Genomic DNA, 56,294 nt, shown 5'->3' on the forward strand with positions numbered 1-56,294 from the left:
GCTTAACCCCAGGACGAGGCCGGAGCACATGACCCTGACACCCGTCGAGCTGTTGCGGCAAAACGCTCCGGCCACCCGTCCCATAATCGCCCTCAGCGAAGGCAACGACCCCCGCATCACCAAAGGAGCCCTCAACGCGCAGAGGGCCAATCTGGCCGATATCATTCTGGTTGGCCCGTACGCCGAGGTCGAAGCAGCCCTGAAAGATCAGGGGGCTGCTGCCTCTCACGGAGTTGAGATCCATGACCCTGTGACTTCGGACCTGACCGAAGAATTTGCCCAGACCTTTTTCGAACTGCGCCAGCATAAAGGCGTCGACCGGGTCAAAGCCCGTGCTGCCGTTGAAACACCCCCCGTCTATGCCGCCATGCTGGTGCGCAGCGGACGCGCCACCGGCACCGTAGGAGGGGCCGTTCACACGACCGGCGAAATCGTCCGTGCAGCCATCCAAGTGATTGGCATGGCCCCCGATGCAGGAATGGTGTCGTCCTTTTTCCTGATGTACCCGCCGGAAAACGCTCAGCCCGGGGCGCGGGCGATGCTCTATTCCGATTGCGGGCTGGTCATCAATCCGACCGCAGGCGAGCTGAGCAAGATTGCCATGGCATCCGCCACATCGGCCCGGACGCTGCTGCAGGTCGATCCAAAGATCGCGATGCTCAGCTTTTCCACGAAGGGCAGCGCCAAGCATCCGGACGTGGAAAAGGTGATCGAGGCTACAGAAATGCTGCGCCAGGCCGCGCCAGACCTGAACGTCGACGGTGAACTGCAATTCGACGCCGCCTTTGTACCTTCGGTTGGTGAGCGTAAATCACCGGGTTCGTCTGTCGCCGGGCAGGCCAACGTGATGATCTTTCCCAATCTTGATGCTGGCAATATCGGCTACAAAATCACCCAAAGACTGGGGGGCTACACCGCCATCGGACCGGTCTTACAGGGGCTGGCCAAACCCGCCAACGACCTGTCCCGCGGATGCAGCGCCGAGGATGTGACCCAGATGATCGCCGTGACCGCATTACAGGCAAATAGACTGTAACACTTAATTTTCGCACCGCTCCCGGAACGATGTTCTAAAATACCGAGGAAACTGACAAAATCCTCCTGACATAACCAACTGGACCCGCAAATGACCCATCAGCAGCCGATCCTTGATACGTCACCGAAAGTCTCGGACGAAATCCGCAGGACCACCTGCTACATGTGCGCCTGCCGATGCGGCATCAACGTTCACATGAAAGACGGCAAGGTTGCTTATATCGAAGGCAATCGCGACCACCCGGTGAACAAGGGCGTCTTGTGTGCCAAGGGGTCCGCCGGGATCATGCAGGTCAACGCCCCTTCGCGCCTGCGCAAGCCACTGAAACGGGTCGGCCCGCGTGGCTCGGGTGAATTTGAGGAGATCAGCTGGGACGAAGCGCTGGAACTGGCTGTCAGCTGGCTGGAGCCAATCCGTAAAGACAACCCGGAAAAGCTGGCCTTTTTCACCGGCCGGGACCAAAGTCAGAGTTTTACCAGCTTCTGGGCGCAAAATTTCGGAACCTGCAACTATGCGGCGCATGGCGGCTTCTGTTCGGTCAACATGGCCGCGGGCGGCATCTATACGATGGGCGGCGCGTTCTGGGAATTCGGCCAGCCTGATTGGGACCATACCAAGCTGTTCATGTTGTTTGGCGTGGCCGAAGACCACGACTCCAACCCGATCAAAATGGGTATTGGCAAGATCAAAGCGCGCGGCGCACGTGTAATCGGCGTCAACCCCATCCGCAGCGGATACAATGCCGTCGCCGATGATTGGGTCGGCATCACACCGGGAACTGACGGGCTGTTCATCCTGTCATTGATCCATGTACTGATGAAAGCCGGAAAGATCGATCTCGACTATCTGAGCCGCTACACCAATGCCCCGGTTTTGGTGGACGCGTCCGAAGGCGCCGGAAACGGCCTGTTCCTGCGCGACGATGACGGAAAGCCCCTGGTCATCGACCGGAATACAGGCAAGCTGACGGCCTTCGACACGCCTGGCGTTCGCCCGGATTTGTCAGCGATCTACGAAAACGACGGTGTCGTTCATCGCCCTGTGTTTCACTTGATGGCGGAAAAATACCTGTCTGAGGAACACGCGCCCGAAGCTGTTGCCGAAAAATGCGGTATTCCCGCCAAGCGCATTCGCGCGATTGCTGCGGAACTGGCGCGCGTCGCCTTTGACGAGGCGTTCGAGCTGGATCACGAATGGACCGATTTCCGGGGCGAGAAACACACCAAGATGATTGGCCGCCCTGTTGCGATGCACTCGATGCGCGGCGTTTCGGCTCATGCCAATGGTTTCCAGACCTGCCGCGCGCTGCATGTGCTGCAGATCATCCTTGGCACGGTCGAGGTTCCCGGCGGCTTCCGCTTCAAGCCCCCCTACCCCAAACCGATCGAGGCGCACCCGACACCGCATTGCAAGGTGACGCCCAACTCGCCCCTGGATGGCCCGCATCTGGGTTTCGTCCGCGGCCCGGAACACCTTGCGCTGAAGAAAGATGGCAGCCCCGCACGGATCGACAAGGCTTTCACCTGGGAAAACCCGATGTCCAGCCACGGGCTGATGCATATGGTGATCTCGAACGCACATGCGGGCGACCCGTACAAGATCGATACGCTGTTCATGTACATGGCAAACATGTCGTGGAACTCGACCATGAACACCAAGGGTGTCATCGAGATGCTGACGGACAAGGGTGAAAACGGCGATTACGTGATCCCGCGCATCATCTATTCGGACGCCTATTCTTCCGAGATGGTGGCCTACGCGGACCTCGTCCTTCCGGATACAACCTACCTCGAACGCCACGACTGTATCTCGCTGCTGGATCGCCCGATTTGCGAGGCGGATGCGGCCGCTGACGCAATCCGCTGGCCTGTGATCGAACCGGACCGTGACGTGCGCGGGTTTCAGTCAGTATTGATCGATCTCGCAAACCGTATGAAACTTCCGGGCTTCACCCATGAAGACGGCTGCGCAAAATGGGTCGATTACGCCGACTATATCGTCAATCACGAACGCAAGCCGGGTATTGGCCCACTAGCCGGGTTCCGTGGCGAAAATGCCGACAAGGAAGGGCGCGGAGAAGTCAACCCGGATCAGTTGAACCGCTATATAGAGAACGGCGGCTTCTACGTGGCGCATATCCCGCAAGGCGCGGATTACTACAAACCATGGAATGCGGCCTATCAGGAATGGGCCGTGGGCATGGGGCTCTATGACAGCCCGCAGCCATACCTATTCCAACTCTACTCCGAGCCGATGCGCAAGTTTCAGCTGGCAGCCGAAGGCCATGGCGACCGACAGCCGCCTGATCATCTGCGCCAGCGGATCAAAGACACGATGGACCCACTTCCAATCTGGTACGAAACAGACCAGCAGGGCAACGACGGCTTCACTGTCAACGCGCTGACCCAGCGCCCGATGGCGATGTATCACAGCTGGGGCACGCAAAACGCCTGGCTGCGGCAGTTGCACGGGCGAAACCCGCTCTATGTTCCGACCAAGCTGATGCACAAGCACGGCCTGAGCGACGGAGATTGGGCCAAAATCACATCCCCTCATGGTGAGATTACCGTCCCTGTGATGGAAATGGCCGCCCTGAACGAAAACACCGTCTGGACATGGAACGCCATCGGCAAACGCAAAGGCGCCTGGGCCCTGCAGCATGACGCGCCCGAGGCCACTAAGGGCTTTTTGCTCAACCACCTGATCCACGAATTATTGCCGCCAAAAGGCGACGGGCTACGCTGGGCCAACTCCGACCCCATTACTGGTCAGGCCGCATGGTTTGACCTGAAAGTCAAAATCGAAAAGGCCGACGCGCCCGCCGATGCTCAGAGCCAGCCTCATTTTGACCCGATCAAATCACCGGTAGGAGCTGGCCCTGCGAATTTGGCGTGGAAGGTGGGCGAATGACCCGGACCCGCTCTTCATCTGGCCACAAATATCCCGGGGGTGAATTGAGCCGCAGGCTCAAGAGGGGGCTGGCCCCCTCACCCGTCCTCAACAGCACAGGTATCCTGACATGACCCAGCTACCGAACTCCACCGAGCGCAAGATGGGTCTGGTGATCGACCTGGACACCTGCGTTGGGTGCCATGCCTGCGTAATTTCCTGCAAGGGCTGGAACACGGAAAATTACGGCGCGCCGCTGTCCGATCAGGATGCCTATGGCGCCAACCCGTCGGGCACTTTCCTGAACCGCGTGCATTCCTACGAGGTGCAACCGGCGGAAGGGCACGCGCAACTGATCCATTTCCCGAAATCCTGCCTGCACTGCGAAGACGCGCCCTGTGTTACCGTCTGCCCAACCGGGGCCAGTTACAAGCGGGTCGAGGATGGCATCGTGCTGGTCAATGAAAGCGACTGCATCGGGTGTGGCCTGTGTGCCTGGTCCTGCCCCTATGGCGCGCGTGAACTGGATAAGGCCGAGGGGGTGATGAAGAAATGCACCCTCTGCGTCGACCGGATCTACAACGAGAACCTGCCCGAGGTGGACCGGATTCCGTCCTGTGTTCGAACCTGTCCGGCGGGCGCGCGGCACTTTGGCGATCTGGGCAATCCGGACAGCGACGTCAGCAAGCTTGTTGCGGATCGCGGCGGAATGGACCTGATGCCCGAAATGGGCACCAAACCCGTCAATAAATATCTGCCGCCGCGCCCGAAAGACACGGTGGAAGATCAGATCGACATCCTGGCCCCCCTGTTGGCACCTGTCGCTGAAGAGCCCAAGGGCTTCCTCGGCTGGCTCGACAAGACGTTGGAGAAACTCTGATGCATCCTGCACCCTCCGTCATCCTCTTCACCACCCTGTCCGGTCTGGGCTTCGGTTTGCTCATCTTCCTTGGTCTTGGCTTTCCGGCCGTCTCGGGCTGGGTGGCCTTTGTGTTCTTCGCCATTGCTTACGGTCTGGCCGTCGGAGGGCTGATGGCCTCGACCTTCCACCTCGGCCACCCGGAACGGGCCTTGAAGGCTTTTACCCAATGGAAAACCAGCTGGCTCAGCCGTGAAGGCTGGTGTGCCGTGCTCGCCCTGGTCGTCATGGGACTTTATGCGATTGGCGTAGTGTTTCTGGATCGGCATTGGAGCCTGCTGGGTTGGGTCGGAGCCTTGATGTCACTGGCGACCGTGTTCACGACATCGATGATCTACACGCAACTCAAGACCATCCCGCGCTGGAATATGAACCTGACCCCCGCCATGTTCCTGAGCTTCAGTCTGGCGGGTGGTGCGTTGCTGGCGGGCCAGACACGTGTTGCTATTCCGCTTCTGCTGATCGCCGCTTTGGTTCAATTCTTGTATTGGAAGAAAGGCGACAAAGCGCTGGAGGCATCCGGAACGGATCTGGGCACGGCGACAGGTTTGGGTAACCGGGGCACAGTCAGAGCGTTCGAGCCACCGCATACCGGTACCAACTATCTGCTGCGTGAGTTTGTTCATGTGGTCGGGCGCAAACATGCACAGAAATTGCGGGTGATCTCGTTTGTATTGGCCTTTGTCCTGCCGGTTCTGTTGCTGGTCCTGCCATTCAACCATTTCCTGGCCCTGCTGGCGGTGGCATCGCATCTGGCGGGTGTCACGACCTCGCGCTGGTTGTTCTTTGCGCAGGCTGAACATGTCGTTGGGCTTTATTACGGCAAACGTTGAGGGGGCTCTGCCCCCGCCGCGGCACACCGCGACTCCCCCGGGATATTTTTGGCCAGATGAAGTCTGGATCCTGAAAAAGAAAAAGGCGGCGCTCGGTAGTCGAGGCCGCCTTTTCCGGCTTCTGAAGACCGGGTCAGATGAGGCCCGCGTGTGCCATTGCTGCTTCAATCGCGGCCTTTGTGCTGTCTTCCAGCTCGGTCAGAGGCGAGCGGACTTCAGTGCTGCAGAGACCCAGTTTGCTGAGCGCGTATTTGGCGCCGACCAACCCGGGTTCGATAAAGATCGCTTCGTGCAGCGGCATCAGCTTGTCCTGGTATTCCAGTGCCTTTGCATAATCGCCCGACAATGTGGCCTGCTGGAATTCGGCGCAGAGTCTGGGAGCCACGTTTGCTGTGACTGAAATGCATCCGACACCGCCATGGGCATTGAAACCCAGTGCCGTGGCGTCTTCACCGGACAGTTGGCAGAAGTCCTTGCCACAGATCGCACGCTGCTGGCTGACGCGCGCCAGATCGCCCGTCGCATCCTTGACCCCGACAATACGCGGCAACCGGGCCAATTCGCCCATGGTGGCGGGGGTCATGTCGATGACCGATCGCCCGGGAATGTTGTAGATGATGATCGGAATATCCGCAGCCTCGTGCAGGGCTTGGAAATGCGCGATCAAGCCGCGTTGAGTCGGCTTGTTGTAGTAAGGTGTGACAACCAGCGCCGCATCTGCCCCAACTTTTTCGGCGAACTGAACGAACCGGACGGCTTCGACCGTATTGTTCGACCCGGCACCGGCAATAACCGGAACACGGCCAGCAGCCGTTTTGACCACTTCTTCGATGACCGTTTCGTGTTCGTCATGGCTGAGCGTCGGGCTTTCGCCGGTGGTTCCAACGGGCACCAGCCCGGTCGAGCCTTCGGAGATCTGCCATTCGACCAGATGTTTAAGCGTCTTCAGGTCCAACTCGCCGTTGTTGAACGGAGTGACGAGGGCTGGCATCGAGCCTTTGAACATGACACGCTCCTTAAGGTGCACATTGCGGTTTTTGCGCCTCGGCCTCTCACGTTTCCAGCTTTGTGAGTTGATCCCGCCGGCGCAGGGTTTATCCTCACAGGCTCTATCCTCGGTTGGTTGGGAAATGCAAGGGATGACACGCTTTCTGGCACTGTTGACTGGTGTGATTCTATACGCAGTGACGACACCGCAAGCCGCACGCGCGGATGCGGCCGGTGATTTGCGCGCCGGGCTCTATGAAATGCGCAAGGGCGACTGGAACGCGGCACTGCGCGTATCGGGCCAGCGCGGCTCGGTCTCGCGCGATGTCATTGTCTGGCACTGGCTGCGTGAGGGGTTTGGCAGCTCGGGCGATGTGCTGGTGTTTCTCGAACGCCGCCCGGATTGGCCCGGGCTGGATTGGCTGCGCCGCAAGAGTGAGCCGGTCTTTACCGGGGCCGATCCCGACAGGGTTCTGAAGTTTTACGCTGGCTTACCCCCTCAGACTGCTGAAGGCGCGCTGAACTATGCGGTGGCCCTTAAGGCCAAAGGGCGCATTGGCGAGGCGGAAGCCGACATCGTGACAGCCTGGCGTACCATGCCAATGGGATCGGGGTTGCAAAAAGACTATCTGGAAAATTTTGCCAAACTGCTGAAGCCGCACCATGCCGCGCGGCTGGACCGGATGCTGTGGGATGGCCATTTGGTCAGCGCAGAACAGATGCTGCCCCTGGTCAGCACGGAGGAGCGCAAGCTGGCCGAAGCACGGATCGCGTTGCAGAAACGCCAGCCAGGCGTAGACGGCAAGGTGGCGGCGGTACCGAAGTCGCTGGCAGATGCGCCGGGGCTGGCATTCGACCGTTTTGTCTGGCGAGACAAGAAAGAACTGGATGACAGCGCCGTCGACCTGATGCTGGCACGGTCAACCGGACCGGAGGCTCTGGGCGAGCCTGACAAATGGGCCGAGGGACGCCGCCGTCTGGCCCGGCTCGAGATGCGATCGGGGCGAGCGGCGCGCGCTTATGACGTGGCGGCCAAGCACCATATGACCCCCGAAATGGGATATTCCTATGCGGATCTCGAGTGGCTGGCCGGGTTTCTGGCCCTGCGCAAACTGAATGACCCTGCCACAGCCGTGCGGCACTTCCAGAATTTTTCGAATGCCGTGCAATCGCCGATCTCGAAAGGGCGCGGCGGCTATTGGCTGGGGCGAGCTTACGCCGAGCTTGGGGAAGCAGACAAAGCCTATGAGGCCTATGCGATGGGCGCGGATCATCAGACCTCTTTTTATGGTCTGCTTGCGGCGGAACGGATCGGACGGCCATTTGACAAGGAACTGGCCAATCCGCGTCGCGCGCCGCACTGGCGTCAGGCTGAGTTCGCCGAATCCAGCGTCCTGGAAGCCGGGCTGCTGTTGCTGAAGGCCGGGGAAGACAACTTGTCCGAGAGGTTCCTGACCCATCTTGTCGAAGGTCTTGACCCTGTGCAGGCCAACCAGTTGGGCGACCTTGCAATTGAACTTAAGCAGCCGCATCTGGCTGTGATGATCGCCAAGCGGGCTGCGACCACGGGCACCATTTTGCCTGCGGCCTACTACCCGGTTCATCCGGTGGCCGACATGCGTCTGCCAATGGCCAAGGAAATGACGCTGGCCATCGCACGGCGCGAAAGCGAATTTGATCCGGTTGTCGTCAGCGGCGCGGGTGCGCGCGGCCTGATGCAGGTGATGCCCGCAACGGCCAAGCTGGTGGCCGGAGAGCTGGGGATACTCAGCGGCCATCAGACCGGTCGGTTGACGTCGGACTGGCAATACAACGCCAAGCTTGGCGCCAACTATCTTTCGGGCCTTGCGACCGAGTTCAACGGGAATGTCGTCATGATGGCGGCGGGTTACAATGCTGGTCCAAAGCGCCCGACCTCGTGGATGGAACGCTATGGTGATCCACGCACCGGCGAGGTGGATATCGTAGACTGGATCGAGACCATTCCGTTCGATGAGACGCGCAACTATGTGATGCGCGTGACCGAAAGCTTGCCGGTCTACCGCGCCCGACTGGGGCAGCCCGCCCTGCCGGTTCCGTTTTCGCAGGAACTGATCGGATCATCGCTGGCGGCGTTCGCGCCATAAGGTAAAAAGCCCTGCGGCTACAACAATCGCTGCGCCCGCGACAACTTCAGGGCGCAGTGTTTCACCAAAGATCGAAATCCCCAGAATCGCGCTCCAGACCAGGTGAAAATAGGCAAAGGGTTGGACGGCGCTGGCTTCGGCCATCTCATAACATTTGATCAGCAGCCAGTGCCCCGTTGCCCCGCTGACGCACAGCAACGCCATCCAGAGCCAGTCGCTGCGGGCCATTGGCTCCCAGAACCACATTCCAAACAGAGTCATGGCGACGGCGCCAACGACGCCGGTCCAGAAAAAGCTGGTGGCCGTGCTATCCTGACGTGCGACATAGCGCGTCAGCAGGCCATAGATCGCAAACAAAAACGCCGAGATCAGCGGTATGACGGCCCAAGGATCAAAGACACCAACGCCCGGCTGCAGAATGATCAGAACACCAATGCAACCAACGCCGATCGCGACCCAGCGCCGCCATCCGACCTTTTCGTCCAGAACCGGACCGCTCAGCGCCGCGACAAGCAGGGGATAGCTTATGAAAACGGCCATACTGTCGATCAGACCGAGCACTGTGAAACCAAATACGGCGACGCAGATCTCGGTGGCCAGCAGCAGGCCCCGCAGGATCTGAAGACCCATCTGGTTCGTCTGCATGGCCGCCTTTAACCCGCCTGAGGATCGCGCCGCCAACGCAATGACAAAGGCCGCGAAGAACCAATAGCGGATCATCACCACCATGTAGGTGTTATAGGTTCCGGCCAAATGGCGTGAGATACCGTCCTGCAAGGCAAAGACAATCGTCGCGCCCACCATCAGGGCGATACCCGCACCTGCACTGTTTTTCTGCGTCATGCCTTGAGCGCCCGCGTCATGTGCCTCTTTCGGCCATAACCGGATGTACGGGTGACGGTGAAACCGGCATCCTGAAGCCCGCGTCGAACAAACCCGGCGGCCGTATATGTGGCTGCGGTACCATCGGTGGCTGTATGCGCCGCCACTTGCTGCATCAGATCTGCCCCCCACAATTCTGGGTTCTTGGCAGGAGAGAACCCGTCGAGGAACCAGGCGTTGGCCAGGCCAGTCCATTGCGGCAGGCTGTTGCGCGCATCGCCGATGATCACTTCGCATTGAAGGGTTTCAAGACTGCACGCGCGACCTGTCCAATGGGCCAGAAACCGGCTGCACCACGGGTGCAACTCGGGGAAGGCCTCAAGCGCGTGACGCATATCATCCGTGGCCATGGGAAAGGCTTCGAAACTGGTGAACCGAAGCGGCCCTGTTTGGCCGGATTTCTCCCATTCAGACCAGACCGTCAGCAGGTTCAGACCGGTGCCAAAGCCCAGCTCGGCAATATGAAACCCCGGCGCAAAACGTTCTGGCAGATCATTACCTGCAAGAAACACATGGCGCGTCTCTTCCAGCCCGTTCTGCAACGAGTAATAGGGATCGTCGAAACGGTCCGAGACCGGTATCTGATCCTCGGTCCACGTCAATTCGGCATGCTGGTCTGCCATCGGGGAATCCTGTAGCTAAGCGGCGCGACACTGAACAAGGAAAAGGGAATTGGCAATGATCGATGTGACGGTTCGCGGGGCAGGAATTTTCGGCCTGTCCATCGCCTGGACCTGCGCCCGTCGGGGCGCGAAGGTGCAGGTCGTCGATCCTTTTGGGCCGGGCTCCGGGTCCAGCGGCGGTCTGGTGGGGGCCTTGGCCCCGCACGTGCCTGAAAACTGGAATGCTAAGAAAGCTTTCCAATTCGACAGCCTGATCATGGCCGAACCCTTTTGGCATCAGGTCGAGGGTACCGGCGGCGTTTCTCCCGGCTACGGGCGGCTGGGCCGTCTTCAACCCATTCCTGACGCCCGCAGTCTGGATCTGGCCCGGCAACGCGAAGGTTCAGCCGATCAGCTTTGGCAGGGGCGGGCAGAATGGCGGGTGATCAGCACATCGCAGGCCGGATCGTGGTGCCCGCCCAGCCCCACCGGCTTTGTCATCCGCGATACGCTGACGGCGCGCATGCATCCCCGGCGAGCCTGCGCCGCTCTGGTTGCAGCCCTTGAGGTCATGGGTGTCCACGTTGTCAGTAGCGCTGATGATAAAGGGCAGGTTGTCCACGCCACGGGCCTAGCCGGATTACTTGAACTGAACGACGCCTACGGAAAGACCGTCGGAAACGGTGTCAAAGGTCAGGCCGCCCTGTTGCGCTTTGACGCGGGAGAGGTGCCACAGCTTTTCGCGGATGCGGTCCATATCGTGCCACATGCGGACGGAACGCTTGCAATCGGATCAACGTCTGAACGGGACTATGACGACCCAACCAGCACAGACAGTGCATTGGACGATATCATAGACCGGGCCACGCGCGCGCTGCCGCTTTTGCACGGGGCCGAGGTGATCGAACGTTGGGCCGGGGTGCGTCCCCGCAGCAAAAGCCGCGCCCCGATGTTAGGCCTGCATCCGTTGCATCAGGGTCAGTTCATCGCCAATGGCGGTTTCAAGATCGGCTTTGGCATGGCTCCGAAAGTGGCCGATGTTATGGCCGATTTGATGCTGGAGGACAGGGATTCGATCCCCGATGACTTCCGCCCCGGAGCCTCACTGTGATAGGGCCACAGCTTTCATGCATTGCCGCCCATCCGGGCCGCGCACCCACATGTCCTGACCGTTCCGGCACAGCTGGGCAGTCTCGAAATGCATCAACGGCGAGGTCGCACGGAAAGAAAACGACTTGAGTGGTCCGCCAAGATCAACTGCAAACAGCATCAGAAGCTGCGCCAGAAGTGGCCCGTGCACAACCAGCCCTGCATATCCTTCCACATCGCGCGCATAGTCCAGATCGTAGTGAATGCGATGGCCGTTGAAGGTCAGCGCTGAGTAGCGAAACAGCAGGGTGGTATCGAACGCAACCGCGTGGATATCCGTTTCATCCGTGCGTGAACGAGGCGGTGTCGGAGTTATTGCGTCCGGCGTGGGGTCTTCACGATAAACAAGGTCCTGCCATTCTGTCAGACAAAGTTGGCCACCTTGCCGTATCTCATGCCGCAACGTGACAAAACCCAACGGTCCGGAGCGCCCTGTTTTTGTGCTTTGGTTTTCAAGAACCGATGTCCTGTCGGCAGTGACTCCTGCGATCAGCGGCGCATGAAATTCCAATTGCCCACCGGCCCACATTCTGCGGGGCAACCCCATATCCGGGATCAGGCCACCCACCCTGGGATGCCCATCCCGGCCCAGCGCAGCAGGCGGTTGCGGCGCCCAAAAATAGAGCTGATGGAAGAATGGCGGCAGAGCTGAACCTTTGGCAATTGTTGGCTCAGAGCCCAACGCAACCTGAAACGACGCAGCGCGGGCCGGGTCAAGGATATCGCTTTGACGATGTTCCAACATTTGGGCAGTCCAAGCTTAGAAACCGGCCTCGGCCCTGAGTTTCTGCATCAGCATGTGCAGCGAATTTTCGTATCGCCCGGACAACAACCTTCCCTGTTCGTCGAACTCATTCGAACTGTCAGCGAGGTGGATTTCCGGACCCTGCAAAATGCGGGGCTGAAAGGGCACCATGCAGGCGCGCAGGATCATCTGCGCCCTTTCCCCACCAGCGCGGCCACCCGCCGCCGACATCACGGCAACCGGCTTGCCCGCCCATGGATTGCCCTTTGTCCGGCTGACCCAGTCCAGTGCGTTTTTCAGAACTCCCGAAGGCCCTTTGTTGTACTCGGGCGTCGAGATGATCACCGCATCCGCCTGCCCGATCTGGTCGGCCAGCATCTGAACAGATGCCGGTATCCCTACGGCATCCTCCAGATCGCCATCATAAAGCGGCAGGTTCAGGTCTGCTTCGGCATAGCTGACAGGGTCGAACAACCGGGCCGCTTCGCGCAGCAGCTTGCGGTTCGTCGCGTCCTTGCGCAGGGAGCCGGACAGGCCAAGCAGGGTCGGTTGAGACATCAGGGACAACTCCGTTTCAGTGTTTCCCAATAGTTAGACCGAGATTGACCCCGACCAAACCCCCATTGACGCACAGTCATTGCGCAACAGCGGCCGGGCCAGACCGGTCCTGCGTTTCAGGATCACGCGTTTCCGCTGGGGACCACAACAATCTCAACCCGCCGGTTTTGCGCTTTTCCTTGCGGCGTTAGGTTGGACGCGACCGGGTTGTTTTCACCCTGACCGTAGGTTCTGATACGGCTGTAGCTGACACCATTGGCTTGCAGGATATCCGCGACCGCGTTTGCGCGACGCTCGGACAATCCTTGATTATAAGACGCGTCGCCGTCGCTGTCGGTATGACCAATGATCTGCACGTTCGAGTTGGGATAGTTGACAAGGTTCTGGCCCACTTTCACCAGATCCGCCCGCAGCGCCGGGCGCACGGTCGAGCTGTCCGTGTCAAACGTAATGTCATTCGGGACGGTCACGATCAGCCGGTCACCCGCATTGACGATTGTAATCCCGTCATTTGCCAGTTGCTGACGCAATTCCGCAGCCTGCTTGTCCAACTGGTTGCCGATCAGACCGCCACCCGTGGCACCAATGGCGGCACCGGCCAGCGCCCCAAGACCCGGGTTCGAGTTATTGGCAATCGCGCCGACACCCGCGCCGATAAGGCCACCCAGAACCGCACCCTGCTTCGTATTTTTGTTGGGGTCGTTCTGAACGGTCAGGGTGCCCGGATCGGTACAGGCCGTCACCGCCATGATTGAACACAGGCCTGTCGCCAGAAAAAACTTTGAAATCGTCATGATATCACCTTCTGCTCCGGTACCCGTTCTTCGGGCTTGATCCATTTAACCCAGTATATCACTGCGCTTGCTCACAGGCTCAAGCAACAATGCGGTGAAATAGGCGAATACCCGCCAAAGGCCATTCATACCGGTTCCGCAAAGGTGCCCGTATGCTGTTGCTCCTGCCAGAGATCGCGCAAAGATTTACCCTGTCCCAGAAATCCTTCGTCAGTGTATTCACTGGACCAGATGCGATCGGTTCTGAAATGGCGAAAGCCGTTTCGCATTTCGCACCACCCTGCCAGCAACGTGCATTCGACATGATAGATCAGCGCCAGCGGGCGCACCACGCGGATGGTTTGTTCGCCTTCACCATCTACGTAAGTGATGCGGATTTTCCGTTCTGCCCGAATAGCTTCGCGATAATGCGAAACAGAAACACATCCCTTCTCGGGATCATCCGCCGGAGCCCCCCAGGGTGAAACCTGCAACCAATCGGTCGGGCTATGCAGTGCATCGATCTTCCGACAGATTCGACTTGCAGCGCGCTGCAAGTGGCTGTCGCCGGTGCGCGCCAGAAGAGACAGGCCAACCCACAGAGCCTCAACCTCTTCGGCGTCGAAATTCAGCGGCGGCAAATCGTAACCACGCCGCATCATGTAGCCGACACCGGCCTCACCTTCGATGGGTGTTCGCTGGGCCTGCAATTCGGCAATGTCACGATAGACGGTGCGCATGGACACCTCCAGCCGGGCAGCCAGCGCTTCTGCCGTGACCGGCGCACCTGCGGCCCGCAGAATCTGGATGATTTCAAACAAACGGGTCGAACGGCGCATCGCATTCTCCTGACACTCTGCTGACACCCTAGCACACCCCACTGACAACATGCTGTCAGCAGTGACGCGCGATAATGGGTGGATATCACACAAGGAGCCAAGAAATGCCGCACCTCGACAACCACGTCATGATGACACTGAAGCTTGGTCAATGGTCACAGGATCACACACTGCGTGCCTTCGAGATTGAACGTGAGCTCGCGCAGGAGCGCCATTGCCGCCAGCCGGTTTCGACGAAACGAACAAGACGCATTTCGCTGGGCAACCTGAAGATGCTGTGGGCCGGAATTGTCTAAAATCAGAAATCGGGCTGGGCGCGAAACTTCATCGAATGCCCGCCCTCGGGATGCTTCAGGCGCAGTTCTTCGGAATGCAGCATCAATCTGGGAAACTCCCTCGCCGCACCTGTTGTATAGAACGGATCGCCAAGGATCGGGTGACCCAATGCCTGCATATGAACGCGCAACTGATGAGACCGCCCGGTTTTGGGAAACAAACGCACGCGAGAGGTCTCGCCCTCATGTTTTACGACGCGCCAATCGGTAACCGCAGGTTTGCCCGTATCATGACACACCATTTGTCTGGGCCGATTGGGCCAGTCCACGATCAACGGCAGGTCAACGGTGCCGGTCTTTGGCTCCATACGCCCCCAGACACGGGCAATATAGGTTTTCCGGGTCTGCCGCTTCTCGAACTGCATACTCAGATGCCGTTGCGCATGGGGTGTTTGGGCAAAAACCATGACACCTGATGTGTCCCGGTCCAGTCGATGCACAAGCAGCGCCTGAGGGAATGCCGCCTGCACGCGTGTCAGAAGACAATCAGCCAGATGCTCGCCCCGCCCCGGCACAGAAAGCAGACCTGACGGTTTGTTCACCACAATCAGCTGCGCATCTTCGTGCAGCACGTCCAGCGCGGTTTGCGGGGGGGCATAGGTTTCGGTCATGCGGGCCTGCCTATCTCAGCACGCACCTTCCCGCAACGTCGTCCTTGCGCGCACGGTCATGATCAGTGAACTTCTGCGCAGGAGGACAGGACATGCACCCCACAATTGAACGACTGCAAGAGGTTGTCGCCAAGGGCGATGAGGCGCTGATCCACGATCTGCTGGCCGAAGATGTGCAGTTCCTGCCACCAACCTATTACAGCACCTGGACCGGGCGCTCACCTGTGGCTGCCGTTCTTGGTCATGTCGGGCAGGTCTTTTCCGACTTCCGGTATCGCAGGATCATGGGCGCTGGCAACGATTGGGCACTGGAGTTTCAATGCAAGATTGGAGATCTGGACGGCATTGGCGTTGACCTCATTACGCTGAACGAGGATGGTTTGATCCAAATCTTCGAAGTGGCCATGCGCCCCTACAAAACAGTCGGCGCATTACGCGAGGCGATGATGGCGCGCGTGATGACTGACGCTCGTTTTCTGGAATTCAAAAACGCCCTGACGTGACTTGATGATGCGCACTCTGATAGCACCCGACCAGGTTTTACGTGTGCCCTTGTTGCCCATTCTGGCCGCACAAGCCCTTTTGGTGCGCCGCAATGCCCGACTTTTGCCGGAGCCGACTGGCCCGCGAGCGGGCCGAACAGGGCGTGGCCCCCGCCTGCGTCTGCTGATCACCGGCGACAGCTCGGCGGCCGGAGTGGGCGCGGGAACTCAGGCGCAGGCCTTGTCGGGGCAGCTTGTGGACCGGCTGACCAGACATCATTCGGTTGAATGGCAACTTGAGGCCACCACAGGGCACACGACGCTGGATACGATTGACCGCCTGAGCCGCATAAAGGGCGAATTCGATGCGGTGGTCACTGCTTTGGGGGTGAACGATGTCACCCGCGCCGTCTCTTGCCGCACATTTGCGGATCGTCAGGCGCAGCTTATCAACATCCTGACAAAAGACCTGGGGGCGCGGCGCATAATCATCACCGGCGTTCCGCAAATGAACAGGTTTCCCGCCCTGCCACACCCATTGGCCTGGGTGCTTGGCCGTCAGGCTGCGCGGCTGGATAATGCGTTGCAACAGGTTGTTTCCGTCCATTCACACGTGCAACATCTAAGGCTTGATCTGCCCGACGACCCGGTCCTGGCGGCACCGGACGGCTATCACCCAAGCCCCCGAGCCTATGCGCTGTGGGCAGATGCTGTAGCACGCCTGTTGCTTCAGGCCTGAGCCCGCGCCTGCCGGATCATCGGGATCGAGTAAATGACCAATGCCACCCAGATCAGGGGGAATGCGATCATGCGTCCGGTGTCGATTTTCTCACCAAATAGAGTGATGGCTGTAATGAAAATCATAGTCGGCGCAATGTACTGCAGGATGCCCATGGTCGACAGGCGCACCAGCTTGGCCCCGTTCGCATAGACCAGCAATGGAACCGCCGTGACGATACCGGCGCAGGACAACAGTAGGGTATCAGACATCGCGACCCCAAAATGGCCTGTGCCTTGCACGCCCAGCCAGGTGACATAAGCCAAGGCCGGGATCAAAAGGATCAGGACCTCAAGCAGAAAGCCCTGGTTGGGACCAATTGGAAGGGATCTCTTGAAGAACGCATAGAAACCCCAGCTGACCATCAAACTCAGCGCCGCCCAGGGAAGCCGCCCTGCCTCGAGAACAAGCACAAGAACGCCCAGCGCGGCAAGCCCCACCGCAAACAATTGGGTCCGCGTCAAGGGCTCACGCAGCAGAATTGCGCCCAACGCAATACTGAAAAGCGGGTTGATGTAATACCCAAGCGCCGCTTCCAGCGCGTGCCCCGTCGAGATCGCCCAAACATAAATCGCCCAGTTCACGGAAATCAGCGCCGCCGTCAAAGCCGCCATGGCCAGCATCCGGGGATTGCCCAGTGCAGCTTTCAAGTCCCGGGTACGCCCCAGCGCGACCAGAAGCAAACCTGCAACCGGAACAGACCAGATAACCCGATGCGCCACCACCTCAACCGGTCCAATGTGATCCATCGCCTTCATATAAAGCGGCAGAAATCCCCACAGGACATACGCCGTGACAGCCAAAGCCAGACCTTTGGGCGTGTCCGCATTCTGAGGTGGTAAAGGCGTGTCTGTCACGAAGGTTCTCCGGTTGATACCGGTTTCGTTTACGGCAGAACTGAACGGATTGAATACTCTGAAAACAGTGAAGTGTCACATAACGATTTGTGATAAGTTAGCTGACCGCAGCTGTTGCCGCCAAAATGCGAGGCTCTGCCTCGCGCTCCAGGATATTTAGAGCCAGGTGAAGCAAGGGATCCGCACTTCATCTGGCCCAAAATATCCCGGGGGAGTCGCCCGGCACGGGCGGCGGGGGCAGAGCCCCCAGCCCTGTCTGTCAGACCTTCACCCGTTCGGATTTCGGGTCATACATCGGTTTAAGCGATGCTTCGGCTTTGACCTTCACGCCGCAAACATCGATCTCATAGGTTGAACCCAGAACGTCTGCGGCCTTTTCACCTTCGCACGGTACATAGCCCATTCCGATGGCACCGCCGAGGCTGTGACCGTAGTTGCCGGAACTCAGGTAGCCGACATATTCGCCATCACGCACGATCGGCTCGTTGTGGAACAACAGCGGTTCAGGGTCGGTCAGACGGAACTGTACCAGACGGCTTTTAGGGCCGCTTTCTTTTCGTGCAATCACCGCCTCACGCCCGATAAAATCACAACCTTTGTCCACCTTGACGGCAAAGCCAAGACCAGCATCAACCACGTGATCCTCACAGGTGATATCATGGCCGAAATGGCGGAAACCCTTTTCGATCCGGCAGCTGTCCATCATGTGCATACCACACAGCTTCAGCCCCATGTCCTGACCGGCCTCATGCAGCGTCTCGAAGACGTGGCCCGCCATGTCCGAAGAAACATAGATTTCCCACCCAAGCTCACCCACATAGGTCACGCGATGCGCACGGGCCAGGCCCATGCCGATCTCAATTTCCTGCGCGGTGCCAAAGGGGTTGTTCGCGTTTGTGAAATCATTGGGCGAAACTTTTTCCAGCAGAGCCCGAGCGTTTGGCCCCATGACAGCGAGAACGCCTTCACCCGCTGTGACATCTGTAATGACCACGTTGAAATCCCCGACATGGCGCATCATCCATGTCTGATCCGCCAAGCGTGTGGCTGCGGGGGTCACGACCAGATAGGCGGTTTCGGTCAAGCGTGTCACGGTAACGTCCGCCTCGATCCCGCCCGTGCGGTTCAAAAACTGCGTATAGACGATCTTGCCGACAGGGACCGAGTAGTCACCCCCGCCAATATAGTTCATGAACTTTTCGGCATCAGGGCCTTCCACACGAATCTTGCCGAAGGAAGACATGTCATACATACCCACATTCTCGCGCACGGCTCGGTGCTCGGCAGCGGAATTCTCGAACCAGTTCTGGCGCTTCCAGCTGTACCGGTATTCACGCTCCTGCCCTTCATTCGCGTACCAATTGGCCCGTTCCCAACCTGCGATTTCTCCAAAAACGGCGCCCTGTTCTTTCAGGTAATGGTGGAACGGGGTTCGGCGCACACCGCGCGCGGTGACTTTCTGACGATAGGGATAGTGATCGGCGTAGAGCAGTCCCAACGTTTCCTTTGAGCGTTCAAAAAGGTACTTCTTATTGCCCTGAAACGGCTGCATCCGACCGATATCAACATCGCCCAGATCAAAGGGCTTTTCACCAGTATCCATCCACTCGGCCAGCGACATGCCCGCGCCACCGGCGGACTGGATACCGATCGAGTTGAACCCGGCCGCGACCCAAAAATTGTCCATCTCGGGCGCCAGACCCAGGTGATAGGCGTCGTCGGGAGTAAAGGATTCGGGGCCGTTGAAGAAGGTGTGAATACCCGCCTCGGACAGCATTGGCATCCGGTTGCACGCCGCTTCGAGGATCGGTTCGAAGTGGTCGAAATCCTCGGGCAGTTGGTCGAACTCGAAGCTGTCAGGAATACCGTTCATGGCCCAGGGTTTGGCATTGGGCTCGAATGCGCCCAACATCATTTTGCCCGCGTCTTCCTTGTAGTAGGCGCATTCATCCGGCACCCGCAGAACCGGCATTTGGCTCAACCCTTCAATGGGTTCAGAGACGATGTAGAAATGTTCGCAGGCGTGCAGCGGCACATTCACGCCGGCCATCTTGCCTACCTCGCGCCCCCACATTCCCGCGCAATTGACAACCATATCACAGGCGATATGCCCTTGGGTTTGCCCGTCATCACTGACCCAGTCGACACCGGTTGCACGCCGTCCGTGCCGGGAAATCCCGGTCACCTTCACCCGTTCCTTGATCACCCCACCGCGTTGACGCGCACCCTTGGCCAACGCCAAGGCAATATTAGCAGGATCCGCCTGGCCATCGGTTGGCAACCAAACGCCACCTGCCACGCCGTCGAGGTTGATGTGCTCATATCGCTCTTTGACTTCGGTCGGTGACAGCTCTTCGACCGGCACGCCAAAGGCACGGGCCATTGCCGCATTTCGGTGAAGCTCTTCCAACCGCTCACTGGTCAGGGCGACCGAAACGGACCCGACCTGACGCAGGCCGGTGGCGACACCGGTCTCTTCCTCAAGGCCCAGATAAAGCTCGGCGGAATAGCGCGCCAGTTTGGTCATGTTGGAAGAGGCGCGCAGTTGCCCGATCAGGCCCGCCGCGTGCCAGGTGGTGCCGCTTGTCAGTTGCTTGCGCTCTAGAAGAACAACATCAGTCCAGCCCTTCTTGGTCAGATGATACGCGACCGAACATCCGATGACGCCGCCACCGATGATGACCACTCGGGCCTTGCTGGGAAGATCAACCATCCTGAAATCTCCGCTGTGTCAGGTTTGGCGTAAACTGCCACGGAAGATCGACAACAAATGCACCAAAAACGTCACAAGATCAGCAGTTTTCACCGATGTGTCGCGGCCCGCTTTTCACGTCGAACGACAAAAGGCGTGACTCCGAAGAAGCTTTTGTAAACAGAGGAAAACCCGTTCGGAAAACCGCAGGCCAATCCGATTTCGCGAACGCTCATAGTGGTGTTCAGAAGCAGGTTATTGGCCTTGGCCAGCCGCATTTCACGATAGAATCCGTTGGGCGTGGTGCCAAAGAAGGTTTTGAACTTACGCTCAAGCGAGCGGTTCGACAGTTGCAGCGAATCGACGATCTGATTGATCGGCAGAGGGTCTTCGATATTGGCCTGCATGAGCTTGATGCACTGATCCAGCTTCACATCTCCGGTCGCCGTCAACTTTACCCCAGAGAATGGCTGCATCGAGGCGAAATCCCGGATGTTTTCATGCAACATGATGTCCGCCACGGTCATTTTTGCGGGCCCCGAGATATGACGGCCGATCACTGCCAGCGCGATATCTGTTGTCGCCTCCATTCCGGCACAGGTCACAACGGCGCCCTGTTCGGTTGCAATCGACAGTTTGGCTTCAAACCGGGCCCCGCGTTCCCGCAGGAACGAGGCATTCTCCCAGTGGGTTGCCAAGTCGTCTGTACCCTGTTCGTCGATATACCGGCTGGCGGCTTCCGCCAGCAGAAACACCTTGGCATCCCGGAAGGTGTAATCCGACACCACCCGCCCCAAAGACAAGTCCGGGTGATCCGGGTCAGAATTGCCGATCACAAAAAGATAATTCGCCTTGGGCTGCGTCTGCACGCGTTCCGTTTGCACCACCGCGTCGCTGCTGCTGGAGATCGGGCCACCTTTGAGCGACCGATAGGCAAAAGTGAACGGCGGCTTCGGACACACACGATTTGCCAACCTGAGAACCTCGACCAATGAGGCCAGTTCAAGCAGCACAAATCCGGGTGCGACCAAAATATCGAAGTGTTGCTGTATCGCCTGCGGTGATTCAGAAGCAACTTTCCTCATCGCTGTCACCTTAGACGATCTCATGCCCGGCAGTACGCAACCGCTTGGCCAGCGCTTCGATGTGGTCCGGGCCGATCTCGCAGCATCCACCGACAATCGTGGCCCCCTGATCGACCCAACGCATGACGTGATCCGCATAGGCATCGGGACCAAGATCATGGCGTTGATCCAACGCATCCACTGTCGGCGCGTCCTTTAGAAACTCATCCGAAATATGTGTAAAGCCGTTGGCATAGGCACCATAAGGCTTGTTCATGCCGGACAGGATGTCCAGAGCAGCTGGGATCGCTTCGGGGCGCGAACAATTAATCAGCAGCGCATCAGGTGAAAACTCTGCAACCAAGGGCGCGACATCCCTGAGCGGTTCGCCGGACCTGAGGCGGCTGCCATCTTCGTCATTGACCGTGAATGACAGCCAGACTGGTTTGCCACATCCGGTCGTTCCACGCAGCGCACCCTCGGCCTCCTGCACCGAAGATACTGTCTCGATCAGAAACAGATCGACGCGCGCAGCCATCAAAGCCACAAGTTCAGCAAACTTTCCCGCCGCATCTGCCGGGTCGGGATTCAGGTCGGGTCGGTAAGATGCAAGAAGCGGCCCCAGAGACCCCGCAATCCGCCCCCCGGTCGAAGTACGAGCACGTTCGGCCTGTGTCAGGGCAGTGTCGATAAGGGCGGGCATCTGGTCCTCCATCCCCACTCGCACCAGGCGTGAACGGTGGACGGCATAGGTATTGGTGGTGGCAACCGTGGCACCACGACGGAAGTAGTCGCCATGCACCGCGCCGACCAGATCAGGGTGGTCGATCATCACACGTGTGGACCATAGTGGCGTCGCCCGGTCTCCGCTGCGTTTGACCAATTCCTGTCCGATTGAACCGTCCAACAGAGTGATCTTTGTCATGTCGTTGCTCCTTAAGGCAGCAGCACGAGTTTACCCGGAAGGGTCTTTGCCTGAAAATCAGCCTGTGCGCGGACGATATCCTTCAACGGGTAGGTTCGGGAAACCAGTGGCTTGATCCGTCCGGTATTCATCAACTCCACTAGGCGGCCAAAGACTTCGGGTGCCTGATGCGTGCAGCCGTGAATGGTGATGTCGCGCAAATAGATGTCCCGCAGATCAGCCTCGACAATCGGGCCGGCGATTGCCCCAGAAACGGCGTAGTGCCCGCCGGGCTTCAGGGCAAGGATCAGCGATGCCCATGCGGGCCCGCCAACAACATCTATAACCGCGTCGAACATATCCTGCGGCGGCAGCTCATCCCGGGCAAATGTGCCCAACGCCCCTTGGGATCTGACGACCTCTGCCTTCTCTGCAGCCGTCACACCCCAAACCGATGCTCCGCGCAGCGCCGCAAGCTGCACCGCCGCCAGACCGACGCCGCCTGACGCGCCAGTGATCAGAACTTTTTGCCCAGACGTCACGCCCGCGCGCGTCAGCAGGTTTTCGGCAGTACCAAAGGCGCAGGGAATGGCCGCAATTTCAACATCAGACAGGGGCGATGCACTTACGTCGTAAAGATCATTTGCTTCAACCAGACAGTATTGGGCAAAGGCCCCATCAATCTCTGACCCGAGCGCAATAAAGCCCTGAGGTTTGCCGGGGCGCGGACGTGGAAGGTTGATCGGGCACGTCACACGCTGGCCCTTTTTGAACCCCGTGTTTGGCCCGACTTCTTCAACGATCCCGCACAGATCGCCGCCCTGAATGCGGGGAAAGTTCAGTGCGCCGCCCCACCCTCCGGCTTCAATATCCTGATCGACGGCATCCGTCCCGCCGGTGACATCCGATGAATACCAGCCGACCCTTGTGTTGATATCCGTGTTATTGACCCCTGCCGCGGCGACCCGAACAAGCACCTGCCCCGGCCCAGGGGCCGGGACTGGGATATCGTCGCGCCATTCCAGCGCCTCTGTTCCACCATGGCCGGTCAGATAGACGCCGGACATGGTCGCCAGACGCGTCACGCCCGCAACCGCTCGTTCTCGGGGTCCCAGAGCGGTTGATCCAGCTCTACCACGGCGCGGCATTTCTGACCGTAGATTTCGACCTCAAGTTCAGTTCCGGGGTTGGCAAACTCGGCCCGGATCATGCCCAGCGCGATGGATTTGCCAACGCGGTAGCCCCATGCGCCGGATGTGGTTTCGCCGACGATCTCATCGCCTTGCCAGATACAGGACATATACGGCGCGTCGCAATCGCCCGCATCAACGGTCAGGGTGACGAAGGACTTTTTCACGCCTCGCTGCTTTTCGTTCAGGATTGCAGCCTTGCCCGGGAAGTCCTGTGGTTTGTCGAGCTTGACGAACCGTTCCAACCCGCCTTCAAGCAGGGAATAGTCGGTCGACAGATCGCCCTTCCAGGCGCGGTACCCTTTTTCGATCCGCAGCGAGTTCAGCGCATACATTCCAAACGGCTTGGCACCGGCATCGATGATCGCGTCGTAGATTGCAGGCATGTGTTCGTTCAGTGCATGCACCTCCCATCCCAGTTCACCGGCAAAGGAAACGCGGATCAGATAGGCGGGTTGGCCGGCGACGGTGGCGGACTGGTGGGTCAGCCATCCCGAAGTCAGATCGGCGTTGGTCATTGACGACAGGATCTCACGCGATTTCGGGCCAGTCACAATCAGCGTGTCGCGCGTGGTGGTGACATCTTCGATTGAGACCCCGGCAGGCATTGCCTTCATCAGGATATCACGATCATGCCATTGCGCAGTCGCCGCCGTGATCATGATGAACTCTTCTTCACCCAGCCGGATGCAGGACATTTCGGTCAGGATGCGGCCACGGTCGTCCGAGACATAGATGAGGTTCATCCGACCGACCTTTGGCAGCCCGCCGGTTGCAAGGCCGCGCAGAGCTTCGGCAGCGCCGTTACCCTTGACCATGAAGCGCGAGAAGCCCGGCAGGTCCAACACGCCACAATGATCGCGCACAGCTTCGCATTCTTCCTTGATCCGCTGTTCCCACGGACCGGACCGACCCCAGGTGTGGGTCGCCTCGAGCGAGGTGTCATCGCCGGGCTGGGCAAACCAGTTGGCGCGTTCCCAGCCGTTATAGGCGCCCATTACGCCACCCTGCGCCTTGACCCTGTCATGCACGGGTGACAGTTTCTTGTCGCGCGCGGCGGGCCATTCATGGTGCGGGAAGTGCATGGCATATTCGTTGCCATAGACTTCCATGCCTTTCTGGTTGCAATAATCCTGATCGGTGTAATCGGTATAGCGGCGCGGATCGACGGCCCACATATCCCATTCGGTCGCGCCATCAACGACCCATTCGGCCAGAACCTTGCCTGCGCCACCGCCCTGCGCGATGCCGAAGGTGAAAGTATGTGCCTCGAACGCGTTTTTCACACCGGGCATCGGGCCGATCAGCGGCAGCCCGTCAGGCGCATAGGGGATCGGCCCGTTGATAACGCGCCCAACACCCGAGGTTGCCATCAGCGGCACCCGTTCCATCGCATCGGTGACGATATCTTCGATGCGGTCCAGATCGTCATTCCACAGCTGAAAGCTGAAATCGTCAGGCATCGGATCGTCTTCGGTCATCCAGTGGCCCTTGCAGTTGGGCTCGTAAGGACCAAGGTTGAAGCCGTTCTTTTCCTGCCGCAGGTAGTAAGAGACATCCACATCACGCAGCAGCGGCAGCTTGGCACCGCTTTGCTTGGTCCATGCTTCGATCTCGGGGATTTCATCGGTCAGCAGGTACTGGTGGCTCATGACCATTGCCGGAACGGTGCGGCCACCGAAGGGCTTGAACCATTCGCCCACACGCTGCGCATAATACCCGGCTGCGTTCACAACATAGTCACAGGCTATATCGCCTTTGTCCGTGTGCACGGTCCAGGTGCCGTCATCATGCTGTGTCACGCCAGTCGCCGGGCAGAAACGGATGATCTTCTGCCCCATATCGCGCGCGCCCTTGGCCAGCGCCTGCGTCAGCTGCGCCGGATCGATATCACCATCCGTCGGGTCGTAGAGAACACCTTCAAGATCGTGCGTTTCCAGGAAGGGATAGCGCTCTTTCGCTTCTTCCGGAGTCCACATCTCCATGGGAATCCCCTGATACCGGCCCATCGCCATGGCGCGCTCGAACTCCTGCACACGTTCTTTCGAATGCGCCAGTCGGATCGAACCGGTCTGGTGGTAGTTCATCGGATAATCGACTTCCTCACCCAGACGCGCATACAGCTCGGTCGAATAGCGCTGCATGTTCATGATCGCCCATGAGGTCGAAAAGGTCGGAACGTTCCCTGCCGCATGCCAGGTCGACCCGGCAGTCAGCTCGTTCTTTTCCAGCAGAACACAATCGGTCCAGCCCTTCTTGGCCAGATGATATAGCGAGGAAGCCCCCACCACGCCACCGCCGATAATGACCACGCGGGCTTTTGTTGGAAAATCACTCATGCGTTTAGATCCCTGTTACTGTGCCTCTTGAGGCAGATCGTCCGTGATGTCGTAATAGTCGCCCTTGTCAGCCACAAAGATGTGCTTTGAGAGCTTTAAACCCGTGGGAGCATCGAGTGCGCCCATGGAGATCGAAATCGTGTCCTCCTGGTTGTGTTGCCAGAAGAGAAACGAGCCACATTTGCTGCAGAACCCCCGTCGGGCGATGTCAGACGCGCGATACCAGCTTAGCGTGTCGCTGGCCGAGAAACTCAGGTTGTCCTGATGGGTTGAGGTCGAAGCCCAGAAATGGCCCGACTGTCTGCGGCACTGTCCGCAATGGCAGACCGAAGGCAGCGACAGGTCTCCGTCAATCGTGAACGCGACCGAGCCGCAAAGGCAGGATCCCTTGTGCATCTGACTACCCCTTTGTTGCGGGTGTGGTGCTGGTTCCCAACAACACACCGTAGATGACAAAACAGGCCGCCATGATCCGGCGCACCCAGATATTGAACACGGCGCTCAGCGCTGCCCTGCCCATCAAGGCGCCCAGCGCCGTAAAGCCGGTGTAGCTGAGTGTGGTGATGATCAGCGCGGTAGGCATGATAACCCCCATCTGCTGCCAGACCGGGACCTCGGGCTGAACGAACTGCGAAAACGCGGCCAGGTATCCGGCGACGCTTTTGGGATTGATCGTGGCCACTGCCAGCGCGTGCAGATAGACATGTCGCGCCGGACGCTTGGAGGCTGGTGCGGGTTTTGTTGCATTCATCCATCCGCGAATGCCCAACCAGATCAAAAACCCCGCACCAATCAGCTTGGCGACAAAGAACCCGGTCGGCGATGCGGCGATCAGCGCCGTCACACCCAGCGCAGACAGGATCAGAAAGGCGCTGGCTTGCGTGAGAATTGCCAATACGCCCAGCATTGCCTTTGGGAACGGAAGGCTCATCCCGTTCGAGATGCAATTGACCGCATTTGGGCCCGGCGTGGTTACGAAAACCACCCAGAAAAACGCAAATATGGTCCAGGCTTCGAACGACATCAGTAGACCGGCGGGGCGATGACCCAGATGGCCGCAGCGGGCTCGTCGTAAGGGTTGGCCCATTGATAAGGTTCGTGTCGGATCCGAAAACTGTCACCTGGCCCAACCGTGAACGCGCGCGCCCCGATTGTCAGGTCCAACTTGCCCGAGATCATGTATCCGACTTCCTGTGTCGGACGATTGGCCGGTGTCTGCATCTGCGAGTTGGGTTTGAAGGTAGAATGTACCATTTCGAAATCATCGGTCAGATCCGGCGAGAGCAGTTCTTCGATCAACCCTTCCTCGCCCGACCCCATGGGCCGGCGCGAGCCGGCACGCACGACATATCCCTGCTCGTCCGCAGGTGCCGCCGAATGCGCAAACAACATCGACATGGGTACGCCAAGGCATTCGGCGATCTGCCTCAGGTCCGAGATCGACGGCTCAGACATGTCACGCTCAACCTGGCTGAGCCAGCCGACAGAGCGATCCAGCCGAGTTGCAATCTCGGTCAGGGTCAACCCCCGGGCCTTGCGCAAGGCCCGCAGGTCAGCACCTAGTGTCGCGCTTTGGGGGGCTTGGCTGTTCACAGGCCGCTCCGATTCTCGTGAAATTTTTTCCTCGTTTTTCACGATGGAGCAAGTTGGTGAAATTTCCAAGTGATTTTTCACGTCCGTTTTTATTTGGACGTTGACCACTACAGCTTGCCGACAACGGAGTTAATGGTCAGCTGGCGCGTAAGGCCCCGAAACCCAGACAGTCGCAGGGAAGCAGCAGCCGGATTTCAGCATTCTTCGTGCAGTGATATCATTTCGGAAAGATATCACATGCCGCTCCCCTGTCGCGCCGCGGCGACATCGGCGATCCTTCACGCCGGGGGCACGTCCTGAATCACCCTTGATCCTGGACAGCCCGTCTGGCTTTAGAATTGAAGGCCGGCAAAAACCTTCACTTCATCCAGCACATGTTGAGGCCAACGACGGGTGAAACTGTCAGCAATCGTTTCACGCTTTTCCGGCTCAAGCCCGGCAAGCAAGCTGGGAAAGCGGCGGCGGTTTCTGGGCAGCGTCCACATTTCGATGTCATTTTCAAAACAGTAGCGGGCAAAACGCACATCGACAAACTTCTCGCTGCCCTCCATGTAATCCAGCGTTGGGAACAGCGACCCGGGCAACATGACGGTTCCGGTTCCCAGCTGGTGTACTCTGGTCGAGTAGGTCAGCCGTTGATTCATGCGCAACAACGTGCGCTGCCGTATCGACTTGGGTGTGGGATTTGTGAATGTCGTGGCATGATAGCCGAAAACACGCTTTTCCAGTCCCACGCCCCGCGCCCGGCGTATGGTCTGACGGGCATAGTTGTCCGCATATTCGATATCGTCGTCGACAAGAAAAACGGTGTCTGCCGGATCAGGTTGGAAAATGAACTTGCCGACATCCTTGTAGTCCCGCCCGGGGATCACGGCCGTGACGTTATCGAACTCGCCCAGAAAATCAGGCACATCCTGATATTCGTTCAGGCAGATGAAAACCCTGTCGACCTGCGGCGCGATGCTTGCCACCGATTGGGGCAATACGCCGACGCGATCAGGGAATGTCGCCATATGGGCGCGTCTGATCCCTTTTTTGGGCGCTTCATCCGCGACCGTCAGATTGATGTCAGACTCTTGCATCCCTGAGAAACACCCCAAAACGAAACTTAGCTATGGATTTTGGTAGGAGATCGCTTCGAAGCTTGCAAGACGAAGTCCGCCGGGCCGTCCAATCGCCCGGAAATCCCCTGTCTTGATGCAAGACCGCAACGACGCCAGAGGTTAGCAGGCCGCAAACACCGCGGTCAGAATGCCTTCCAGATTTTGCGCATCCTGTTGCGTGAAAGCATCCGGCTGGTCGCTGTCAATGTCGAAAACTGCAATCAACTCGCCCGCTGCGCTCCGGACCGGCAGAACCAGTTCGGATCGGGTGGACGAGGCGCAAGCGATGTGACCCGGAAACGCGTCGACATCCGGCACCAGCTGCACTTCGCCAGTGCGCGCTGCCGCCCCGCAGACGCCGCGCGCGAACGGGATGACCAGACAGCCATGCCCGCCCTGGTAGGGGCCGATTTTCAGCAAGCCCGGTTCTGTCACCCGGTAAAACCCGGTCCAGTCGAAACGGTCGTCAGAATAGTGGACCTCGCAAGCAACGGTGGCCATCAGGGCAACCTGATCGGTTTCGCCTTCGGTCAATGCTGCAATTGTACTGGCCAGCGTACTGTAATCGACGGTCATAGGTCCCGAACCCCTTGGAAAACCCCCGGGGGCTCTGCCCCCGAACCCCCGGAGTATTTCGAAAAAGATGAAGGGTCAAATGCGTTCGATCGCGATAGCTGTTCCTTCACCGCCGCCGATGCAGATTGCAGCAACCCCCCGCTTGAGATTTCGTTTCTCGAGCGCGTTCAACAAGGTGACCATGATACGGGCGCCAGATGCTCCTATAGGATGGCCCAAGGCACAGGCACCGCCATTTACGTTTACCTTGTCGCGCGGCAATCCCATCTCGTGCATGAAAGCCATCGGCACAACTGCGAAGGCTTCATTGACCTCCCACAGGTCGACATCATCCTTGTTCCAACCGATGCGGGACAGGAGCTTTTGCGCCGCCGGAACCGGCGCAGTCGTGAAAAGTCCGGGCGCCTGCGCATGGCTGGCATGTCCCAGAATCCGAGCCCGAACTGTCAGCCCTCGCGCTTCTGCCGTCTCAGCCGATGCCAGAACAAGCGCCGCCGCGCCGTCGGATATTGACGAGGAATTGGCGGCGGTCACTGTCCCGTCCTTGCGGAAAGCGGGATTCAGCGTCGGAATTTTCTCGGGACGGGCAGATTTGGGTTGCTCGTCAGCCACCTGTACAACCTCACCCTTTCGCGTGCGCACTGTGACGGGGACGATCTCGCCCGCGAAAGCACCGCTTTCTTGCGCGGAAAGTGCGTTGGACAAGGATTTCAAGGCATATTCATCCTGCGCTTCGCGGGTGAACTGATACGCCTCAGCGCAGTCTTCGGCAAAGGTTCCCATCAGGCGGCCCTTGTCATAGGCGTCTTCCAGCCCGTCAAGGAACATGTGGTCGATCACCTGACCATGACCGATGCGCGCACCGCCCCGCATTTTCGGCAGCAGGTAGGGCGCGTTGGTCATGCTCTCCATACCTCCGGCGACCATTGTATCCGCATAACCCAATGCGATCTGGTCGAAGGCCATCATCGCCGCCTTCATCCCAGAACCACACATCTTGTTCAGCGTGGTGGCGGGAACCTCCTCGCCCAAGCCCGCCGCGAAACCCGCCTGGCGCGCCGGAGCCTGCCCCTGACCTGCGGGCAGGACACATCCCATCAACACCTCGTCAACCGTCTGTGCCCCTGCCTGCTTTAACGCGGCACGAATCGCTGCGCCGCCAAGCTCGGATGCTGCGACACCGTCGAACATGCCCTGAAAACCACCCATTGGCGTTCTGGCAGCACCTGCAATAACAACATCTCTCATCCGGATAATCCTCCTGTCGTCCGGTCCTTGAATACAGAATGGTAAGAATTCGCGTCTAGCGTATTTCTACGACTCATTTTCAGATTGGAGGGCGGCCGGACCATGAGGCTGACCAGCACATCAGACGGTACGACACAGATTATCACCGTTCACTCTGACCGGATCGACGCTGCGATGGCCATTCAGTTCAAAGAAGACATGCGCGCAGAGACCGAGGCCTGCGCTGATCGGGTTGTCCTTGACCTTTCAGGTGTCGAGTTCATCGATTCAAGCGGGCTGGGCGCAATCGTGGCCTCCATGAAACAACTGGGGCTGAACCGAAGGCTTGATCTGGCAGGCCCGCAGCCCGTGGTGGAAAAGGTCTTTCGCCTGACGCGCATGGATACCGTGTTCAGGTTGTTTGCGACACTGGATGACGCCCTGTCGAAACCGGACAGGTGACAAGAGCAGGAGTGCGACAACATGGAGCCCATTTGTAACGCTACCTGCCTGGAAGTGAGCTTTCCCGCAACGGAAACAGAAGCCAGCGCGGGGATTGCGAAACTCAGTGCCGGACTGGCGAAACGAGGGTTGCCGCCGCACAAGGCGGACGACGTCAAGATCGCACTGGCAGAAGCAATCAACAACGTTGTGGAACATGCCTATATGGACGTGGCCCCGGCCGGGGTTCAGGTCACATGCCGGTTGGACAGAAACCGCCTGGACATTCTGATCTCGGACACGGGCCATCCATTGCCCGGCTACGAACCACCAGACGGAACACCAGCACCACTGGGAACCCGCATTCAGGATCTGCCCGAAGGCGGGTTCGGCTGGTTCCTGATTCATCAACTTACCAGCGATATCTGTTATGAGCGTCGCGACGGGTGCAATCGGCTATCCTTGCGATTTAACTTTGACAAGAACGGGTGATCAGCCGCAATTGGCCACAATAACGCCATTTTCGAAACATTGTCGCGCCGCAAATCGCCGCCATACAGTGACTCGTAGCTCAGATAGCTTCCCTCGGCGCCAATTATCACAGCCCCCACCCAGTGAACGGCGCCGAGGATCTCCCCCCAACTTGAATTGACTGGACAACCGGCAATCAGAGAATAGCTTTCCCCTGTTTTAAGGAGAAAGAACCCACCATGCGTGATCTGCACAAACCTGGCCGGTCGGAAGTTTTTGCAACGCGGGGGATGTGCGCAACGTCGCACCCGCTGGCCGCCAAGGTGGCAATCGATATTCTTGAGCGCGGCGGCAACGCCATGGACGCAGCGATTGCAGGTGCAGTTCTGCTTGGGATTTGCGAACCGCAGATGACCGGGTTGGGGGGCGATTGTTTCGTTTTGTTCAGCCGTGCGGGCGAAAACCGGATACGCGCATTGAACGGATCGGGTCGCGCGCCGGCCGCCGCGCGGGCGCAGCCCTTGCGAGACAAGGGTCTGTCATCTGTACTGTTGAACGGCCCGGACGCGGTGACTGTTCCCGGTGCCGTGGACGCCTTCTGTCACCTTGCAGAAACCGAAGGACGTTTGGGGCTGGGCGCGATTCTGGAACCCGCAATCCACTATGCCGATGCTGGCGTTCCGGTGGCCCCTCGGGTTGCATTTGACTGGAAAACAGGGGCGGCTACATTACAGGGCGCTGCGCGTGATCATTATCTGATCAATGGGCAAATACCCGCAATCGGGCAGATCTTTCGCGCCCCCGGTCAGGCTGAGGTCTTGCGCAGGATCGCCAGTCAGGGACGCGACGCTTTTTATTCAGGAGACATTGCCGAGGATATGATCCGGGCTCTGTCCGCACTCGGAGGTGTCCACACCGCCGAGGACTTCCACCGCACCAAGTGCACTGAAACGCAGCCCATGCGCGGGGCCTACAAGGGTGTTGATCTGGTCGAACACCCGCCGAACGGCCAAGGTGCAACCGCGATCCTGCTGCTGAACATTCTAAAACAGTTGGATCTGGCCAGTATGGATCCATTTGGAGCAGAACGGGTTCATATCGAGGCTGAAGCCACCAAGCTGGCTTATGACGCGCGCAACCGGTTTATTGCTGATCCCGATCATGTCGCGCGGGCCGAGCGGTTTCTTGATATGGATGTAGCAGTCAGGCTGGCGGCATTGATTGACCCAAAACGCGCAATGCCCGCAGCAGCACCTTTGACGGAAGCCATACACAAAGACACGGTCTATATCACAGTGGTCGACCGCGACCTTATGGCTGTGTCGCTGATCTACTCGATCTTTCATGGCTTTGGGTCAGGGATCGCGTCCGAGAGATACGGCATCTTGCTTCAGAACAGGGGCGCGGGGTTCACGCTTCAGCCGGGTCACCCCAATGAACTGGCTGGTGGCAAGCGCCCGATGCACACGATCATACCGGGGATGTTGACCGAGAATGACCGTGTCACGATGCCATTCGGCGTCATGGGCGGTGCTTATCAACCGACCGGGCACGCGCGTTTCGTTTCGAACCTTAGGGACTTTGGGCTGGAGCTACAGGAAAGCATCAACGCGCCGCGTGCCTTTTTTGATGGAAATGTCCTGAAACTGGAGCGGGGCTATTCTGAAGAAGTGGCGAAACAATTGTCTGAAATCGGCCACAATATTGAAGTTCCGGAAACTCCGCTTGGTGGAGCGCAAGCGATCCGAATCCGAAAAGACGGTGTTTTGGAAGGTGCCAGCGACCCGCGCAAGGATGGGTGTGCCCTTGGATACTGATCAGCGGCAGTACAATGCCGACCGGTTCGCCAGACCTAGTTCAGGTGGAAATGCAGAGGGTAGGCACCGTCTTCGAATGGGCCGAACATGTTGGAGATATCCGGGTGTTCAACCGGCTCGCCGGAATAGTCTGCAACCAGATTTTGTTCTGAAACATAAGCAACATAGAAGGATTGGTCGTTCTCTGCCAACAGGTGGTAGAACGGCTGTTCTTTCCTTGGACGGCTGTCTTCCGGAATGGCCTGATACCATTCTTCTGTGTTCGAAAACTCTGGGTCCACGTCAAAAATCACCCCTCGAAAAGGGTGTTTCTTGTGACGGACCACCTGGCCCAATCCGTATTTCGCGCGTGTCTTTAACATTGTTTCAGCCCCCACCGCATTTACTAACGGTTTTTGGCCCGAAATGCCAATCATTGATGTGAAATTCAGGGAAACAGTCTGTGAACCTAATACTGACAGTGTTCGAAATCGTGGCCCCGGTTTTTCTCTTGGCAGCCATTGGCTTTACCTGGGTCAAACTGGGGTTCGAATACCGGCTGCAATTTGTGACACGCTTTGCAACGACGCTGGCAATGCCCAGTCTGATCTTTGTTGCGCTCATGCAAACCGACATCCCGGGCGGAGATTTGTCGCGTTTCACATCCGCGACCCTGGTCGCAAATCTTCTGCTGGCAGGGGTGTTCTGGTTGCTGGTTCGCGTATTGAAACTGGATCAGCGCACGTACCTGTCACCGCTGATTTTCGGCAATACCGGCAATCTTGGCTTGCCGCTATGTATCTTTGCGTTCGGACAGATTGGCTTGGGTTACGCAGTCATCTTTCTGTCTGTAACTGCGCTGTTTTCTTTCACTTATGGAATATACCTAGTCGCCGGAAAAGGCGCATGGGGACAAGTCTTGCGCCAGCCGATGGCGTGGGCGACCATTCTGGGTGCAGTGTTTTTGTGGCAAGGGTGGCAAACTCCGACATTTCTAACCAACACGTTAGAGCTTTTGGGGCAAATGGCTGTTCCGCTGATGTTGGTCACGGTCGGTGTGGCAATCGCCCGCCTGACCTCGCGCAGTCTGGGGCAAGCACTCTGGTTGTCAGTCCTGAAACTTATCGTCTGCTTTGCGTTGGGCTGGGGGATTGGAGTGTTGTTTGATCTGGACACTGTCGCCTTTGGCGTTCTGGTCCTGCAAATTTGTACGCCGGTCGCTGTGACCTCATATTTGCTGGCAGAACGATTTGAGGCCGATTCCGATGCCGTTGCCGGCATGGTCATGGTGTCCACTGTGCTTTCCGTGGCGGCGTTACCCGTAATTCTTGCCATTGTTTTGTAGCGATTGTGATTTCCTCAGAGCTCAATCTACGCTAGAATAAACAAAAAAGGCATGAGGCACATGAGCAGAATTCTTATCGTACTCTTCGGGGTGCTGCTTTTGGCATCCTGTGGCGGCGGGTCAAAACAACCGCCCAGCAAACTGAACGACGCGTGCAGTATTGCGCACGAGCGACCGGATTTTATCAAGGCTTTCAAAAGCACCGAGCAGAAATGGGGTGTTCCGGTTCACGTTCAGATGGCAACGATTTATCAGGAAAGCCGATATCGCCACGATGCACGTACCCCGCACCGTTACGTGCTGGGCGTGATCCCGATGGGGCGGCAAAGCAGCGCCTATGGGTTCAGCCAAGCACTGGACGGCACCTGGGATCAATATCAGCGCGAAACCGGCAAGCGTCGGGCCAAGCGGGATCGCATCCGCGACGCGTCGGACTTCATCGGCTGGTATATGAACAAAAGCTATGAGCGCAACGGCATCCACCCCGGCGACACACGCAATCAATACCTGGCCTATCACGAAGGCCACACGGGGTACGCACGCGGCACCCACAACAGCAAATCATGGTTGTTGAGCGTGGCCAATGACGTGGACGCACGCGCGCAACTGTATCAGGCGCAATTGGCGAACTGCCGGTACTGAGTCATACTCAACGGGTCAGCGATTGACTGACCCGCGTCTTTCCTTGTTCGAAAAAAGGCCCTGATCCAGGTCATCGCTTTCGGTCAGCGCGCCCAGAAGAACTGTGGTCTGACTGCCCGCGTTGTCATGGATCACCCATTTGCGAAGTTCGACCGGGTTATCGGTGAACATCAATTCAATCCGGCCTGCTTCAGGGTTCTTGGGGTCTTGTGCAGTGACCACTGTGGCCGTGCCGTCAAAGCTGTGGCCGACAACCATATTGGCCTGATCAAGATTCACATTGCGCGCCAGCACAATGGATAACGGCGTGCGCTTCAGCGGGTATTGCTCGGGCGGCTGGTTCGATTTGGGATCAAAGATCTGTACACTGCCCGAGCGCGCCAGCACCACAGCGCTGTTGGGCGGGTCATATTCGAACCGCATCTTGCCCGGGCGCTGCATCCACAGCTGCCCGGTGCTCAACGAGCCATCATCATTCACCTGCGTGAACGTTGTCTGAACCGTTTTCAATCCGTTCAGGTAACTTGAGATTTGCGAAAGCGGCAGTTTTTCCGCCGCCCAGGCGGCTGGTGCAGCCAGTGTCAAAGCAAGGGCAAAAGCAGTCTGTTTCATGCCGTACAGATAGGCTGTCTGCCCTTGTTATTAAATATCCTATTGCTCGGGGACGAGGATTTCGCGTTTCCCGACATGATTTGCTGACGAAACAACACCTTCCTCTTCCATCTGCTCAACAAGCCGCGCCGCCTTGTTGTACCCGATGGCGAGTTTCCGCTGAATGTAAGAGGTCGAGCATTTGCGATCCTTGATCACAATTGCCACCGCCTGATCGTACAGCGCGTCTTCTCCGTTCGTGTTGCCACCTGTATTCAGCCCCAGAACGGCGTCAATGTTGTCGACCTTGTCCTCGGCCGGTCCATCCAGAACGCTGCCCACGTAATCGGGCGGGCCGAATTGTTTGAGGTGGTTGACGATTTCCTCGACCTCTTCATCCGACACAAACGGCCCGTGGCATCGGGTGATCTTGGCGCCACCGGCCATGTAAAGCATGTCGCCCTGCCCCAGCAGCTGCTCGGCGCCCATCTCGCCCAAAATGGTACGGCTGTCGATTTTTGAGGTCACCTGGAACGAAATCCGCGTCGGGAAGTTGGCTTTGATCGTGCCGGTGATCACGTCAACAGACGGGCGCTGTGTGGCCATGATCAGGTGAATACCCGAGGCCCGCGCCATTTGCGCCAGACGCTGAATACACGCTTCGATCTCCTTGCCCGCGACCATCATCAGATCGGCCATCTCATCAACAATGACGACGATATAGGGCATCGCTTCGGGCGCGAATTGTTCCGTCTCGAATGTTGGTTCACCGGTTTCATCGTCAAACCCGGTCTGCACCGTGCGGCTGAACAACTCGCCCTTGGCCAGCGCATCCTTCACACGGCCATTGTAGCCAGCGATGTTGCGCACGCCCATCTTGGACATCTTGCGATAGCGGTCTTCCATTTCGCCCACGACCCATTTCAGGGCCACGACCGCTTTTTTCGGATCGGTCACAACGGGCGACAGCAGATGCGGGATGCCATCGTAAACCGACAGTTCCAGCATCTTGGGGTCGATCATGATAAGGCGGCATTCATCCGGCGTCAGCTTGTAAAGCAGCGACAGGATCATCGTGTTGATCGCCACCGACTTGCCCGAACCCGTGGTCCCGGCGATTAGCAGGTGAGGCATCTTGGCCAGGTTCGCCACCACGGACGCGCCGCCGATATCCTTGCCCAGCGCCAACGGCAGCGCCTGATTGCCATCGCCGAAATCGCGGCTGGCGAGGATTTCGCGTAGAACCACCATTTCCCGGTTTTCATTGGGCAACTCGATCCCGATCACCGAACGGCCGGGCAGTGTCGAAACACGTGCCGAAAGGGCCGACATCGAGCGCGCAATATCGTCTGCCAAACCGATCACACGGCTCGCCTTAAGGCCCGGAGCGGGCTCCAGCTCGTACATGGTCACGACCGGGCCGGGGCGTACGCTGACGATCTCACCCTTGACGCCGTAATCGTCCAGAACGTTTTCCAGCATCCGCGCGTTTTCTTCCAAGGCCTCATCGCTCAGGTGATGGCGCTGGATATTTGCGGGGTTGGACAATAAGCCCAGAGGCGGCAGTTCAAAATCAGAGTGTCGTTCCTCGAAGGACAATGCCGGTTGCGCTTCGGCCTGCGCACGACGGGACGGCAACGGTGTCCGGCGCACGGGCTGCGCCACCACAGGCTTCCGCGGTTCAGCCACTGGGATCTTCATCGCCTGACGCGGTTGCGGCATGGCATCGGCGACATCCTCGAAAACCGATTCATCATCGATATCCAACTCGGACGCGTAGTCGTATTGTTCCGTCCCGGCCTCATAACCCATCAAAGCAGGCTCTGGTGCCTCTGGCGTGTCACCAGTGGACACCTGCGGCTCGGGGCGCAGACCATACGCCGTCACCGGCGGTTCCGGGGGCAGTTCGGACAAGGTATGCTGGTTCAGGATCAGCGGATCGGGACGGCGTCCACGACCTTTGGTCAACGGCAGGCTGGGATCTGGCTCGGGTGTCATTTCGCCCACAGCAACCTTGCGATTTCGCACGGCGGCCGAGATTTTGGAGCGGATGCGATCTTCGCCGGGCATGTCGTCAAAGCCCGCGATCGGTTCCGGGTCCACCAGCTCGGGTTCGGGCATTGGATCGGGGCGACGGATAAGCGACGGCATTCGCGCCAACAGGCCCGATTTGACCGGAGGTTCAGGGCGTCCCAATTCAGGTTCTTCAAAAACAGGGTCGGCATAGACCAGTTCGTCGTCAAACATCGCCTCGACCGCTTCAGCCCGAGCAAGCTTGCGTTCTTCCCACTGCGCCCGGCGATCCCGTGCCGCTTGCGCGGCCGAAGCCGCACCGCGCCCCATCAGCGTCATCAGCATGTCATAAGACATCACAAGGCCCAGGATGAAGGCCCGGAAGCCACGTTTCACGTCGGCCTTGGTGAAGCCCAGCACAAAAACACCCAGCGCGGTCATACCGACGGCCATGGCCAGAGACATCAGTTTGACCAGAAAATGCGAGGAGATCGGCAACAGCGTCAGCAACGCGCCCATGACCGTGTCGCCAAACAAACCGCCCAAACCGTAGCTATGCGTTACACGCCACTCGGCACCGGGAACAAGGGTAGCGGCATAAACCGAGGCTACAGCGATCCAGATCGGGGCAAAGATCAGGCGGGCAATGGCCCGGTCTTCACCGAAATGGCCCGCAAAACGCAGACCCCATCCAGCCAGAACAAGCGCGATGCCCCAGCTTCCCCAGCCCACGATCATGAACAAGGGGGCTGCAATAGACGCGCCCACCCGTCCCATCCAGTTCTGCACCGGTGCATCGGTCGAAACCATCCAGTTGGGATCATCGGGCGTATAGGACCAGATCATCGCAGCCGCGGCCAAGCCCAACAGGATCAGCGCGATACCGATCAGTTCCTTACTGCGTCGCTCCAGGGCTGCCTGTGTTGTGCTGTCCAGCAATGGGTCGCGGTTTCGCGCATTATATGATGCCATTTTGCCCTCGTACCTCACGTATAGATGCAGTCGCGGAGTGTGATCAGACCACGCTGCAACTCTGTTTTTGGGGCTACCAATGCAACCCGGATAAAGCCTTCGCCCGGGTTATTTCCCGGATCGCCTTGTGAAAGATATGCGCCAGGAAGAACCCGAACCCCGGTTTCCTTCCAAACCTTCAATGCCGCGTCCTCGCCATTCTCGACCGGCAACCACAGAAAGAACCCGGCCTCTGGCGACATGTAACCTTGCACGCCCGCAAACACCTCATCAGCAATGGCGTATTTCTCCTGATAGAGCGCGCGGTTTTGCTCGACATGTATCTCATCCGCCCAGACGCGCGCGGCGGCGGCTTGCAAGGGCAAAGGCAGTGGGGACCCGGCATAGGTGCGCAGCTTTTTCACCTGGCTGATGGAATTTGGTCCACCTGCAATCAGGCCCGAACGCAAACCGGCCAGGTTCGAGCGTTTGGACAAGGAATTAAACAGCGTGATCCGTTCGGGATCAGCCCCCAGTTCCTGCGCGACAGTCAGAACCCCTGTCGGGGCTTGGTCACGGTAAATCTCAGAATAGCACTCGTCGGCAAAAATGCGGAAATCGTAAGCCTCGGCCAGACGGATCAGGTCAGCCCAATAGTCACGCGACGCAACTGCACCCTGCGGGTTGGCCGGGGAACAGACATAAGCCACCGCAGTTCGGTTCAGCACATCTTCGGACAGGCTGGAATAATCCGGCAGATGACCTGTCGCAGCGGTTGCAGGGACAAAATAAGGTTGCGCACCCACCGAAATCGACGCGACCATGTAGACCTGATAAAATGGGTTCGGGCACAGGATGATCGGTTGTTTGCCATTCTTCTGTTCCGGGCACAGCGCCATGGCCGCATTATACAGCCCCTCACGTGTGCCGTTCAGCGCCATGACGTTGGTGTCAGGGTCCATTTCGACCCCATAGCGCCGCTTGATCCAGCCCGTGATTGCACCGCGCAGGTCTTCCGAGCCTTCGTTCGGCGGATAGCCCTGAAACCCGGCCGCGTTTTCCATGATGACATCCGTCACCCAGGCCGGAAAGTCATGCGTGGGTGCGCCAATCGTCATATGAACGACGTCACCGCCCGGTTGATGGTGATCCAACAGGGCGCGCAAACGCGGGAATGCATATTCCGGTAGGTTCGAAAACCGCTCGGGGAAATCCATATTACTGCCTCAATATCGGGGTCATTTGCGCCCCGTTTTTTTGGCAGATTACAGCCCGCATACCTCTTCGTCCAGACAAAGAGGTTCCGAATCAGTGGATTGTGGCATTCAGGCCAATGCCGATTCTGCCGCTGACCCCAACCGCAACAGGGCCTCTTCCGAGTTCGGATACCCCATCATCATCAGCCCGCAACAGGGCGTTCCGGTGGGCAGGGTCAGCGCCGCAAGCCCCATCAGGTTGCCGATCCGCGTATTGCGAAGGGCCAGCAGGTTTTCAGTCACGTAATAGTCGTGATCGGTCATCAACCGGTCCAGATTGGGTGGCAGATTGGGAACGGTTGGCGCAAGAACGGCATCGAACCCGGCGGTGGCGGTATCCCATGCCGCGCGACAGGCTTCCAGCTTCGACCACGCAGCGACGTAGTCCGGACCGGATACGTCTTTTCCAGCCCGGAACCGTTCCAGTATCGGAGGATACATTACATCAGGATTCGCTTCGATCACATCTCGCCACAGTCCGTACGATTCAGTGGGATCGACAACACTAGACAGGGACATTGCGTTGTGAAGTTCGGGAACCTCAAGAGGTATAACCTTTGCGCCTGCGTCTCGAAGTCGTTCCAAACCAACCTCATAAGCGACTCGCGGTACATCGCGCAAATCGTCTTTAACCACGTTTTGCAAATCTGCAAAACGGCGGCCTTTCAAGTTTGCACCTCGCAGATCGGCAGGCGTTCCGCCCTCAAGCAAAGCCAGCATATGTGCTGCGTCTTCAACTGAGCGCGCCAAAGGGCCCACCGTGTCAAACCGAAGGCGCAGAGGTACAACCCCTTCCAAACTTATCCGCCCGGCGGTGGTTTTTAGTCCAACCAAATTGTTCCAAGCCGATGGGATGCGTACTGACCCAGCAGTATCGGACCCGATACCCCCAGCTGCCAAACCCCACGCAACCGAAGCCGCCGCGCCTGAAGATGAACCGCCAGGCACGGCGTCCTCATCGTCAATGCAAGGCGGCGTACCAGTGATCGGGTTCAATCCAAGGCCGGAAAAGGCCAGCTCGCTCATATGCGTCTTACCCAGACAGACCGTTCCCATCTGGGTTGCGTTGCGTACCACAAGTGCATCCGCGTCCGGCACCCGGTCTTTCAAAAGCGCCGACCCGGCCTCGGTCGCAGTACCAGCGGTGTCGAACAGGTCTTTCCAGCTAATGGGAACCCCATCCAGCAACGACCGCCGCAATCCCATCTTCGCGCGTTGCTGCGCGGCTTCGGCCTCGGCGCGGGCGCGGTCATGGGTGACGCGGGCATAGATGCGGTCGCGGTGCGGATGGGCGTCTATTGCGGACAGGTAGGTTTCCGTCAATTCAACCGGATCGATCTGGCCCATCCCAATTCCACGGCCCAAATCACACGCCGTCATGGTCAACCAATCCTGCATCCCGCCCCCTCCTGCTTTTTGGCTTGAAAGAACGGTAGCGACAGGACTGCACATGGACAATCCCGAAAGGGCGCGCATATTGCAGGGCATGACACAGGCATCTGACATTCTGATCGTGGGCAGCGGGCTGAACGGCCCGGCTTTGGCATTGGCTCTGGCACAAACCGGACATTCGGTCACAGTGATTGATGCGCTGGAAGAGAAGGTCCGCAAGAATGCGGCATTCGACGGGCGAGCCTATGCGCTGGCCTTGGCGTCACAGCGCTTGCTGGCTGCCATCGGTGTCTGGGACCGCGTTGCGGAACACGCCCAACCGATGCTGGAGATCAAGGTCACAGACGGCCACGCCGGTACAGGCCCGTCACCGTTTTTCATGCATTTCGACCACGCCGAAATAGAAGAAGGCCCGATGGGGTATATGGTCGAAGACCGTCACCTGCGCCGCGCCTTTCTGGACGCTATGGCTGATGAGCCCCGCATCACTCAGCTGAGTGGCAAGACTGTTGTGTCGCAACAAGCCGACACCACTGGAGTGACCGTGACGCTGGACGATGGTTCGACTGTGAACAGCAGCCTGCTGGTTGGGTGTGACGGCCGCCACAGCGGCACCGCGCGCCGCGCAGGTATCAAGCGCACAGGTTGGGAGTATGGCCAGACCGCACTTGTCTGCGCAATTGAACACGAGCTGCCGCATAACGGCATTGCCCATCAGTTCTTCATGCCGCCAGGCCCCTTGGCGATTCTGCCGCTGACCGGCAATCGCAGTTCCATTGTATGGAGCGAACGCACCAAGGCCGCGCAACAGATCAACGCCCTGCCCGAGGGCGACTATCTGCAAGTCCTACGCCCACGGTTCGGCGATTTCCTAGGTGAAATCCGCCTGGCAGGAGATCGTTTCACCTATCCTTTGAACCTGACCATCGCCAATTCCTTTGTCGCTGATCGTCTGGCACTGGTCGGGGATGCCGCCCACGGGATGCACCCGATTGCCGGTCAGGGCCTTAACGCCGGTCTGCGTGATGTCGGCGCGCTGGCAGAGGTTCTGACCTTGGCAGGGCGGCGCGGCGAAGACATCGGGTCGCTTATGGTGCTGGAACGCTATCAGGAATGGCGCAGGTTCGACACCGCTGCTCTTGCGATGGCAACGGATGTTTTCAACAAACTGTTCTCGAACGACAACCCGTTGCTGCGCATTGGGCGAGACGTTGGTATGGGAATTGTCGGCGCACTGCCGGGGTTGCGGCGCGGTTTCGTCCGCGAAGCCGCCGGTTTGACCGGAGATTTGCCCAAGCTGCTGCAAGGGCAGCCAATTTAGTCCAGCTGCCGTGCCTCGTCGACCAGCATGACCGGAATGCCGTTGCGGATGGGAAATGCCAGACCTGCGGCCTGTGACACAAGTTCCTGCCTTTCGGCGTCATAGCGCAGGGTCGTTTGCGTCTGCGGGCAGACAAGAGCTTCGAGCATGCGGCGATCAAAGGCGTGTTCAGGGTCAGTCATTGCAGTTTTTCCTCATTCGATCCGCCTCGCATTGCGAATTCTATCAATGTCATCAGCGTCTCGCGCCGTGTGCGCAGGCAAGGGGCCTCTAACAGGGCCTGTTTATCTTCCGGATCGAAGTCCAACAACATGGACAGCGAGTTCACCAGCAATTCATCCTCGGCATCTTTCAGCGAATCCCAATCGGTGGACAATTGCCGGGACGAAAAGAAGCGTTCCAGCAAAGCCAGGAACTTGGTGCGGTTGAATCTGTCGTCGTTTTCGGCCTTGCCCAGATCCCTGTCAAAGCCGTCCCACGAGACTTCGCATCGCCGGTATGGCGTGAAAGCGTCCAACTCTGACACCACGCGGAACCGGGACACACCGGTCAGCGTGATCAGATAACGACCATCTTCCGTTTCGGAAAACTGGGTCACACGTCCGACGCATCCGATGCGGTGCAGTTTGTTCTCATCATGGGCCGAAGGATTTGGCTGGACCATCGCAATCAGCCGTTCCTTGGTCTTGAGCGCATCGTCCAGCATCTGCAAATAGCGCGGCTCGAAGATGTGAAGCGGCAAGCGCGAGCGGGGCAACAACAGCGCCCCGGGCAAGGGGAAAACGGATACGGTGTCCGGCAGATCGGCGGGATGCATCATGTCCCAATTCTAGCTCTGATCAGAAATTAGGCAAATATCATCGAGCTGAGTTTGCGGCGACCGTTCAGAACGATCGGGTCATTGGGCTTGAGCGCATCAAAGATCGTGAAAAGCTGGGTCTTGGCGGCCCCGTCATCCCACTCACGATCCCGGCGGAACAATTCCAGCAATTGCGCCACGGCTTCTTCCACTTCGCCGTTCGCATGCAATGCCTGTGCCAGGTCAAACCGGGCCTGAAGATTTTCGGGGTCTGCATCAACGGCCGCTGTCAGATCAGCCACCGGACCTGCATCAGCCGCTTGCTTGGCCAGCTGCAATTGCGCATGCGCAGCCTCGACCTCGGCCGAGTTGGATATTTCTGCCGGTGCACCGTTCAGGATGGCCTCGGCATGCTCCAGATCGCCAGTGGCGATATGTGCCCGCACCAGCCCGCCATATGCTGCCGCGTGGTTCGGGTCTTCGCCAAGAACGGCGGCAAAAGTCTGCGCGGCATCTGCCGCTGCGCCTTCGCTCAGCATTTCTTCGGCGGCAATTACCGCGTCATCCAATTGACCACCGGGGCTTTCCCCACCTGACGCCTCGATCACGCGGTCTACGAAAGCCTTGATCTCGGACCCCGGCAGCGCGCCCTGAAAACCGTCCACGGGTTGCCCTTTAAAAAACGCGTAGACCGTTGGAATCGACTGGATGCGCATTTGCGAGGCGATCATCTGTGCCTCGTCCACGTTGATCTTGACCATCTTCACCGCGCCTTTGGCGGCGGTAACAGCGTCTTCCAGCATCGGGCCCAGCGTCTTGCACGGGCCGCACCAGGGTGCCCAGAAGTCAACGATAACAGGCGTTTCCTGCGAAGCTTCGACCACATCGACCATGAAAGTGGCCTCGGTCCCGTCCTTGATCAGATCGGTGGCTGGGGCGGCTGCGCCGTTCAGGATGTCCATGGCAATCACTCTTTCGTTCGAACTTGCGCTCTATATGCAATCGCTTGTCGCAGAAACCAAGGGCAGAGTTTCAGTTCAAATGTCGAAAGTCGCAAAGACCGGCGCATGGTCGCTGGGCTTCTCCCACCCACGCGCATCCCGCAGAATACGGCTGGAATGGCCCGCATTCGAAATATCGGGCGTGGCCCAGACATGATCCAGCCGCCGCCCCTTGTCTGCCGCATCCCAGTCGCGGGCCCGGTAGGACCACCAGCTGAAAAGCTGCCCTTCGGGAATATCCTGCCGGGTGATATCGACCCAACCACCCGCGTCCTGGGTCTCGGCCAGATGTTCCACTTCAATCGGAGTGTGCGAGACGATCTTGAGCAATTGTTTGTGTGACCAGACGTCATCTTCACGCGGGGCAATGTTCAGATCGCCGACGAGGATGGATTTTTCCGGCTTTTCTGCGTGGAACCAATCGCGCATGCCCGTGAGATAGTCGAGCTTTTGGCCAAATTTCTCATTCACTTCACGATCTGGCACATCACCGCCAGCGGGGACATAGAAGTTGTGGATCGTGACACCATTCTCCAACCGCCCGGCTATGTGGCGTGCGTGGCCGAGATCTGCGAAATCCATGTCGCCCACCTCCTCTATCGGCAGGCGGGACAGGATGGCGACGCCATTATATCCTTTCTGGCCACGGGCAATCATGTGGGTATAGCCCAGCTCCGCGAACCCTTCGGTCGGGATCTTTTCAACCGGAGACTTGCATTCCTGCAAACACAGAACATCCGGTGCCTCTTCTTCCAACAGTTTCAGCACGATAGGTTCGCGCAGTCGGACCGAGTTGATGTTCCAGGTGGCAAGTGTGAATGGCATGGCGAGGATTCCTCTGTCGCGATTTGGCGAAGGTTAACGCGGTGGGGGGTGGGGTGCCATCAGAAAAGAAAAGCTAGGACGGGTGGCTTTCATTTTGGGGGGCATCGTCGCAAATCTCGTACCAGTCCGGCTTTTCCGAAATAAATTCGTGAAACTGAACTTTCTGCTTTAACCCAGTATCCAATGCGTTTGCAGCGATTGGAAAACTGTCTGCTTCTGAAGTGATTTCGCCCAAAGATGTCCCGCATTTCGTGCAGAAACACCTGCCGTATTTGTAAGGCGGATCAGGCTGGTGCAGCGTTACGTTTTCCCTTCCCCGAACCCACACCAAGTCTTCTTTGTTGACAAATACGACTGTGCTGGCCCCGGCTTTTCTGCATCTTGAACAATGGCAGGTTCCCATCACGGATGGTTGAGACTTCAGGTTAAACTTCACCGCCCCGCACAAACAGCTTCCTTCGATCATCACGCGCTCCTCCAACCTTTCGCAAGAATTAGAACATTACAGGAACAAAATGGATTCCGCAACGCCTGTGACGGTATAGGCGGCGCATGATCTCGCCCTTCAGAAAAGAAAAAAGCCGGGCCATTCGGCCCGGCAGTCCAACAGGGAGGTGCATGTCATAACCCGGACATGCGCGGGTTGGGAGTAACCTAATTATGAGTACAGGGTATCACTTTGATCCAAGTCAATCCACACCCAGTTAAGACACCAGCCTATATCCACCGGATTCTGTGACCAAAAGGCGCGCATTTGACGGATCGGGCTCAATCTTCTGACGCAGGCGGTAGATGTGGGTTTCCAGCGTATGCGTTGTAACACCGGCATTATATCCCCAAACTTCGTGAAGCAGCACATCCCGCGCCACCACGCCGTCAGTCGAGCGGTACAGGAATTTGAGGATGTTGGTTTCCTTCTCGGTCAGGCGGATTTTTCTGTCCTCTTCCGTGATCAGCATCTTCATCGCCGGTTTGAACGTATAGGGGCCAAGTACAAATACAGCGTCCTCGGATTGTTCGTGCTGTCGAAGCTGCGCACGGATGCGTGCCAGAAGCACCGGGAATTTGAATGGTTTCGAGACATAGTCATTCGCGCCGGCATCCAGGCCCAGGATCGTATCGGCATCGCTGTCATGACCGGTCAGCATCAGGATCGGGCTTTTGACACCCTGTTTGCGCATGAGGCGGCACAGTTCGCGCCCGTCGGTATCCGGCAGACCCACATCAAGAATGACCAGATCATAGATCGCTTCGCGCGCGCGCTCCATGGCAGAGTGACCGTCCGACGCCTCGAACACGTCAAAGTCTTCGGTCATGACAAGTTGCTCGCTGAGCGCCTCGCGCAGATCCTCATCATCGTCCACTAGCAGGATTTTCTTGAGTTGAGCCATTTCCCGGTCCTCCAAACGCTTCTCCATCACTTGCGCGTGGAATATGCAATCAACAAGATTTGCTGCAACCGTTTCACGCCTTCGTGTCAGAGTTCGCGGAAATGTTTCACATTTCCTTTCGAAAGAGCTAGGAGAAAGATTGAGCGTTATAGGGTAACATTGATGAGTCTCATCCCCGACATCACGGAACTTCTCGCCCGGGCCCGGGCCGATCTGCGCATGGGCGTTCCCGTTGCACTGACTGATGACAGCAGCTTCAGCGTGCTTGCGGTTTCTGCCGAAACGCTCAGCCCGCAGCGTCTGGCCGACCTGAAAAAACTAGGGAGTCCGGTGGTGGCCATAACTGGGCGACGTGCTGAAACCCTGAAAGCGCGGGCGTACGACGGGGATCTGGCGCGTGTATCGATCCCGGCGGATGCGGATATCGCATGGGTACAGGCGGTTGCCGATCCTTCCGACGATCTGAACGCGCCCATGAAGGGCCCGTTGATGACCGAGCGGCACGGTAATGCCAATCTCCACCGTATCGCAATTGCATTGGCCAAATCCGCGCGCATCCTTCCCGCTGTGGTCGTGGTACCTGTCGAGGACGGCAGGGCATTTGCCGCGTCGCACGGTCTGACATGCATTGATCACACGCGCGCCACACCTCATCTGGCGGATCGCAGCACTTTGCACGAAGTCGTCGCGGCCCGCCTTCCGATGGAGGTGTCCGAAGCAGGCCGGTTGCACGTCTTCCGACCTGAAGACGGTGGTGAAGAGCACTACGCCGTCGAGATCGGACGCCCGGACCGCGACAAGCCTGTGCTGGCCCGATTGCATTCTGCCTGTTTCACCGGCGATCTGATGGGAAGCCTGAAATGTGATTGCGGCCCGCAACTGCGCGGTGCCCTGGAACAGATGGGGGCAGAAGGTGCAGGCGTTCTTTTGTACCTGAATCAGGAAGGGCGCGGTATCGGTCTGGCCAACAAAATGCGCGCCTATTTCCTTCAGGATCAGGGTTTTGACACTGTTGAGGCGAACCACAGGCTGGGTTTTGAGGACGATGAGCGCGATTTTCGGCTTGGGTCGGACATATTGAAGTCGCTGGGCTTCAATTCTGTCCGCTTGCTGACCAACAACCCGGCCAAGATCGCCATGATGGAGCGAACAGGTATCGCAGTAACCGAGCGTGTCCCTCTGAGGGTTGGCGAAACCTCTCACAACCGGGGATACCTGGCAACCAAGGCCAAGAAATCAGGGCATCTGCTTTGACCCCAGGCGATCTTGTTCTGACCCCGCGCGGCATCCGGTTTCTTGGCAGGGAGTTCCCTTGCTCCGTGGGCAAAGGCGGGTTGAGCAACGCAAAACGCGAAGGCGATGGCGCGACCCCAACTGGACATCATCGAATCGTCGGTATGCTGTACCGGGCCGACCGAATGGCCGCCCCCAGCAAATGGGCCCGTGCCATTGGCCCACGGGACTTGTGGTCTGACGACGTGTCTGAAAGCAGATACAACCACATGGTCAGCGCACCCTATGCATTCAGCCACGAAAAGCTGCGCCGCGCCGACCCGTTATATGATCTGATTCTGTTGACCGACTGGAACTGGCCAAACGCGGTTCCGGGCAGAGGGTCAGCGATTTTTCTGCACCAATGGCGCAGACCCGGTTATCCAACCGAAGGCTGCATTGCCTTTCGCCGGGATCATCTGCACTGGATCGCAGGGCGCATTGCCCCCGGATCACGGCTGATCATTCCTGAGGTTTAACCCGTTCGCCAAAGATGGCCGAGCCAACGCGCACATGTGTCGCGCCAAGGGCGATGGCCTGTTCGAAATCTTGACTCATTCCCATAGACAATCCATCAAGCCCGTTGCGTGCGGCGATTTTGGCCAATAGCGCAAAGTGCAAAGCCGGCTCTTCATCGACCGGGGGAATGCACATCAATCCACACACAGGCAGATCCAATGACCTGCACTCGGCAATGAAACCATCCGCGTCCGCAGGAAGGATACCGGCCTTTTGGTCTTCCTCACCGGTGTTGACCTGAATGAACAGGTCCGGACAGGTTCCCATTTCCTGTGCCAAACGCGCCAGTGTCTTGGCCAGTTTGGGTCGATCTACCGAATGGATCGCATCGCACAGTTCCATCGCGTGACGGGCCTTGTTGGTCTGCAACGGGCCAATGAGGTGCAGATCAATACCCTCGAACTGTTCTTTGAACGCGGGCCACTTGCTTGCTGCTTCCTGCACGCGATTCTCGCCAAAACATCTGTGCCCCTGCTCAAGAACCGCCTGCACCCTTTCATTCGGCTGCACTTTGGACACGGCAATCAGTTTGACAGAACCAGCCGGTCTGTCCGACCTGGCTTCGGCTTTGGCGATACGTGCGGTGATGTCTTGCAGCGACATGGGACCCTCATCCTGTTTTGCGCAGAAAAACACCAAGTCGGCGCAAAAGAAAAGGGCGAGTCCAAAGACCCGCCCTTAAACCTTGCGGTTCAGATCAGCTTAGAAGTTGAACTGAGCACCGAAGTCAGCAACCATGGTCGAGTCTGTGCAGCTGTCACAGTCGTTGACACCGATACCACCGCGCAGCGATGCACCGCCGCCCAGGTCGTAGATCGCGCCAAGAGCAACCTGCTGAGTATCAGCAGACGCGTTACCGTCGCCGTAAGCGAAGATCAGGGTTGTTGCGGCGCCAACGTTGTAGGTTGCCGACAGACCCCATGCGGTGCCGTCAGTTGCTGCAACCTGAGTTGCGTCGTCTGCAACAAACAGAGTACCGCCGAAGTCACCCCATTCACCACCCAGGGTCAGAACGGTCAGGCTCGGATCGCTTACACCAGCAACACCAGCGTCGGTCTGGCCGTAGGCCAAAGCAGCTGTGATGTTGTTGAAGGTGTAGGTTGCGCTGATGTCCCAACGGTCTGCACTAATAGGTGCACCGTTCAGAGCTACAGTCGCTTGGTCGTACGATGCGCCAAACGAGAAGTCACCAACCGAGTACTGGAAGAACACGGCGTTCGAACCCGAACCGGTCGACGAGTAACCCAGGAAGCTGTAGTCAACGCCCGAGTACTGACCTGCGAACAGTTCCAGACCTACTTCGTTGCCGTAGTAGTTTGCCAGGTTGTCGAAGGCACCTGCAACGTTACCGGCGTCAACACGCAGGCCACCGTAGATGACCGAGAAGCGTGCGCCGTTCAGACCGGCAGAGTTTGCTTCGCCGGTGCTGCTGTTTTCGTCAGCTTGCAGACGAACGCGGCCTTCGAAACGAACGCCACCGTCGGTTTCTGCAATGCCGTCGATGTTCAGACGGAAGCGCGAGACCAGGATCGCGTCGTCAGTTTGAACAACAGCAGTACCAACGCCTGTCGCGGTACCGGTTGTCTGGATGTTTACAACGGTACCGCTACGATCTTCAACGTAGCCAATACCAAAGCGGCCATAACCGCTGAAGTTAACTTCAGCTGCTGCAACGCCTGCGGTCGCGATCAGCGCCGTCGATGCGAAGAGAACTTTTTTCATCTTGTTTCCCTCGGTTTCAAAAGAGTTATCTACTCGACATATGCCTCGGCACATGTCTCAGCACGGACACCGTTTCGCTCTTTTTGCCCCCTTTGCGCAAGCTTGGCATAAAGACGTCAGCGTCATTGAGGTCAAATTGGTGCAAGGATGCCACAGTCAGTTTTCGCCCCGATGCAGCTGATACACTTACATTTCAGAAGAATGGGCTTGTTGCAGCGGGGGTCCTTGGCTAGGAGTATCCCCTGAATACTGTAGAACATGTGAAACAGGACCTGTTTGCAATGCGCCTGCCGACGATTTTGGGAATGATCCTGCTGACCGCTGCTCTTTCAGCATGTGGGCAGAATCGAAACGCTTCAACAACATACTCCCCCAACATCGCTGGCGGCAATTCGGACGAACAGGAGCTGAATGACCCCGAGCGGGCAACTATCTGGGACATCTTTGACCGCAGCACCGCCGAACAGACAACAAACGTGAACCGGTATCTTTGGGCGGCTTCGCTGGATGTGCTGAGCTTCCTGCCAGTGCAAGAGGTTGATCCGTTTACCGGTGTAATCGTAACGGGTTATGGCACGCCTCCGGGCGGCGGCCGATCCTACCGGGCAACTGTTCATATCAGCGATCCGGCGCTTGCCGCGCGCTCTTTGTCGGTTGCGCTGCAATCAAGCGGGGGGGCTCCTGTGAGTGCGGCAACATCCCGCGCAGTCGAGGATGCGATTCTGTCGCGCGCCCGGCAACTACGCATAGCAGACAACAAGTTCTAGCAACCCGACGAAAATCACAATATTACCACGCCGGGTTCCTACCCGGCGTTTTCATTCACGAAGGACCGCACAATGTCGCGCTACTCGGCCACTGAAATCGAAGCAAAATGGCAGGAGGCCTGGGACAAGGCCGGGATCTTCACCGCTAACCACAAGGCGGACAAGCCGAAATACTATGTGCTTGAGATGTTTCCCTACCCGTCTGGCCGAATCCATATGGGGCATGTGCGCAACTATACGATGGGTGACGTGATCGCCCGGCACAAGCTGGCGACGGGCCATAACGTGCTGCACCCGATGGGCTGGGACGCATTCGGGATGCCTGCGGAAAATGCCGCGATGGCCATCGGGGGTCATCCGAAGGACTGGACCTACAGCAACATCGCCGACATGCGCGACCAGATGAAACCACTTGGCCTGTCCATCGACTGGTCTCGTGAGTTCGCGACCTGCGACCCCGAGTATTACGGCCAGCAACAGGCGCTGTTCCTCGATATGCTCGATGCCGGGCTGGTCTATCGCAAAAACGCTGTGGTGAACTGGGACCCGGTCGACATGACCGTTCTGGCCAACGAGCAGGTTGAAAATGGTCGTGGCTGGCGTTCGGGTGCATTGGTAGAGCGACGCGAGCTGACCCAGTGGTTCTTCAAGATCTCGGACTATTCCGAAGAATTGCTGGATGCGCTGGACACTCTGGACAACTGGCCCGCCAAAGTGCGCCTGATGCAGGAGAACTGGATCGGCAAATCCCGTGGTCTGCAATTCGGCTTTGAACGCACAGACGGCGGCGATCCGATCACCGTCTATACAACCCGGCCCGACACGCTGCTGGGCGCATCTTTCGTTGGCATCTCGCCCGATCACCCGATCGCAAAACAGCTTGAAGCCGAAAATCCAGAAGTGGCTGAATTCGTGGCCGAATGTCGCAAAGGTGGTACCACTGAGGAAGCCATAGAAACCGCCGAAAAGCTGGGCTTTGACACAGGCATCAAGGTCAAGCACCCGCTGGACCCGAGTTGGGAACTGCCGGTCTGGATCGCCAATTTCATCCTGATGGATTACGGCACGGGCGCAATCTTTGCCTGCCCTGCGCATGATCAGCGTGACCTCGACTTTTGCCGCAAATACGGCCTTCCTGTGGTCGACACATTCTTTGCACTGGATGACGACACGCCGGTCGACAAAATCGCATTCGTCCCGCCGAAAACCGAGAAAGTCCGCTGGGTGAACCACTTTGCCGGTTTGACCGAAGCGACAGGCGAAGAAGCCATCAACGCCACCGTCGATTTTGCTGAACAAGCCGGTTGGGGCGAGGGTGTCACCAAATACCGTCTGCGGGACTGGGGCCTCAGCCGTCAGCGCTATTGGGGGTGTCCGATTCCCGTCGTGCATTGCGAAAGCTGCGGCGTGGTGCCCGAGAAAAAGGAAAACCTGCCGGTCCGCCTGCCTGACGATGTCACATTCGACAAACCCGGCAACCCGCTGGACCGCCACCCGACCTGGCGCGATTGTTCCTGCCCCTCCTGCGGTGCTCCGGCCAAGCGCGAAACCGACACGATGGATACCTTCGTCGATTCGTCGTGGTATTTCGCGCGCTTTACCGCTCCGCGTGCGGAAACACCCACCGATCTGGCTGAGGCCGAGTATTGGATGAATGTCGACCAGTATATCGGCGGCATTGAGCACGCGATTCTGCACCTGCTATATTCCCGGTTCTTTGCGCGGGCGATGCACCTCACCGGGCACTTGCCGAAGAAGGCCATCGAGCCGTTCGACGCGCTGTTCACGCAAGGCATGGTGACGCATGAGATTTACCAGACGCGCGACGCCAACGGCCGCCCGGTCTATCACCTGCCCGAGGATGTAACCAACGGCAAACTGGCCGATGGCACAGAGGTCGAAATCATCCCTTCAGCCAAGATGTCGAAATCCAAGAAAAACGTGGTCGACCCGGTCAGCATCATTTCGGCCTTTGGGGCCGACACGGCCCGCTGGTTCGTGTTGTCCGATTCGCCACCCGAGCGGGACGTGGAATGGACGGCGGCAGGGGCCGAAGCCGCCTATAAGCACTTGAATCGCGTTTGGAACCTGTGTGACAGGATCGGCGCCATGGACGCCGATGCAGCGGGCGAAGGCGATGAGGATCTGTTGCGCGAGATGCACAAAACCATCCGCGACGTGACATTGGGTGTCGAAAGCTTTGGCTTCAACGCAGCCATCGCCAAACTGTACGCCTTCACCAATACACTGGCAAAATCCAAGGCCGGTGCGGCGGCTCAGAAACAGGCAATTAAAACACTGGCCCAGTTGATGTCGCCGATGACGCCACATCTGGCGGAAGATATCTGGGCGCATCAGGGCGGTGAGGGCCTTGTGGCTGTCGCCCCGTGGCCCGTCGCGGATGAAGCGATGCTGGTTGATGACACCGTCACCCTGCCGATCCAGATCAACGGCAAGCGTCGCGCGGAAATCAGCGTTCCAAAAGATATGGACAAAGCCGAGGTTGAAAATATCGCGCTCAGCACCGAAGCTGTCCAAAAGGCGCTGGATGGCAACGCGCCGAAGAAAGTTATCGTTGTTCCGGGCCGGATCGTGAATGTCGTTGTTTGATCGCAGAACATTGCTTGTTATGCCGCTGGCGCTGGCTGCCTGCGGCTTTCAACCGGTTTATGCTCCGGGTGGGTCGGGCTCTGCCTTGTTCGGTCGGGTGGCGGTATCTGCGCCAAATACCGTTGAAAGCTATCTTCTGGTTCAGAACCTTGAACAGCAACTGGGCCGCAGCGCGGGCTCTGTCAGCGATTACGCTCTGGATGTTCAGGTCTCGACCGAAACCCGCGGCGCGGCCATCACCACGACGAACGAGACAACGCGGTACACGATTGATGGACGGGCCCAATACGCGTTGAAATCCAATGAGACCGGGCAAGTCGCAGCATCCGGCACCGTAACCGATTTTGTGGGCTATTCTGCTTCGGGCTCTACCGTGTCGACGCTGGCTGACGAACGCGATGCGAAAGAACGCCTGATGGTGATCCTGTCCGGGCATATAGTGAACCGCCTGTATTCAACACCGGGCTTGTCCAAATGAAGTTGAGCCCGCGCGAGGCTGACGGGTATTTCGCCAAGCCGGATTCGGACAAGACCGGGCTGCTGATCTATGGTGCGGATGCCATGCGGGTGGCGCTTAAACGGCAGCAGGTTCTGGCCGCCCTGCTTGGTCCTGGTGCGGATGAGGAAATGCGCCTGACCCGCCTGCCGGGTGGCGACTTGCGCGGCGATCCGGCGTCTCTGCTGGACGCGGTCAAGGCGGTTGGGTTTTTCCCCGGCCCGCGCGCGGTGTTTGTGGAAGACGCCACCGAAACCGCCTCGCCTGCGATTCTGGCCGCACTTGAAGATTGGACCCCCGGCGACGCTCAGATCTTCGTGACGGCTGGTCAGCTGAAACCAAACTCAAAAATCCGCAAAGCGTTCGAGGGGCATCCTGCGGCCTATGCGATAGGCATTTATGACGACCCGCCATCGCGTGCAGAGGTCGAGCGGGTTCTGACTGAGGCGCACCTGAATAACATCCCCCGCGATGTCATGTCTGCCATCAGCGAACTGGCCAACAGTCTTAGCCCCGGTGACTTCACCCAAACCATTGAGAAACTGTCGCTTTACAAGCGCGGCGACAACTCTGAGTTGACCATGGAAGACATCGAAGCCTGCGCCCCGCGTTCGACCGAGGCGGCGCTTGACGACGTGCTGAACGTGGTTGCAGAAGGCCGCGCCGGTGAGATCGGACCGCTGATCCGGCGGTTGCAGGCACAGGGTACCAACGGGGTAACTCTGTGTATTGGGGCAACCCGGCATTTCCGCACCCTTTATGCCTGCGCCTCGGATCCCGGTGGTGCGGCGCAGGGTATCGGCAAGTTGCGTCCGCCGGTTTACGGCAAACGGCGTGACCGTATTCTGCGTCAGGCACAGGGCTGGGGCGCGCCCAAGCTGCAAACTGCTCTGAGCGTTCTGACGGATACCGACCTCTCCCTGCGATCCGCCGGACAGACCGCCCCCTCAATGGCACTGGTCGAGCGCGCAATGATTCGTCTGGCGATGCTTGCGCGGTCGCGCTGAGTTACTTGCCCTGATCCAGCCAATCGGCAGCGGCCCGACCGGCCCAGCGGCCAGTGGCAAGACAGGCTGTCAAAAGATACCCCCCGGTCGGCGCTTCCCAATCCAGCATCTCACCGGCGCAGAACACGCCCGGCATGGTCTTCAGCATCAGCCCGTCACCCAACGCGGATCGTTTCACGCCACCTGCCGTCGAAATGGCCTCATCCATCGGTCGCAGCCCCGCGTGCAGGATTGGCAGTTTCTTGAAGACCGCCACTTCGCCGGGCAGCGGCAAGTGACTGCGTTTTGCCATCTCGTGAAACACGGCGATCTTCTGCGGTGACAGGTTCAACGACTTTCTCAACCATTGCGAAAGTGTGGTTTTCGACTTTCTGGAAGACCAACGCGCCTGCAAGGACTGCTGTTCCAGGTCGGGCACCAGATCGACAAAAAGTAGCTGCCCTTTGCGCAAAGCAGGGGTGAGAGTGTAAAGCCCCCCTCCCTCCAGCCCGGTTGCCGAGATCGCAGCCTCGCCGCGGCTATCCAGGTCACCGGCCATCCACCGAACCGATTTCAGCGCCGCCCCGAAGTGTGGCTGCATATGAGTGCTCCAATCCACCGACAGGGCTGAGTTCGCAGGTTCAAACGGTGCCAGTTCGACGCCCCTGTCAGACAGGATTTGCGCCCAATGACCATCCGACCCAAGGCGGGCCCAGCTGGCCCCGCCCAGCGCAAGCACGGTTACAGCAGCAGTCAGGTTTTGCGGCCCGTCCGGTGTGTCGAATACCAGCGCATCAGCTTCCCAACCTTTCCATCGCCAACGGGTTTTGATCTCAACCCCGGCTGCGCCCAGTCGCGCAAGCCATGCGCGCAGCAAAGGCGACGCCTTCATGGCCTCGGGAAAAACCCGCCCGGTAGAACCTGTAAATAATGTCTGTCCCAATCCACGCGCCCAGTGCTGCACGGCTTGCGCGTCAAAGGCGGTGATCATCGGGCGCAACCAGTCCGCCGCATCGGCATAAGACCGCATCAGTGTCTCAGGCGGTTCGTCCTTTGTCAGGTTCAGCCCCGATTTACCAGCCATCAGAAATTTGCGCGCAACCGAGGGCTTGGCTTCGGCAACCAGCACGGAATGCCCGGCCTCGGCCAGTTGCTCGGCCGCCATCAACCCTGCGGGGCCTGCTCCGATCACGACTGCCTGCGCCATTCGCACCCTCTTGCCTTCGCCATCCATCGGCGCAAGTTTCAAACCAACATGGCGAACAACGATCCGATCTGCCCGCTCTGCGACCGCTCGATCCCCAGCGGGGGTGGCAGCCTGCATCATCTGATCCCAAAACTCAAAGGAGGCAAGGGCGGACCCACCGTTCTTCTGCACCAGATTTGCCACAAAGAAGTCCATGCCACCTTGACCGAGGCCGAACTGGCGCGCTGTTACAACACGATCGCAGCCTTGCGCGCGCATCCCAGGCTTGAGAAATTCCTGATATGGGTGCGTAAACGCCCACCCGGATTTCGGTCGAAAGTTCCGGGCAAGCGACGCAACAGGTGATCAGCCCGGCAAGACCGGATCGCCAAAGGCGTCTTTCAAAGGTGCG

Annotated in this window: 57 protein-coding genes (1 of these 57 running past the window's edge); 22 read left to right on the forward strand and 35 right to left on the reverse strand. The window is 58.5% G+C overall.

Going from position 1 to position 56,294, the window contains the following annotated elements:
• Positions 1–28 precede the first annotated feature (28 nt).
• The 4 genes from pta to ACR0BF_RS15055 all read left to right on the forward strand — a co-directional run bounded on the left by pta (position 29) and on the right by ACR0BF_RS15055 (position 5,677).
• The gene (pta, locus tag ACR0BF_RS15040) at positions 29–1,036 is read left to right on the forward strand and encodes a phosphate acetyltransferase (protein ID WP_480555069.1); all 1,008 of its coding nucleotides are present in this window, start codon (positions 29–31) and stop codon (positions 1,034–1,036) included.
• A gap of 90 nt (positions 1,037–1,126) precedes the next feature.
• Positions 1,127–3,946: a molybdopterin oxidoreductase family protein gene (locus ACR0BF_RS15045; RefSeq protein ID WP_480555065.1), complete on the forward strand. Its 2,820-nt coding sequence runs from the start codon at positions 1,127–1,129 to the stop codon at positions 3,944–3,946.
• A gap of 109 nt (positions 3,947–4,055) precedes the next feature.
• A complete protein-coding gene (locus ACR0BF_RS15050) occupies positions 4,056–4,805 on the forward strand; it encodes a 4Fe-4S dicluster domain-containing protein (protein ID WP_480517792.1) in 750 nt (249 codons plus the stop codon).
• Entirely contained in the window at positions 4,805–5,677 is an 873-nt protein-coding gene (locus ACR0BF_RS15055; RefSeq protein ID WP_480625224.1) for a dimethyl sulfoxide reductase anchor subunit family protein, read from the forward strand. Before ACR0BF_RS15050 ends, ACR0BF_RS15055 begins: the two co-directional genes overlap by 1 nt.
• Positions 5,678–5,810: 133 nt before the next feature.
• On the opposite strand, the gene dapA is transcribed toward ACR0BF_RS15055, so the two are convergent.
• Positions 5,811–6,683 (reverse strand): 4-hydroxy-tetrahydrodipicolinate synthase, encoded by an 873-nt coding sequence (gene dapA, locus ACR0BF_RS15060; protein ID WP_480474109.1) that lies wholly within the window; start codon positions 6,681–6,683, stop codon positions 5,811–5,813.
• Positions 6,684–6,816: 133 nt separating this feature from the next.
• Between dapA and ACR0BF_RS15065 the strand changes: the two genes are divergently transcribed.
• Entirely contained in the window at positions 6,817–8,790 is a 1,974-nt protein-coding gene (locus ACR0BF_RS15065) for a lytic transglycosylase domain-containing protein (RefSeq protein ID WP_480625225.1), read from the forward strand.
• Here the strand turns inward: ACR0BF_RS15065 and ACR0BF_RS15070 are convergent.
• Together ACR0BF_RS15070 and mnmC2 are read right to left on the reverse strand one after the other, a co-directional pair.
• Positions 8,764–9,633 (reverse strand): DMT family transporter, encoded by an 870-nt coding sequence (locus tag ACR0BF_RS15070; RefSeq protein WP_480625226.1) that lies wholly within the window; start codon positions 9,631–9,633, stop codon positions 8,764–8,766. The two genes, ACR0BF_RS15065 and ACR0BF_RS15070, sit on opposite strands and share 27 nt — an antisense overlap.
• A complete protein-coding gene (gene mnmC2 / locus ACR0BF_RS15075; protein WP_480517800.1) occupies positions 9,630–10,295 on the reverse strand; it encodes a tRNA (5-methylaminomethyl-2-thiouridine)(34)-methyltransferase MnmC2 in 666 nt (221 codons plus the stop codon). Before mnmC2 ends, ACR0BF_RS15070 begins: the two co-directional genes overlap by 4 nt.
• A 55-nt stretch (positions 10,296–10,350) precedes the next feature.
• On the opposite strand from mnmC2, the gene ACR0BF_RS15080 reads away from it, so the two are divergent.
• The gene (locus ACR0BF_RS15080) at positions 10,351–11,385 is read left to right on the forward strand and encodes an NAD(P)/FAD-dependent oxidoreductase (RefSeq protein WP_480517802.1); all 1,035 of its coding nucleotides are present in this window, start codon (positions 10,351–10,353) and stop codon (positions 11,383–11,385) included.
• On the opposite strand, the gene ACR0BF_RS15085 is transcribed toward ACR0BF_RS15080, so the two are convergent.
• The 4 genes from ACR0BF_RS15085 to ACR0BF_RS15100 form a co-directional block, all read right to left on the reverse strand.
• Positions 11,377–12,168 (reverse strand): HTD2 family dehydratase, encoded by a 792-nt coding sequence (locus ACR0BF_RS15085; RefSeq protein ID WP_480625227.1) that lies wholly within the window; start codon positions 12,166–12,168, stop codon positions 11,377–11,379. The genes ACR0BF_RS15080 and ACR0BF_RS15085 overlap by 9 nt on opposite strands.
• A 15-nt stretch (positions 12,169–12,183) precedes the next feature.
• A complete protein-coding gene (locus ACR0BF_RS15090) occupies positions 12,184–12,726 on the reverse strand; it encodes an NADPH-dependent FMN reductase (RefSeq protein WP_480606228.1) in 543 nt (180 codons plus the stop codon).
• A gap of 122 nt (positions 12,727–12,848) precedes the next feature.
• Entirely contained in the window at positions 12,849–13,520 is a 672-nt protein-coding gene (locus tag ACR0BF_RS15095) for a YiaD family glycine zipper/OmpA-like lipoprotein (RefSeq protein WP_209505259.1), read from the reverse strand.
• A gap of 125 nt (positions 13,521–13,645) precedes the next feature.
• On the reverse strand, positions 13,646–14,338 hold the full coding sequence (locus tag ACR0BF_RS15100; protein ID WP_480625228.1) for a helix-turn-helix transcriptional regulator: 693 nt from the start codon (positions 14,336–14,338) through the stop codon (positions 13,646–13,648).
• A 104-nt stretch (positions 14,339–14,442) separates the two neighbouring features.
• Here ACR0BF_RS15100 and ACR0BF_RS15105 point away from each other — a divergent pair, with 104 nt between their 5' ends.
• The gene (locus ACR0BF_RS15105) at positions 14,443–14,634 is read left to right on the forward strand and encodes a hypothetical protein (RefSeq protein ID WP_480484088.1); all 192 of its coding nucleotides are present in this window, start codon (positions 14,443–14,445) and stop codon (positions 14,632–14,634) included.
• 2 nt (positions 14,635–14,636) lie between these two features.
• Here ACR0BF_RS15105 and ACR0BF_RS15110 read toward each other — a convergent pair whose 3' ends face one another.
• On the reverse strand, positions 14,637–15,284 hold the full coding sequence (locus ACR0BF_RS15110) for an RluA family pseudouridine synthase (protein WP_480606234.1): 648 nt from the start codon (positions 15,282–15,284) through the stop codon (positions 14,637–14,639).
• A gap of 92 nt (positions 15,285–15,376) precedes the next feature.
• Between ACR0BF_RS15110 and ACR0BF_RS15115 the strand changes: the two genes are divergently transcribed.
• Complete coding sequence (locus ACR0BF_RS15115) at positions 15,377–15,787, forward strand: nuclear transport factor 2 family protein (protein WP_480474118.1); 411 nt, start codon at positions 15,377–15,379, stop codon at positions 15,785–15,787.
• A 4-nt stretch (positions 15,788–15,791) separates the two neighbouring features.
• Complete coding sequence (locus ACR0BF_RS15120; RefSeq protein WP_480606237.1) at positions 15,792–16,505, forward strand: SGNH/GDSL hydrolase family protein; 714 nt, start codon at positions 15,792–15,794, stop codon at positions 16,503–16,505.
• Here the strand turns inward: ACR0BF_RS15120 and rarD are convergent.
• From rarD to ACR0BF_RS15180, 12 genes are all read right to left on the reverse strand, one after another.
• Entirely contained in the window at positions 16,496–17,401 is a 906-nt protein-coding gene (gene rarD, locus ACR0BF_RS15125) for an EamA family transporter RarD (protein WP_480606239.1), read from the reverse strand. The genes ACR0BF_RS15120 and rarD overlap by 10 nt on opposite strands.
• Before the next feature lie 259 nt (positions 17,402–17,660).
• Positions 17,661–20,114: a GcvT family protein gene (locus ACR0BF_RS15130; protein ID WP_480606241.1), complete on the reverse strand. Its 2,454-nt coding sequence runs from the start codon at positions 20,112–20,114 to the stop codon at positions 17,661–17,663.
• A gap of 89 nt (positions 20,115–20,203) precedes the next feature.
• The gene (locus tag ACR0BF_RS15135; protein WP_480606243.1) at positions 20,204–21,178 is read right to left on the reverse strand and encodes a GlxA family transcriptional regulator; all 975 of its coding nucleotides are present in this window, start codon (positions 21,176–21,178) and stop codon (positions 20,204–20,206) included.
• A gap of 10 nt (positions 21,179–21,188) precedes the next feature.
• Positions 21,189–22,082, reverse strand: coding sequence for a homocysteine S-methyltransferase family protein (locus ACR0BF_RS15140; protein WP_480606246.1), 894 nt, complete (start codon positions 22,080–22,082; stop codon positions 21,189–21,191).
• An 11-nt stretch (positions 22,083–22,093) separates the two neighbouring features.
• Positions 22,094–23,128 (reverse strand): alcohol dehydrogenase catalytic domain-containing protein, encoded by a 1,035-nt coding sequence (locus tag ACR0BF_RS15145; protein ID WP_480622695.1) that lies wholly within the window; start codon positions 23,126–23,128, stop codon positions 22,094–22,096.
• 14 nt (positions 23,129–23,142) lie between these two features.
• A complete protein-coding gene (locus ACR0BF_RS15150) occupies positions 23,143–25,590 on the reverse strand; it encodes a GcvT family protein (protein WP_480625229.1) in 2,448 nt (815 codons plus the stop codon).
• A gap of 15 nt (positions 25,591–25,605) precedes the next feature.
• Positions 25,606–25,986 carry a GFA family protein gene (locus ACR0BF_RS15155; RefSeq protein ID WP_480474125.1) on the reverse strand — a complete coding sequence of 127 codons (381 nt, stop codon included), beginning with the start codon at positions 25,984–25,986 and terminating at the stop codon, positions 25,606–25,608.
• A gap of 4 nt (positions 25,987–25,990) precedes the next feature.
• Positions 25,991–26,614 (reverse strand): LysE family translocator, encoded by a 624-nt coding sequence (locus ACR0BF_RS15160; RefSeq protein ID WP_480625230.1) that lies wholly within the window; start codon positions 26,612–26,614, stop codon positions 25,991–25,993.
• Positions 26,614–27,183 carry a helix-turn-helix domain-containing protein gene (locus ACR0BF_RS15165; RefSeq protein WP_480625231.1) on the reverse strand — a complete coding sequence of 190 codons (570 nt, stop codon included), beginning with the start codon at positions 27,181–27,183 and terminating at the stop codon, positions 26,614–26,616. Before ACR0BF_RS15165 ends, ACR0BF_RS15160 begins: the two co-directional genes overlap by 1 nt.
• Before the next feature lie 332 nt (positions 27,184–27,515).
• The gene (locus tag ACR0BF_RS15170) at positions 27,516–28,265 is read right to left on the reverse strand and encodes a hypothetical protein (protein WP_480625232.1); all 750 of its coding nucleotides are present in this window, start codon (positions 28,263–28,265) and stop codon (positions 27,516–27,518) included.
• Between the two features lie 141 nt (positions 28,266–28,406).
• Positions 28,407–28,862, reverse strand: coding sequence for a GAF domain-containing protein (locus ACR0BF_RS15175; protein WP_480625233.1), 456 nt, complete (start codon positions 28,860–28,862; stop codon positions 28,407–28,409).
• 75 nt (positions 28,863–28,937) lie between these two features.
• Positions 28,938–30,110 (reverse strand): acetyl-CoA C-acyltransferase, encoded by a 1,173-nt coding sequence (locus ACR0BF_RS15180; RefSeq protein WP_480517826.1) that lies wholly within the window; start codon positions 30,108–30,110, stop codon positions 28,938–28,940.
• A 102-nt stretch (positions 30,111–30,212) separates the two neighbouring features.
• Between ACR0BF_RS15180 and ACR0BF_RS15185 the strand changes: the two genes are divergently transcribed.
• The 3 genes from ACR0BF_RS15185 (at position 30,213) to ACR0BF_RS15195 (ending at position 32,818) form a co-directional block, all read left to right on the forward strand.
• Positions 30,213–30,551 carry an STAS domain-containing protein gene (locus ACR0BF_RS15185; RefSeq protein ID WP_480517828.1) on the forward strand — a complete coding sequence of 113 codons (339 nt, stop codon included), beginning with the start codon at positions 30,213–30,215 and terminating at the stop codon, positions 30,549–30,551.
• Between the two features lie 21 nt (positions 30,552–30,572).
• On the forward strand, positions 30,573–31,022 hold the full coding sequence (locus ACR0BF_RS15190; protein WP_480474132.1) for an ATP-binding protein: 450 nt from the start codon (positions 30,573–30,575) through the stop codon (positions 31,020–31,022).
• 218 nt (positions 31,023–31,240) lie between these two features.
• Positions 31,241–32,818, forward strand: a complete 1,578-nt coding sequence (locus ACR0BF_RS15195; RefSeq protein ID WP_480625234.1) for a gamma-glutamyltransferase family protein — start codon at positions 31,241–31,243, stop codon at positions 32,816–32,818.
• A gap of 35 nt (positions 32,819–32,853) precedes the next feature.
• On the opposite strand, the gene hspQ is transcribed toward ACR0BF_RS15195, so the two are convergent.
• A complete protein-coding gene (gene hspQ, locus ACR0BF_RS15200; RefSeq protein WP_209504966.1) occupies positions 32,854–33,180 on the reverse strand; it encodes a heat shock protein HspQ in 327 nt (108 codons plus the stop codon).
• 80 nt (positions 33,181–33,260) lie between these two features.
• Between hspQ and ACR0BF_RS15205 the strand changes: the two genes are divergently transcribed.
• The gene (locus ACR0BF_RS15205) at positions 33,261–34,142 is read left to right on the forward strand and encodes an AEC family transporter (RefSeq protein WP_480493874.1); all 882 of its coding nucleotides are present in this window, start codon (positions 33,261–33,263) and stop codon (positions 34,140–34,142) included.
• Between the two features lie 60 nt (positions 34,143–34,202).
• Positions 34,203–34,784, forward strand: a complete 582-nt coding sequence (locus tag ACR0BF_RS15210; protein ID WP_209504968.1) for a transglycosylase SLT domain-containing protein — start codon at positions 34,203–34,205, stop codon at positions 34,782–34,784.
• A 15-nt stretch (positions 34,785–34,799) separates the two neighbouring features.
• Here the strand turns inward: ACR0BF_RS15210 and ACR0BF_RS15215 are convergent, their stop codons facing one another.
• The 4 genes from ACR0BF_RS15215 to ACR0BF_RS15230 all read right to left on the reverse strand — a co-directional run bounded on the left by ACR0BF_RS15215 (position 34,800) and on the right by ACR0BF_RS15230 (position 40,993).
• Complete coding sequence (locus ACR0BF_RS15215) at positions 34,800–35,396, reverse strand: LolA family protein (protein ID WP_480625235.1); 597 nt, start codon at positions 35,394–35,396, stop codon at positions 34,800–34,802.
• 39 nt (positions 35,397–35,435) lie between these two features.
• Positions 35,436–38,360, reverse strand: a complete 2,925-nt coding sequence (locus ACR0BF_RS15220; RefSeq protein WP_480625236.1) for a DNA translocase FtsK — start codon at positions 38,358–38,360, stop codon at positions 35,436–35,438.
• A 14-nt stretch (positions 38,361–38,374) separates the two neighbouring features.
• Entirely contained in the window at positions 38,375–39,556 is a 1,182-nt protein-coding gene (locus ACR0BF_RS15225) for an aminotransferase class I/II-fold pyridoxal phosphate-dependent enzyme (protein ID WP_480625237.1), read from the reverse strand.
• A gap of 108 nt (positions 39,557–39,664) precedes the next feature.
• Positions 39,665–40,993: an amidase gene (locus tag ACR0BF_RS15230; RefSeq protein WP_480625238.1), complete on the reverse strand. Its 1,329-nt coding sequence runs from the start codon at positions 40,991–40,993 to the stop codon at positions 39,665–39,667.
• A 52-nt stretch (positions 40,994–41,045) separates the two neighbouring features.
• Between ACR0BF_RS15230 and ACR0BF_RS15235 the strand changes: the two genes are divergently transcribed.
• Positions 41,046–42,308, forward strand: coding sequence for an FAD-dependent monooxygenase (locus ACR0BF_RS15235; RefSeq protein ID WP_480606269.1), 1,263 nt, complete (start codon positions 41,046–41,048; stop codon positions 42,306–42,308).
• On the opposite strand, the gene ACR0BF_RS15240 is transcribed toward ACR0BF_RS15235, so the two are convergent.
• The 6 genes from ACR0BF_RS15240 to ACR0BF_RS15265 form a co-directional block, all read right to left on the reverse strand.
• Entirely contained in the window at positions 42,305–42,490 is a 186-nt protein-coding gene (locus ACR0BF_RS15240) for a Trm112 family protein (protein ID WP_209504973.1), read from the reverse strand. The genes ACR0BF_RS15235 and ACR0BF_RS15240 overlap by 4 nt on opposite strands.
• A complete protein-coding gene (locus ACR0BF_RS15245; RefSeq protein ID WP_480484107.1) occupies positions 42,487–43,128 on the reverse strand; it encodes an LON peptidase substrate-binding domain-containing protein in 642 nt (213 codons plus the stop codon). Before ACR0BF_RS15245 ends, ACR0BF_RS15240 begins: the two co-directional genes overlap by 4 nt.
• A gap of 26 nt (positions 43,129–43,154) precedes the next feature.
• Complete coding sequence (trxA, locus tag ACR0BF_RS15250) at positions 43,155–44,069, reverse strand: thioredoxin (RefSeq protein WP_480506417.1); 915 nt, start codon at positions 44,067–44,069, stop codon at positions 43,155–43,157.
• Positions 44,070–44,144: 75 nt separating this feature from the next.
• Positions 44,145–44,933: an exodeoxyribonuclease III gene (locus tag ACR0BF_RS15255; protein ID WP_480474141.1), complete on the reverse strand. Its 789-nt coding sequence runs from the start codon at positions 44,931–44,933 to the stop codon at positions 44,145–44,147.
• A gap of 73 nt (positions 44,934–45,006) precedes the next feature.
• Positions 45,007–45,399 (reverse strand): GFA family protein, encoded by a 393-nt coding sequence (locus ACR0BF_RS15260; protein ID WP_480625239.1) that lies wholly within the window; start codon positions 45,397–45,399, stop codon positions 45,007–45,009.
• A gap of 238 nt (positions 45,400–45,637) precedes the next feature.
• Positions 45,638–46,324: a response regulator transcription factor gene (locus tag ACR0BF_RS15265; protein WP_171724917.1), complete on the reverse strand. Its 687-nt coding sequence runs from the start codon at positions 46,322–46,324 to the stop codon at positions 45,638–45,640.
• Positions 46,325–46,486: 162 nt separating this feature from the next.
• Here ACR0BF_RS15265 and ribA point away from each other — a divergent pair, with 162 nt between their 5' ends.
• Together ribA and ACR0BF_RS15275 are read left to right on the forward strand one after the other, a co-directional pair.
• The gene (gene ribA / locus ACR0BF_RS15270) at positions 46,487–47,578 is read left to right on the forward strand and encodes a GTP cyclohydrolase II (protein WP_480625240.1); all 1,092 of its coding nucleotides are present in this window, start codon (positions 46,487–46,489) and stop codon (positions 47,576–47,578) included.
• The gene (locus ACR0BF_RS15275) at positions 47,575–48,075 is read left to right on the forward strand and encodes a L,D-transpeptidase family protein (RefSeq protein WP_480625241.1); all 501 of its coding nucleotides are present in this window, start codon (positions 47,575–47,577) and stop codon (positions 48,073–48,075) included. The genes ribA and ACR0BF_RS15275 overlap by 4 nt, the downstream gene beginning before the upstream one ends.
• On the opposite strand, the gene ACR0BF_RS15280 is transcribed toward ACR0BF_RS15275, so the two are convergent.
• Complete coding sequence (locus ACR0BF_RS15280) at positions 48,059–48,718, reverse strand: YggS family pyridoxal phosphate-dependent enzyme (protein ID WP_480625242.1); 660 nt, start codon at positions 48,716–48,718, stop codon at positions 48,059–48,061. The genes ACR0BF_RS15275 and ACR0BF_RS15280 overlap by 17 nt on opposite strands.
• 99 nt (positions 48,719–48,817) lie before the next feature.
• Positions 48,818–49,837 carry a porin gene (locus ACR0BF_RS15285; RefSeq protein ID WP_480625243.1) on the reverse strand — a complete coding sequence of 340 codons (1,020 nt, stop codon included), beginning with the start codon at positions 49,835–49,837 and terminating at the stop codon, positions 48,818–48,820.
• Positions 49,838–50,118: 281 nt separating this feature from the next.
• Between ACR0BF_RS15285 and ACR0BF_RS15290 the strand changes: the two genes are divergently transcribed.
• The 4 genes from ACR0BF_RS15290 to holA all read left to right on the forward strand — a co-directional run bounded on the left by ACR0BF_RS15290 (position 50,119) and on the right by holA (position 54,717).
• Positions 50,119–50,604, forward strand: coding sequence for a DUF3576 domain-containing protein (locus ACR0BF_RS15290; protein ID WP_480476837.1), 486 nt, complete (start codon positions 50,119–50,121; stop codon positions 50,602–50,604).
• Between the two features lie 72 nt (positions 50,605–50,676).
• Positions 50,677–53,214 carry a leucine--tRNA ligase gene (leuS, locus tag ACR0BF_RS15295; protein ID WP_480625244.1) on the forward strand — a complete coding sequence of 846 codons (2,538 nt, stop codon included), beginning with the start codon at positions 50,677–50,679 and terminating at the stop codon, positions 53,212–53,214.
• A complete protein-coding gene (lptE, locus tag ACR0BF_RS15300) occupies positions 53,201–53,692 on the forward strand; it encodes an LPS assembly lipoprotein LptE (RefSeq protein ID WP_480625245.1) in 492 nt (163 codons plus the stop codon). The genes leuS and lptE overlap by 14 nt, the downstream gene beginning before the upstream one ends.
• The gene (gene holA / locus ACR0BF_RS15305; protein ID WP_480625246.1) at positions 53,689–54,717 is read left to right on the forward strand and encodes a DNA polymerase III subunit delta; all 1,029 of its coding nucleotides are present in this window, start codon (positions 53,689–53,691) and stop codon (positions 54,715–54,717) included. The genes lptE and holA overlap by 4 nt, the downstream gene beginning before the upstream one ends.
• A gap of 1 nt (position 54,718) precedes the next feature.
• On the opposite strand, the gene ACR0BF_RS15310 is transcribed toward holA, so the two are convergent.
• Positions 54,719–55,903 (reverse strand): TIGR03862 family flavoprotein, encoded by a 1,185-nt coding sequence (locus ACR0BF_RS15310; RefSeq protein WP_480625247.1) that lies wholly within the window; start codon positions 55,901–55,903, stop codon positions 54,719–54,721.
• Positions 55,904–55,951: 48 nt separating this feature from the next.
• Between ACR0BF_RS15310 and ACR0BF_RS15315 the strand changes: the two genes are divergently transcribed.
• The gene (locus ACR0BF_RS15315) at positions 55,952–56,248 is read left to right on the forward strand and encodes an HNH endonuclease (RefSeq protein WP_480625248.1); all 297 of its coding nucleotides are present in this window, start codon (positions 55,952–55,954) and stop codon (positions 56,246–56,248) included.
• Here ACR0BF_RS15315 and ACR0BF_RS15320 read toward each other — a convergent pair whose 3' ends face one another.
• On the reverse strand, positions 56,249–56,294 hold the 3' portion of the coding sequence (locus ACR0BF_RS15320; RefSeq protein WP_480625249.1) for a VOC family protein. 692 nt of this gene lie beyond the right edge of the window; 46 of the gene's 738 nt are visible here — the last part of the coding sequence; its start codon lies off the right edge, out of view — the gene reads right to left on this strand; it ends in the stop codon at positions 56,249–56,251.

It is taken from the genome of Ruegeria sp. AG7 (genome assembly GCF_056541545.1).

Coding starts and splice junctions, on each gene's coding strand:
- pta (WP_480555069.1), top strand. CDS start 29: ATGACCCTGACACCCGTCGAGCTGTTGCGGCAAAACGCTCCGGCCACC.
- ACR0BF_RS15045 (WP_480555065.1), top strand. CDS start 1,127: ATGACCCATCAGCAGCCGATCCTTGATACGTCACCGAAAGTCTCGGAC.
- ACR0BF_RS15050 (WP_480517792.1), top strand. CDS start 4,056: ATGACCCAGCTACCGAACTCCACCGAGCGCAAGATGGGTCTGGTGATC.
- ACR0BF_RS15055 (WP_480625224.1), top strand. CDS start 4,805: ATGCATCCTGCACCCTCCGTCATCCTCTTCACCACCCTGTCCGGTCTG.
- dapA (WP_480474109.1), bottom strand. CDS start 6,683: ATGTTCAAAGGCTCGATGCCAGCCCTCGTCACTCCGTTCAACAACGGC.
- ACR0BF_RS15065 (WP_480625225.1), top strand. CDS start 6,817: ATGACACGCTTTCTGGCACTGTTGACTGGTGTGATTCTATACGCAGTG.
- ACR0BF_RS15070 (WP_480625226.1), bottom strand. CDS start 9,633: ATGACGCAGAAAAACAGTGCAGGTGCGGGTATCGCCCTGATGGTGGGC.
- mnmC2 (WP_480517800.1), bottom strand. CDS start 10,295: ATGGCAGACCAGCATGCCGAATTGACGTGGACCGAGGATCAGATACCG.
- ACR0BF_RS15080 (WP_480517802.1), top strand. CDS start 10,351: ATGATCGATGTGACGGTTCGCGGGGCAGGAATTTTCGGCCTGTCCATC.
- ACR0BF_RS15085 (WP_480625227.1), bottom strand. CDS start 12,168: ATGTTGGAACATCGTCAAAGCGATATCCTTGACCCGGCCCGCGCTGCG.
- ACR0BF_RS15090 (WP_480606228.1), bottom strand. CDS start 12,726: ATGTCTCAACCGACCCTGCTTGGCCTGTCCGGCTCCCTGCGCAAGGAC.
- ACR0BF_RS15095 (WP_209505259.1), bottom strand. CDS start 13,520: ATGACGATTTCAAAGTTTTTTCTGGCGACAGGCCTGTGTTCAATCATG.
- ACR0BF_RS15100 (WP_480625228.1), bottom strand. CDS start 14,338: ATGCGCCGTTCGACCCGTTTGTTTGAAATCATCCAGATTCTGCGGGCC.
- ACR0BF_RS15105 (WP_480484088.1), top strand. CDS start 14,443: ATGCCGCACCTCGACAACCACGTCATGATGACACTGAAGCTTGGTCAA.
- ACR0BF_RS15110 (WP_480606234.1), bottom strand. CDS start 15,284: ATGACCGAAACCTATGCCCCCCCGCAAACCGCGCTGGACGTGCTGCAC.
- ACR0BF_RS15115 (WP_480474118.1), top strand. CDS start 15,377: ATGCACCCCACAATTGAACGACTGCAAGAGGTTGTCGCCAAGGGCGAT.
- ACR0BF_RS15120 (WP_480606237.1), top strand. CDS start 15,792: ATGATGCGCACTCTGATAGCACCCGACCAGGTTTTACGTGTGCCCTTG.
- ACR0BF_RS15130 (WP_480606241.1), bottom strand. CDS start 20,114: ATGGTTGATCTTCCCAGCAAGGCCCGAGTGGTCATCATCGGTGGCGGC.
- ACR0BF_RS15135 (WP_480606243.1), bottom strand. CDS start 21,178: ATGAGGAAAGTTGCTTCTGAATCACCGCAGGCGATACAGCAACACTTC.
- ACR0BF_RS15140 (WP_480606246.1), bottom strand. CDS start 22,082: ATGACAAAGATCACTCTGTTGGACGGTTCAATCGGACAGGAATTGGTC.
- ACR0BF_RS15145 (WP_480622695.1), bottom strand. CDS start 23,128: ATGTCCGGCGTCTATCTGACCGGCCATGGTGGAACAGAGGCGCTGGAA.
- ACR0BF_RS15150 (WP_480625229.1), bottom strand. CDS start 25,590: ATGAGTGATTTTCCAACAAAAGCCCGCGTGGTCATTATCGGCGGTGGC.
- ACR0BF_RS15155 (WP_480474125.1), bottom strand. CDS start 25,986: ATGCACAAGGGATCCTGCCTTTGCGGCTCGGTCGCGTTCACGATTGAC.
- ACR0BF_RS15160 (WP_480625230.1), bottom strand. CDS start 26,614: ATGTCGTTCGAAGCCTGGACCATATTTGCGTTTTTCTGGGTGGTTTTC.
- ACR0BF_RS15170 (WP_480625232.1), bottom strand. CDS start 28,265: ATGCAAGAGTCTGACATCAATCTGACGGTCGCGGATGAAGCGCCCAAA.
- ACR0BF_RS15175 (WP_480625233.1), bottom strand. CDS start 28,862: ATGACCGTCGATTACAGTACGCTGGCCAGTACAATTGCAGCATTGACC.
- ACR0BF_RS15180 (WP_480517826.1), bottom strand. CDS start 30,110: ATGAGAGATGTTGTTATTGCAGGTGCTGCCAGAACGCCAATGGGTGGT.
- ACR0BF_RS15185 (WP_480517828.1), top strand. CDS start 30,213: ATGAGGCTGACCAGCACATCAGACGGTACGACACAGATTATCACCGTT.
- ACR0BF_RS15190 (WP_480474132.1), top strand. CDS start 30,573: ATGGAGCCCATTTGTAACGCTACCTGCCTGGAAGTGAGCTTTCCCGCA.
- ACR0BF_RS15195 (WP_480625234.1), top strand. CDS start 31,241: ATGCGTGATCTGCACAAACCTGGCCGGTCGGAAGTTTTTGCAACGCGG.
- hspQ (WP_209504966.1), bottom strand. CDS start 33,180: ATGTTAAAGACACGCGCGAAATACGGATTGGGCCAGGTGGTCCGTCAC.
- ACR0BF_RS15210 (WP_209504968.1), top strand. CDS start 34,203: ATGAGCAGAATTCTTATCGTACTCTTCGGGGTGCTGCTTTTGGCATCC.
- ACR0BF_RS15215 (WP_480625235.1), bottom strand. CDS start 35,396: ATGAAACAGACTGCTTTTGCCCTTGCTTTGACACTGGCTGCACCAGCC.
- ACR0BF_RS15220 (WP_480625236.1), bottom strand. CDS start 38,360: ATGGCATCATATAATGCGCGAAACCGCGACCCATTGCTGGACAGCACA.
- ACR0BF_RS15225 (WP_480625237.1), bottom strand. CDS start 39,556: ATGGATTTCCCCGAGCGGTTTTCGAACCTACCGGAATATGCATTCCCG.
- ACR0BF_RS15230 (WP_480625238.1), bottom strand. CDS start 40,993: ATGCAGGATTGGTTGACCATGACGGCGTGTGATTTGGGCCGTGGAATT.
- ACR0BF_RS15235 (WP_480606269.1), top strand. CDS start 41,046: ATGGACAATCCCGAAAGGGCGCGCATATTGCAGGGCATGACACAGGCA.
- ACR0BF_RS15240 (WP_209504973.1), bottom strand. CDS start 42,490: ATGACTGACCCTGAACACGCCTTTGATCGCCGCATGCTCGAAGCTCTT.
- ACR0BF_RS15245 (WP_480484107.1), bottom strand. CDS start 43,128: ATGATGCATCCCGCCGATCTGCCGGACACCGTATCCGTTTTCCCCTTG.
- trxA (WP_480506417.1), bottom strand. CDS start 44,069: ATGGACATCCTGAACGGCGCAGCCGCCCCAGCCACCGATCTGATCAAG.
- ACR0BF_RS15255 (WP_480474141.1), bottom strand. CDS start 44,933: ATGCCATTCACACTTGCCACCTGGAACATCAACTCGGTCCGACTGCGC.
- ACR0BF_RS15260 (WP_480625239.1), bottom strand. CDS start 45,399: ATGATCGAAGGAAGCTGTTTGTGCGGGGCGGTGAAGTTTAACCTGAAG.
- ACR0BF_RS15265 (WP_171724917.1), bottom strand. CDS start 46,324: ATGGCTCAACTCAAGAAAATCCTGCTAGTGGACGATGATGAGGATCTG.
- ribA (WP_480625240.1), top strand. CDS start 46,487: ATGAGTCTCATCCCCGACATCACGGAACTTCTCGCCCGGGCCCGGGCC.
- ACR0BF_RS15280 (WP_480625242.1), bottom strand. CDS start 48,718: ATGTCGCTGCAAGACATCACCGCACGTATCGCCAAAGCCGAAGCCAGG.
- ACR0BF_RS15285 (WP_480625243.1), bottom strand. CDS start 49,837: ATGAAAAAAGTTCTCTTCGCATCGACGGCGCTGATCGCGACCGCAGGC.
- ACR0BF_RS15290 (WP_480476837.1), top strand. CDS start 50,119: ATGCGCCTGCCGACGATTTTGGGAATGATCCTGCTGACCGCTGCTCTT.
- leuS (WP_480625244.1), top strand. CDS start 50,677: ATGTCGCGCTACTCGGCCACTGAAATCGAAGCAAAATGGCAGGAGGCC.
- lptE (WP_480625245.1), top strand. CDS start 53,201: ATGTCGTTGTTTGATCGCAGAACATTGCTTGTTATGCCGCTGGCGCTG.
- holA (WP_480625246.1), top strand. CDS start 53,689: ATGAAGTTGAGCCCGCGCGAGGCTGACGGGTATTTCGCCAAGCCGGAT.
- ACR0BF_RS15310 (WP_480625247.1), bottom strand. CDS start 55,903: ATGGCGCAGGCAGTCGTGATCGGAGCAGGCCCCGCAGGGTTGATGGCG.
- ACR0BF_RS15315 (WP_480625248.1), top strand. CDS start 55,952: ATGGCGAACAACGATCCGATCTGCCCGCTCTGCGACCGCTCGATCCCC.